Annotated in this window: 48 protein-coding genes, 4 pseudogenes and 1 riboswitch (2 of these 53 running past the window's edge); of the genes and pseudogenes, 13 read left to right on the top strand and 39 right to left on the bottom strand. The window is 60.7% G+C overall.

Features of this window, described 5'->3' with window-relative positions; genetic code table 11:
- From OMP40_RS20225 to OMP40_RS20175, 11 genes and pseudogenes are all read right to left on the bottom strand, one after another.
- Positions 1-274 (bottom strand): annotated as a pseudogene (locus OMP40_RS20225) (ABC transporter ATP-binding protein); it reaches 697 nt to the left of the window's first position.
- Positions 271-630, bottom strand: a complete 360-nt coding sequence (locus OMP40_RS20220) for an oligopeptide/dipeptide ABC transporter ATP-binding protein (protein ID WP_338131217.1) — start codon at positions 628-630, stop codon at positions 271-273. Before OMP40_RS20220 ends, OMP40_RS20225 begins: the two are co-directional and overlap by 4 nt.
- Before the next feature lie 30 nt (positions 631-660).
- Positions 661-1,256: pseudogene (locus tag OMP40_RS20215) on the bottom strand (ABC transporter ATP-binding protein); the annotation flags it as partial.
- A 65-nt stretch (positions 1,257-1,321) separates the two neighbouring features.
- Positions 1,322-2,407, bottom strand: coding sequence for a M24 family metallopeptidase (locus OMP40_RS20210; protein WP_277534053.1), 1,086 nt, complete (start codon positions 2,405-2,407; stop codon positions 1,322-1,324).
- Between the two features lie 64 nt (positions 2,408-2,471).
- Complete coding sequence (opp4C, locus tag OMP40_RS20205; RefSeq protein ID WP_277534051.1) at positions 2,472-3,392, bottom strand: oligopeptide ABC transporter permease; 921 nt, start codon at positions 3,390-3,392, stop codon at positions 2,472-2,474.
- 63 nt (positions 3,393-3,455) lie between these two features.
- Positions 3,456-4,421, bottom strand: coding sequence for an ABC transporter permease (locus tag OMP40_RS20200; protein WP_277534050.1), 966 nt, complete (start codon positions 4,419-4,421; stop codon positions 3,456-3,458).
- Between the two features lie 36 nt (positions 4,422-4,457).
- On the bottom strand, positions 4,458-5,630 hold the full coding sequence (locus OMP40_RS20195) for a M24 family metallopeptidase (RefSeq protein WP_277534049.1): 1,173 nt from the start codon (positions 5,628-5,630) through the stop codon (positions 4,458-4,460).
- 16 nt (positions 5,631-5,646) lie between these two features.
- On the bottom strand, positions 5,647-6,969 hold the full coding sequence (locus OMP40_RS20190) for a M20/M25/M40 family metallo-hydrolase (RefSeq protein WP_277534048.1): 1,323 nt from the start codon (positions 6,967-6,969) through the stop codon (positions 5,647-5,649).
- Entirely contained in the window at positions 6,963-8,150 is a 1,188-nt protein-coding gene (locus OMP40_RS20185) for a M24 family metallopeptidase (protein ID WP_277534047.1), read from the bottom strand. The genes OMP40_RS20190 and OMP40_RS20185 overlap by 7 nt, the downstream gene beginning before the upstream one ends.
- Complete coding sequence (locus OMP40_RS20180; protein ID WP_277534045.1) at positions 8,143-9,480, bottom strand: M20/M25/M40 family metallo-hydrolase; 1,338 nt, start codon at positions 9,478-9,480, stop codon at positions 8,143-8,145. Before OMP40_RS20180 ends, OMP40_RS20185 begins: the two co-directional genes overlap by 8 nt.
- 96 nt (positions 9,481-9,576) lie before the next feature.
- On the bottom strand, positions 9,577-11,286 hold the full coding sequence (locus OMP40_RS20175; RefSeq protein ID WP_277534043.1) for a peptide-binding protein: 1,710 nt from the start codon (positions 11,284-11,286) through the stop codon (positions 9,577-9,579).
- Positions 11,287-11,559: 273 nt separating this feature from the next.
- Between OMP40_RS20175 and OMP40_RS20170 the strand changes: the two genes are divergently transcribed.
- Complete coding sequence (locus OMP40_RS20170; RefSeq protein ID WP_277534041.1) at positions 11,560-12,216, top strand: Crp/Fnr family transcriptional regulator; 657 nt, start codon at positions 11,560-11,562, stop codon at positions 12,214-12,216.
- 1,656 nt (positions 12,217-13,872) lie between these two features.
- On the opposite strand, the gene OMP40_RS20165 is transcribed toward OMP40_RS20170, so the two are convergent.
- From OMP40_RS20165 to OMP40_RS20150, 4 genes are all read right to left on the bottom strand, one after another.
- A complete protein-coding gene (locus OMP40_RS20165) occupies positions 13,873-14,256 on the bottom strand; it encodes a RidA family protein (RefSeq protein WP_277534040.1) in 384 nt (127 codons plus the stop codon).
- Between the two features lie 18 nt (positions 14,257-14,274).
- Positions 14,275-14,937, bottom strand: coding sequence for a helix-turn-helix transcriptional regulator (locus OMP40_RS20160; RefSeq protein ID WP_277534037.1), 663 nt, complete (start codon positions 14,935-14,937; stop codon positions 14,275-14,277).
- Positions 14,938-15,012: 75 nt separating this feature from the next.
- Complete coding sequence (locus tag OMP40_RS20155) at positions 15,013-15,396, bottom strand: YybH family protein (RefSeq protein WP_277534035.1); 384 nt, start codon at positions 15,394-15,396, stop codon at positions 15,013-15,015.
- Positions 15,397-15,821: 425 nt separating this feature from the next.
- The gene (locus OMP40_RS20150; protein ID WP_277534033.1) at positions 15,822-17,441 is read right to left on the bottom strand and encodes a copper amine oxidase N-terminal domain-containing protein; all 1,620 of its coding nucleotides are present in this window, start codon (positions 17,439-17,441) and stop codon (positions 15,822-15,824) included.
- 180 nt (positions 17,442-17,621) lie between these two features.
- Between OMP40_RS20150 and OMP40_RS20145 the strand changes: the two genes are divergently transcribed.
- Genes OMP40_RS20145 through OMP40_RS20135 form a run of 3 tightly spaced genes read left to right on the top strand, consistent with a single transcriptional unit; the run spans position 17,622 to position 19,069 of the window.
- Positions 17,622-18,212 (top strand): RNA polymerase sigma factor, encoded by a 591-nt coding sequence (locus OMP40_RS20145; protein ID WP_277534032.1) that lies wholly within the window; start codon positions 17,622-17,624, stop codon positions 18,210-18,212.
- Positions 18,196-18,462: an anti-sigma factor family protein gene (locus OMP40_RS20140; protein ID WP_277534030.1), complete on the top strand. Its 267-nt coding sequence runs from the start codon at positions 18,196-18,198 to the stop codon at positions 18,460-18,462. The genes OMP40_RS20145 and OMP40_RS20140 overlap by 17 nt, the downstream gene beginning before the upstream one ends.
- Before the next feature lie 22 nt (positions 18,463-18,484).
- Positions 18,485-19,069, top strand: a complete 585-nt coding sequence (locus OMP40_RS20135) for an anti-sigma factor (RefSeq protein WP_277534028.1) — start codon at positions 18,485-18,487, stop codon at positions 19,067-19,069.
- Positions 19,070-19,355: 286 nt separating this feature from the next.
- On the opposite strand, the gene OMP40_RS20130 is transcribed toward OMP40_RS20135, so the two are convergent.
- Complete coding sequence (locus tag OMP40_RS20130) at positions 19,356-20,348, bottom strand: iron-hydroxamate ABC transporter substrate-binding protein (RefSeq protein ID WP_277534026.1); 993 nt, start codon at positions 20,346-20,348, stop codon at positions 19,356-19,358.
- A gap of 1,057 nt (positions 20,349-21,405) precedes the next feature.
- On the opposite strand from OMP40_RS20130, the gene OMP40_RS20125 reads away from it, so the two are divergent.
- The 3 genes from OMP40_RS20125 to OMP40_RS20115 are packed head-to-tail and all read left to right on the top strand — an operon-like array spanning position 21,406 to position 22,647.
- Complete coding sequence (locus tag OMP40_RS20125; protein WP_277532978.1) at positions 21,406-21,801, top strand: IS110 family transposase; 396 nt, start codon at positions 21,406-21,408, stop codon at positions 21,799-21,801.
- Complete coding sequence (locus tag OMP40_RS20120; RefSeq protein ID WP_277531187.1) at positions 21,794-22,360, top strand: transposase; 567 nt, start codon at positions 21,794-21,796, stop codon at positions 22,358-22,360. The genes OMP40_RS20125 and OMP40_RS20120 overlap by 8 nt, the downstream gene beginning before the upstream one ends.
- Positions 22,361-22,395: 35 nt before the next feature.
- Entirely contained in the window at positions 22,396-22,647 is a 252-nt protein-coding gene (locus OMP40_RS20115) for a hypothetical protein (protein WP_277528396.1), read from the top strand.
- 110 nt (positions 22,648-22,757) lie between these two features.
- Here the strand turns inward: OMP40_RS20115 and OMP40_RS20110 are convergent, their stop codons facing one another.
- The 11 genes from OMP40_RS20110 to OMP40_RS20060 form a co-directional block, all read right to left on the bottom strand.
- Entirely contained in the window at positions 22,758-23,561 is an 804-nt protein-coding gene (locus OMP40_RS20110; RefSeq protein WP_277534024.1) for a GNAT family N-acetyltransferase, read from the bottom strand.
- Between the two features lie 73 nt (positions 23,562-23,634).
- Positions 23,635-26,277 carry an S-layer homology domain-containing protein gene (locus tag OMP40_RS20105; RefSeq protein WP_420872023.1) on the bottom strand — a complete coding sequence of 881 codons (2,643 nt, stop codon included), beginning with the start codon at positions 26,275-26,277 and terminating at the stop codon, positions 23,635-23,637.
- Between the two features lie 213 nt (positions 26,278-26,490).
- On the bottom strand, positions 26,491-28,167 hold the full coding sequence (locus tag OMP40_RS20100) for an S-layer homology domain-containing protein (protein ID WP_277534022.1): 1,677 nt from the start codon (positions 28,165-28,167) through the stop codon (positions 26,491-26,493).
- Between the two features lie 38 nt (positions 28,168-28,205).
- Positions 28,206-28,496, bottom strand: coding sequence for a hypothetical protein (locus OMP40_RS20095; protein ID WP_277534021.1), 291 nt, complete (start codon positions 28,494-28,496; stop codon positions 28,206-28,208).
- Positions 28,497-28,527: 31 nt separating this feature from the next.
- Positions 28,528-28,932: a hypothetical protein gene (locus tag OMP40_RS20090; RefSeq protein WP_277534020.1), complete on the bottom strand. Its 405-nt coding sequence runs from the start codon at positions 28,930-28,932 to the stop codon at positions 28,528-28,530.
- 70 nt (positions 28,933-29,002) lie between these two features.
- Positions 29,003-30,343, bottom strand: a complete 1,341-nt coding sequence (locus OMP40_RS20085) for a hypothetical protein (protein ID WP_277534019.1) — start codon at positions 30,341-30,343, stop codon at positions 29,003-29,005.
- A gap of 182 nt (positions 30,344-30,525) precedes the next feature.
- Positions 30,526-31,668, bottom strand: a complete 1,143-nt coding sequence (locus OMP40_RS20080) for a response regulator (RefSeq protein ID WP_277534018.1) — start codon at positions 31,666-31,668, stop codon at positions 30,526-30,528.
- Entirely contained in the window at positions 31,665-32,030 is a 366-nt protein-coding gene (locus tag OMP40_RS20075; protein WP_277534017.1) for a sensor histidine kinase, read from the bottom strand. Before OMP40_RS20075 ends, OMP40_RS20080 begins: the two co-directional genes overlap by 4 nt.
- Positions 32,031-32,046: 16 nt before the next feature.
- The gene (locus OMP40_RS20070; protein ID WP_277534016.1) at positions 32,047-33,714 is read right to left on the bottom strand and encodes a histidine kinase N-terminal 7TM domain-containing protein; all 1,668 of its coding nucleotides are present in this window, start codon (positions 33,712-33,714) and stop codon (positions 32,047-32,049) included.
- Between the two features lie 97 nt (positions 33,715-33,811).
- Positions 33,812-34,261, bottom strand: coding sequence for an Rrf2 family transcriptional regulator (locus OMP40_RS20065; RefSeq protein WP_277534015.1), 450 nt, complete (start codon positions 34,259-34,261; stop codon positions 33,812-33,814).
- A 156-nt stretch (positions 34,262-34,417) separates the two neighbouring features.
- Complete coding sequence (locus tag OMP40_RS20060) at positions 34,418-35,446, bottom strand: SDR family oxidoreductase (protein WP_277534014.1); 1,029 nt, start codon at positions 35,444-35,446, stop codon at positions 34,418-34,420.
- Positions 35,447-35,698: 252 nt separating this feature from the next.
- Between OMP40_RS20060 and OMP40_RS20055 the strand changes: the two genes are divergently transcribed.
- Positions 35,699-36,163: a carboxymuconolactone decarboxylase family protein gene (locus tag OMP40_RS20055; protein WP_277534013.1), complete on the top strand. Its 465-nt coding sequence runs from the start codon at positions 35,699-35,701 to the stop codon at positions 36,161-36,163.
- Between the two features lie 222 nt (positions 36,164-36,385).
- Positions 36,386-37,282, top strand: a complete 897-nt coding sequence (locus tag OMP40_RS20050; protein WP_277534012.1) for a sigma-70 family RNA polymerase sigma factor — start codon at positions 36,386-36,388, stop codon at positions 37,280-37,282.
- Positions 37,283-37,335: 53 nt separating this feature from the next.
- Here OMP40_RS20050 and OMP40_RS20045 read toward each other — a convergent pair whose 3' ends face one another.
- The 7 genes and pseudogenes from OMP40_RS20045 to OMP40_RS20015 all read right to left on the bottom strand — a co-directional run bounded on the left by OMP40_RS20045 (position 37,336) and on the right by OMP40_RS20015 (position 47,576).
- Complete coding sequence (locus OMP40_RS20045; protein WP_277534011.1) at positions 37,336-39,192, bottom strand: cache domain-containing sensor histidine kinase; 1,857 nt, start codon at positions 39,190-39,192, stop codon at positions 37,336-37,338.
- Positions 39,185-40,873, bottom strand: coding sequence for a response regulator (locus OMP40_RS20040; RefSeq protein ID WP_277534010.1), 1,689 nt, complete (start codon positions 40,871-40,873; stop codon positions 39,185-39,187). The genes OMP40_RS20045 and OMP40_RS20040 overlap by 8 nt, the downstream gene beginning before the upstream one ends.
- 195 nt (positions 40,874-41,068) lie before the next feature.
- Positions 41,069-42,334 (bottom strand): FAD-dependent oxidoreductase, encoded by a 1,266-nt coding sequence (locus tag OMP40_RS20035; RefSeq protein WP_277534009.1) that lies wholly within the window; start codon positions 42,332-42,334, stop codon positions 41,069-41,071.
- A 63-nt stretch (positions 42,335-42,397) separates the two neighbouring features.
- Positions 42,398-43,975: an extracellular solute-binding protein gene (locus OMP40_RS20030; protein WP_277534007.1), complete on the bottom strand. Its 1,578-nt coding sequence runs from the start codon at positions 43,973-43,975 to the stop codon at positions 42,398-42,400.
- A 96-nt stretch (positions 43,976-44,071) separates the two neighbouring features.
- Positions 44,072-44,947: a carbohydrate ABC transporter permease gene (locus OMP40_RS20025; protein ID WP_277534005.1), complete on the bottom strand. Its 876-nt coding sequence runs from the start codon at positions 44,945-44,947 to the stop codon at positions 44,072-44,074.
- 13 nt (positions 44,948-44,960) lie between these two features.
- Positions 44,961-45,828 (bottom strand): annotated as a pseudogene (locus tag OMP40_RS20020) (ABC transporter permease).
- A 1,256-nt stretch (positions 45,829-47,084) separates the two neighbouring features.
- Positions 47,085-47,576: a pyridoxamine 5'-phosphate oxidase family protein gene (locus tag OMP40_RS20015; RefSeq protein ID WP_277534004.1), complete on the bottom strand. Its 492-nt coding sequence runs from the start codon at positions 47,574-47,576 to the stop codon at positions 47,085-47,087.
- A 199-nt stretch (positions 47,577-47,775) separates the two neighbouring features.
- Between OMP40_RS20015 and OMP40_RS20010 the strand changes: the two genes are divergently transcribed.
- Together OMP40_RS20010 and OMP40_RS20005 are read left to right on the top strand one after the other, a co-directional pair.
- A complete protein-coding gene (locus OMP40_RS20010; protein ID WP_277534003.1) occupies positions 47,776-48,240 on the top strand; it encodes an HPP family protein in 465 nt (154 codons plus the stop codon).
- Between the two features lie 76 nt (positions 48,241-48,316).
- Entirely contained in the window at positions 48,317-48,823 is a 507-nt protein-coding gene (locus OMP40_RS20005; protein WP_277534001.1) for a Crp/Fnr family transcriptional regulator, read from the top strand.
- Between the two features lie 18 nt (positions 48,824-48,841).
- Here OMP40_RS20005 and hmpA read toward each other — a convergent pair whose 3' ends face one another.
- The 3 genes and pseudogenes from hmpA to OMP40_RS19990 all read right to left on the bottom strand — a co-directional run bounded on the left by hmpA (position 48,842) and on the right by OMP40_RS19990 (position 52,388).
- Positions 48,842-50,089 (bottom strand): NO-inducible flavohemoprotein, encoded by a 1,248-nt coding sequence (hmpA, locus tag OMP40_RS20000; protein WP_277533998.1) that lies wholly within the window; start codon positions 50,087-50,089, stop codon positions 48,842-48,844.
- 451 nt (positions 50,090-50,540) lie between these two features.
- Positions 50,541-51,765 (bottom strand): annotated as a pseudogene (locus OMP40_RS19995) (multidrug efflux MFS transporter).
- 53 nt (positions 51,766-51,818) lie between these two features.
- Positions 51,819-52,388, bottom strand: a complete 570-nt coding sequence (locus OMP40_RS19990) for a cysteine hydrolase family protein (protein WP_277533997.1) — start codon at positions 52,386-52,388, stop codon at positions 51,819-51,821.
- A 107-nt stretch (positions 52,389-52,495) separates the two neighbouring features.
- Between OMP40_RS19990 and OMP40_RS19985 the strand changes: the two genes are divergently transcribed.
- Complete coding sequence (locus OMP40_RS19985; RefSeq protein ID WP_277533994.1) at positions 52,496-53,119, top strand: TetR/AcrR family transcriptional regulator; 624 nt, start codon at positions 52,496-52,498, stop codon at positions 53,117-53,119.
- A gap of 30 nt (positions 53,120-53,149) precedes the next feature.
- Here the strand turns inward: OMP40_RS19985 and OMP40_RS19980 are convergent, their stop codons facing one another.
- Complete coding sequence (locus OMP40_RS19980) at positions 53,150-55,423, bottom strand: putative bifunctional diguanylate cyclase/phosphodiesterase (RefSeq protein ID WP_277533993.1); 2,274 nt, start codon at positions 55,421-55,423, stop codon at positions 53,150-53,152.
- Positions 55,424-55,570: 147 nt separating this feature from the next.
- Positions 55,571-55,651, bottom strand: a riboswitch (cyclic di-GMP riboswitch).
- A 159-nt stretch (positions 55,652-55,810) separates the two neighbouring features.
- On the opposite strand from OMP40_RS19980, the gene OMP40_RS19975 reads away from it, so the two are divergent.
- Positions 55,811-56,512 carry a glycosyltransferase family 2 protein gene (locus tag OMP40_RS19975; RefSeq protein WP_277533991.1) on the top strand — a complete coding sequence of 234 codons (702 nt, stop codon included), beginning with the start codon at positions 55,811-55,813 and terminating at the stop codon, positions 56,510-56,512.
- A gap of 178 nt (positions 56,513-56,690) precedes the next feature.
- Here the strand turns inward: OMP40_RS19975 and OMP40_RS19970 are convergent, their stop codons facing one another.
- Positions 56,691-57,671, bottom strand: partial view of an efflux RND transporter permease subunit gene (locus tag OMP40_RS19970; RefSeq protein ID WP_277533989.1) — the end only. It continues 2,013 nt past the right edge of the window; 981 of the gene's 2,994 nt are visible here — the last part of the coding sequence; the start codon falls outside the window, past its right edge; its stop codon occupies positions 56,691-56,693.

Raw genomic sequence — 57,671 nt, 5'->3', positions numbered from 1 at the left:
CCCCCGCATATCCCCCCGCGCTCGCTCTCATAATATCCCGGCCCTCGAACAGCACCTGCCCCTCCGTCGGCTGGATCAGCCGCAGCAGCGCGCGGCCCGTCGTCGACTTTCCGCAGCCGGACTCGCCGACGATGCCGAGCGTCTCTCCCTTGGCGATGGCAAAGTCGAGACCGTCGACCGCCTTCACGTACTGGCGGTTGCGGCCGAGGAGACCGCCGTCCCCCGTCGGGAAGTGTACCTTCAGATTGCGGATCTCAAGCAGCGCTTCGCTCATTCGGCATCCTCCTCTAAGGCGTCGCTGTGCAAAAAGCACCGCACCTTGTGCTTGCCGGCCTCCGCCAGCGCCGGCTGAAGCCGCGCGCACCGGTCCATCGCGTGCTTGCAGCGCGGCGCGAAGCGGCAGCCGGTCGGCATGTCGTATACGTTGGGGACGAGCCCCTCGATCGTCTCGAGCACGTCGACCTCCTCGTGAATGTCCGGAATCGACGCGAGCAAGCCCTGGGTGTAGGGATGCATCGGATTCGCGAAGATGTCGGCGACCGCCCCGTGCTCGACGACCTTGCCCGCGTACATGACCATGACTTCGTCGGCCACCTCGGCCACGACCCCGAGGTCGTGCGTGATGAGCATGATCGCCGTGCCGAGGCGGTCCTTCAGCTCCTTCATGAGTTCAAGGATTTGGGCCTGGATCGTCACGTCGAGCGCGGTCGTCGGTTCGTCGGCGATGAGCAGCGCGGGGTTGCAGGCGAGCGCCATCGCGATCATGACCCGCTGGCGCATGCCGCCGCTCAATTGATGCGGATATTCATGCACTCTTTTTCCGGCAGCGGGATGCCGACCAGCCGCAGCATCTCGATGCTGCGCTTCGTCGCCTCCGCCGTCGTCATGCCCTGGTGAAGCTTCAGCACCTCGCCGATCTGGTTGCCGACGGTGAATACCGGATTGAGCGAGGTCATCGGCTCCTGGAAGATCATCGAGATCCGGTTGCCCCGGATGCCGCGCATTTCCTTTTCCGTCTTGTCGAGCAGGTTGTCCCCGCCGAATCTGATCTCGCCGGCCACGATGCGGCCGACCGGCTCGGCGACGAGCCGCATCACCGACAGCGACGTCACGCTCTTGCCGCAGCCGGACTCGCCGACGATGCCGAGCGTCTTGCCCTTGGCGAGGGAAAAATCGACGCCGTCCACCGACTTCGCCACGCCGTCTTCCGTGTAGAAATACGTTTTGAGTCCTTTGACCTCCAGCACCTGCTCCATGCTTGAACGCCTCCTCCCGTACTGCCTTCGTCCCGCTGTCCGCCGGCCTTTGCGCTTTCCTTGCCTCAGCGGCCCGCGCCTTCGTGTATTTGGAGCAACCTCGGACTGCGGGTCAGCACCTCGCAGCCGTCGTCCGTCACGCGGACGATGTCCTCGATCCGCACGCCGCCGACATCCGGCACGTACAGGCCCGGCTCCACGGTGAATACCATGCCCGGCTCGATGATCGCGTCCGCGCCCATCACGACGCGCGGCAGCTCGTGAATATGCAGCCCGACGCCGTGACCGAGCCCTCGCAGGCTGAAGGCCTCCATGCGGGCCTCGGCGAACACGTCGCGCGCGACCCGGTCGAGCGCGCCGCAGGTCATGCCCGGCCGCACCGCCGCGATCGCCGCCTCCAGCGCCCGCAGCACGAGATGGAAGATCGCGAGGATGTCCGGCTCCGGCACGCCGACCCACAGCGTGCGCGTGATGTCGGACCGATATCCCCCGCAGATCGCGCCGAAGTCCACGACGACCATCTCGCCGCCGCGGATCGGCTTGTCCGTCGCCGACCCGTGCGGCAGCGAGGCGCGCTTGCCCGAGGCCACGATCGTGCCGAACGCAGGGCCTTCGCTGCCTTCCTTGGCCATCAGGTATTCCAGCTCGATCTGGATCTCCCGCTCCGTCATGCCGGGCGCGAGCCGCGGAACAAGCTTCGCGATCGCCCGGTCGGCGATCTGCACGGCCCGCCGGATCAAGCCGATCTCCGCCTCGTCCTTGACCGCCCGGTGCGCCAGGCCGTAGTCCTCAAGCGGCACCCAAGCCGCCTCGGGCACGTCCCGTCGCAGGCGCGCGGCTTCGGCGTCGGACAGCTTGTTCGTCTCGTAGCCGATGCGGACGATGCCCATCGCCAGCAGCGTCTCGCGCAGCGTCGGCATCGCGTCCAGGCCGTGCGTGACGATCCGCCAGCCCGGCGCCTCCTGTTCGGCCTGCTCGGTATACCGCGGATCCGTGATCAGCACGGCATGGCGCGCGGTGAGGAGCAGATGCCCGTTGCTGCCCGCGAACCCGGAATAGTAGGCGCGATTTTCCGGAGAGGCGATATAGACGCCGTCCAGCTCCCGATCGGCAAGCAGCTCCCGAAGCCGGGCGATACGCTCCATTTTCATCGTTGCAATCTCCCTTTGCCCGGCTCGAAGCCGGGTGATCGCCGTCTTCGCGGCATATCCCGCGCTACCTGCGTCCCTTCAGCTTCGGATCGAGCGCATCCCGCAGACCGTCGCCGATAAAGTTGATGCTGAGCACCGTGAGCAAGATCGCCAGGCCGGGATACAGCCAGATCCAGTACTTGAAGCGCAGCACCATGATCGACATCGCTTCGTTCAGCATGTTGCCCCAGCTCGGCGTAGGCTGCTGCACTCCGACGCCGAGGAAGCTGAGCGCCGCCTCCGTCAGGATGGCGTCGGCCGTCATGAGCGTCGCCTGCACGAGGATCGGCGCCATGATGTTGGGCAGGATGTGCTGGACGATGATGCTGAAATCCTTCACGCCGAGCGCTTTGGACGCCTGCACGTATTCGAGCTCCCGCACCCGCAGAATCTCGCCGCGCACGAGGCGCGCCGTGCTCGTCCAGCTGACGAGGCCGATGATGATCATGACGTTAAAAAGATTCGGCTTCAGCATGGTCGATACCGTGATGATGAGGAACATGACGGGAAAACAGTACACGATGTCCACGATCCGCATGATGACGGAATCGATCCACTTGCCGTAGTAGCCGGCGATCGCGCCGAGCAGCACCCCGAGGAACGTCGAGATCGTCACGGACACGATGCCGACGCTGAGCGACACCCGGCCCGCGTACATCAGCCTCGCGAGCACGTCGCGGCCGAGGCTGTCGGTGCCGAGCGCGTATTCGCCCGACGGCTTGGCCATGATGTCCAGCCCGCCCGCCGCGTTCTTGATCGAGCTGAACGGACTATGCGGCGCCAGCCAGGGGGCCGCGATCGATACGACGACCAGCAGCGCCATGAAGCAAAGGCCGAACATCGCCAGCTTGTTCTTCTTGTATCTGCGCCACGCCTGGCGCCCCGCGCCCGCCTCGCGGCCGCGCTTTTTCGCCTGGGGCATTCCGCTTTCTTGCGCGAGCTCCATCCGTCTTCCTCCTTCCGCTGTGCGACAGACTTATGTGTTGCGTTCGTGCGTCGTCGGCACGGTCTACTTGGACAGCCGTATCTTCGGATCGACGACGGCATACAGGACGTCCGCCGTCAGGTTGCCGAGCAGCACGAGCATGGAGGTGAACAGATTCAGCCCCATGATGACCGGGTATTCGCGCGCGGTGATCGCCTGGATGCCCAGGCTGCCCATGCCGGGCCAGTTGAAGATCGTCTCGGTGATGTAGGCGCCGCCGAACAGCGTCGGGATCGAGATGCCGAACAGCGTGACGACCGGGATGATCGCATTGCGAAGGGCATGCTTGAACTTGACCTTGCGGTCGCTCAGCCCCTTGGCGCGCGCGGTGCGAATGTAGTCGTTGGTCAGCACCTCGATCATGCTCGAGCGGGTGAAGCGCATGATGACCGCGAGGTTGGGCAGCGCCAGCACGAGCGCGGGCAGCACCAGATGCTTGAGCTTGTCGACGAACGCGGCCCACGCGCCGCCCTCCAGGTTGATCGTGGCAAGCCCCGAGGTAGGGAACCAGTTCAACTTGACGGCGAACAAATAAATGAGCGCGACGCCGAAAAAGAAGGACGGCACCGATATGCCGATGAACGAAAACACGGTCAGGCCGTAATCCCGCTTCGTGTACTTGTTCGTCGCCGAGTAGACGCCGAGCGGCACCCCGACGACGAAGCTGAACAGAAACGCGGTGACGGTGAGCAGCAGCGTCGCCGGCAGCCGCTCGCCGATCATATGGGCGACCGACTGGCCGGTCTTGACCGTATAGCCGAGATTGCCCTGCACGATCTGGCCCAGCCAGCGGAAGTACTGGACGATCATCGGATCGTTCAGCCCCATCCGCTCCTGCGCGCGGGCGAGGTCGGCCGTCGAGATGCGCGGATCGATCATCGTCTGCATCGGATTGCCGGGGGCGAGCTGCATGATAAAAAACGTCAGCAGCGTAATCCCGACCATCAGCGGCAGCGAAGTCAGCAGGCGTTTGATGAGATAGTTTCGCATAGCCTTCCTCCCTTCTGTCGGGCCTGTCGCCCGCGGCTACGAGCGGATCAGCGCGAGGCGCTCCTGCCGGACGCTGAGGTATGCCGAGCCCGTTTCGGTGACCACAAGGTTTTCCTCCAGCAAAATGTAGGGCGGCTTGCCCGGAAGAATCGTCGGCTCCAGCGTAAAAATCATGCCCGGACGGACGGTGCCGTACGGCGCCTGTCCGTACCGCTCCCAGCGGGGGGCGAGCAGCGTGCCGCCGTCGTGCGTCTGGCGGCCGATCTGATGCCCGGTCGCATGCGAGATCTCCGGCATGCCCCGGTCCAGCAGCAGCCGCCTCGCCACGCCGTCCACCTCGTGCCCGATCGCGCCGGGCTTGAGCGCCGCCTGCGCCGCGCTGATCGCGTCGTACGCCGCCTGGAACGCGTACTTCGCATCGTCCGGCGCATCCGTCTCGTCGGGGCGGAGGAAGTAGACCGTGCGGGCGATGTCGGAGACGTAGCCTTCATAGTCGACGCTGTAATCGAAAATGACCAGATCGCCGTATGCGATGACCCGATCGGACGGCTGGCGATGCGAGATGTTCTCTTTGAGCACCATCGGCATCGACAGCTTCCGGTCGAGCCCGTTCACGACGCCGCGGGCCTGCATCTCGTCCAGGAACAGCGCCCCGGCTTCCTGCTCGGTCATGCCGGCCTTCAGGCGACCGAAGACGGCGTCGTAAATGTCCAGCGTGATGTCGATCGCCTTTTGCGTCCGCCGGATCTCTTCCGGCGTCTTGATGCTGCGCAGCTCCGTCAAAAAAGGCTCCGACGAGATAAACTCGCCCTCGAAGTGCTTCAGCGTCTCCATCAGCCAGCGATACCGTCCGAGCGTGAGGCCGTCGCACAGATGCTCGCCCGCGGAGTAATTCAGCGCGATGCGGCTCGGCGCGAGCCGCAGCACCGTCTCGCGCAGCGTATCGTCGAGGCCTTGCGCGTACTTGTACACCTCGTCGAACAGTCCGCTCTCCTCGATGTCCTGGGCGTCGATCGCGCTGCAGAGCGCATACCGTCTGCCGTCCGCCAGGATCAGGAAGGCGCCTGGACCTACGGTCCGCACGCCCGTCACGAGCGGCAGGCAAGGATCGCTTCCCTCGCTCGTCAGAATGAGCCACATGTCAATCTCCCGTTCGCGCAAGGCGCCGGAAGCCTGTTCCATTTTCTCCCGGTTCACCGAGTAATCCATTGATATCGCACCTCCGTTAATGAACGCACAGATCGATCAGCGACTTGGCGAGCACCTTCGCGCCGAAAAGATAGGAATCGCGGGAGATCCGTTCGTCGTGCTGGTGAACGCGCTCCAGCACCGCGGCGAAGTGGTCCTCCAGCAGCGTCGGCGAGAAGCCGTAGATGCCGTCCGTGTAAGGCCCCATGAACCGTCCGTCCGTCCGGCCGAGCGCGAGGAACGGCACAAGCTTCGCATCCAGCCCGTAAGCCCGGCAGTTGCGCTCGAACAAGTCCAGCAGCTCGCCGTCGATGCTGCTCTCGTAGCCCTCCTCGAATCCGACGATCTCCCATGCCGCGTCCGCGTCTCCCAGCAGCTGGATCATGAGCCGCTCGACCTCGCGGACCGTCGTGCCCGGCAGCAGCCGGAATTCGATCATCGCCTCCGCACGGCCGGGAATGACGTTGATCCGGTCGCCGACACGCACGTCGTTCACCATCAGCCCGTCGTACAGCATGTATTGCATCAGGTTGTTGTAGGTCGATTCGATGACCTGCTCGCTGTCCGGACTGAGACCCGTCTCCAAAATGAAGTTGCGCGACAGCGCCGTATATTTCTTGGGAAACGCGTAGTTCGCAAGCCTGCCTAGCGCCTCCGCCAGCCGGAACATCGCCTGTTCGTCGGGCGGGCAGGAGGCGTGGCCCGAGGGTCCTTCGGCCGTCAGCCGAACCGTGCACACGCCTTTCTCTCCCGCCGCGCACAGAATCAGGCTGCGACCGCTCAGCAGCAGGGGGAAACCGCCCCCCTCGCTGATCACATAGCCGTCGGACTGAAGCTCCGGATAGGCCTCGATCACTTGGGCCATGCCGAGCCGGCTGCCCGCTTCCTCGTCGGCCGTCGCGACCAGATAGACCGTGCGATCCAGCTGATCCTCGTGCGCCTTCAGCATGAGGAAGGCCGTCAGCTGCATCGCCGTCAGCTGCTTCGTGTCCAGCGCGCCGCGGCCGTAGATGACGCCGTCCGCTTCGATCGCCTCGAAGGGCGGATAGCTCCACTTCTCCGCGTCCGCGGGGACGACGTCGAGATGCGACAGCAGGATGAGCGGCGGCTTCGAGCCCTTGCCGAGCCTGGCGATCAGGTTGGCGCGTCCCGGCGCGGTCTCGAGCGTCTCGTTCGGGATGCCGAGGCGATCGAGCCGCTCCCGGATAAATTCGACGGCGTCCAGCTCGCGCCCCGGCGGATTGGACGTATCGATGCGAAGCAGCCCGGTGAACAGCGCCAGCGACTCGCGCTCCCACGCCGGCGTCCCGATCGCCTCGATCGACGCGACGGCTTGCGGAGATCCGCCGTCCCTCAGCATGGGATCGCGACCAGCGCAAGCTGACGCTTGCTAAGCAGCTCAGGCCCTTCTGGCGTGATCACGACGTTCTCCTCGACGAGCATGCAAGGCAGGCCGCCGTCCTGGATCACCGTCGGCTCGATCGCGTACACCTCACCGACCTGGACGATGCCGTCCGTATCCGCCTTGGCCGGCGGGCCGAGCCTGGTGCCGCCGTCATGGCACTGACGGCCGACCTGATGCCCGACCGAGTGCCGGATCGTCGGATAGCCGCCCGCTTCGATGGCGCGGCGTCCGGCCGCATCCACTTCGTGTCCGCGCTTGCCGGCGGCGATGCAGTCGATCGACGCCGTGATCGCGCCGATCGCCGTGTCGAACGCGTGCTGCACGTCCGCAGGCGCCCGCGTCTCTCCCGGACGCAGGAAGTACATCGTCCTGGCGATGTCGGAGCAGTAGTCCCTATACTTGACGCACATGTCCATGATGACGATGTCGCCGGGCACGATCGCCGTATCGCCGGGCTTGCGATGGGCGAGCCCCGCGCGCACGATGCACACGAGGGGCGGATCGAACGGATGCTCGTGGCCGTTGACGACGCCGCGCTTCTTCATGCCCGCGACGAACAGCTCGCCGAGCTCACGCTCGGTCATGCCGCAGCGCGCCTGCGCGGCCACTTCCTCGAAGATGTCCTGCGTGTACGCTATCGCCTGCCGGATGCGCGCGAGCTCCGCCGGCGTCTTGATGCTGCGAATCTCCTTGAGCATCGGCTCGCTGGACGTCTCGATGGCGGCGAGCCGCTCCGCGCCGATCGCCCGGGACAGAATCTCGTATTGGCCCACGGTCAATCCGTCGCACAGATGGTCGTGCAGCGAGTAGTTCAGCGCCAGACGGCGCGGAGCGATGCGCGCGATCAGCGCGGCCAGCGCCGCCTCGAAGTTGTGCCCGTACGGGATCACCTCGGCGAACAGACCGCTGTTGTCGAAGTTGCCCCGGTCGCTCTCGGACGCCAGGATCAGATGGCGGCCGTCCGGCATCAGGAAGACGGCGGCCTCGTGAATCGAGGTCGTGCCGATCAGCAGCGGCAGGGACGGATCGCTGGCCTCCCGGTTCAGGATCAGCCAGGCGTCGATGCCGCTCTTGCGCAGCAGCGCCGCCGCGGCGTCGAGCTTCTCGCAAGCGACGCGGTATTCTTCCTTAATCACGGTCATCCCCTCCAGTGCAGTATCGAAGTACGGCCTGATGCAGCGTCGCCGCCCCGAATGCTATCGAATCGCAGGCGATTCGTTCGTCGACGCCGTGCACCATCGTGACGGCCTGCTCGAAGGTCATATCCTCCGCGAGCACCGGCGAGAATCCGAATACCCTGCTGTCATATTCGCGCAGATAGCGTCCGTCGCTCGTCCCCGTCGCGATGAACGGGATCAGCGCCGCCCCGGGTACGCGGGACGCGATCGCTTCGGACATTTCTTGATACAGACGGCCTTCGGCGCCCGAGTCGTAGCCCTGCTGGCAAGCGATCAGTTCCCACTCGATCCCGAGCTCCGCGCACAGGGCGTCCAGCCTGGCCTCGACTTCCTGCCGCTTCACGCCCGGCAGCAGGCGGATATCCGCCATCGCTTCGTACTCGCCCGCGAGTTCCTTGCGGCTTCGGCCGCCGTGCCACATCGTAAGGGCGATCGTGCTCTCGGTCATCGCCTTGATCATGTTGCCGAACAGCGGGCTGACCTTCGTCTTCAGGTATTCGACTTGCTCGGACAGCGGGCGGTCGCCCTGCGGCGCGTCCTCGCTCGCCTTCATCAACTGAGCGATCAACCGCCTCGTCGTCTCCGGCACCGTTCCCGGCCACGCGCTGCCCGCGATGCGGCGCGCCAGCTCCGCGAAGCTGCGCAAGCCGGCATTGTCCGGGTAGAACGGATTGCGATTCGGCTTCCGCCGATAAATGAATTTGACCTGGCACAGCCCTTTTTGGCCGACCTCGCACAAATAAAACGTTTTTCCGTTGACGACGACGGGGAATCCGCCGCCCTCGCTCACGACATCCGCATCCCGGAACAGGCCGCCATGCGTCTGAAGGAGCGCCCTCAGCCCATGCGCGCTGCCGCTCTCCTCGTCCGCCGTCGCGACGAGGTAGACGTCCCTGCGCGGGACGACCTTGTCTCTGGCAAGGAGGAACAACGTCATCAGCTCCATCGCGGTCAGTTGCTTCGTGTCGATCGTGCCGCGCCCCCACAGGTAGCCGTCCTCGATGACGCCCTCGAACGGCGGATGCCGCCATTCCTCAGGACGCGCCCCTACGACGTCCAGATGGGAGAGCAGAATGAGCGGCGGCCCCGTCTCGCGGCCCGCCAGCTTCAGAATGACGTTGCCCCGTCCCGGCGCGGTCTCGACGATCTCGGCGGCAATGCCTTCGGCTTCGGCCAATCCGGCGATGTAACGCGCGGCGGCCAATTCGCCGCCGGGCGGGTTCGTGGTGTCGATACGAATGAGATTGCGGAGCAGCTCCGTCGCTTCTTGTCGGATTGAATCGGCCATGATCATCGCGTCGTGCTCCTTTTTTAAAAGAAAGGGATAAAGGGAAATATAGAAATCCCGGAGGATCCCTATATCTCCCAAGCGGCTATGCATCGGTTATTTGAGGCTCCAGTCCTTCGCATTGAAGCTGACGCCGCGGAAGTCCGGGTCGAAGCCTTCGATTTTCTTGTTCGAGGCGAATACGGACTTCTGGCCGTAGATCGGGATCCAAGGCACGTCGTCGGACAAGATCTTGGCGATCTCGTGGAACGTCGACGTGCGCTCGTCCTGGTTCGTCTGCGTGAGCTCCTGGTCGAACAGGCCGTCGATCTTCGGGTTGCTGTAGCTGACGAAGTTGTAGCCGTTCGGCGGCATGAACTTGGAGTCGAAGTACGAGCGGTACTCGTCCGGATCGGCCTCGACGCCGAAGCCGAGAATGTACGCGTCGTAGTCGTCGGCCTTCACCGCTCTTTGCTTGCCGTCGCTGCCGGTCGGGAGCAGCTTCGTGACCAGCGTGGAGAAGTCCAGCGATACGATCTCGACGCCGACGCCGATCTCGCCCCATTGCTGCTTCAGCAGCACGCCCGTCTTTTCGCGTTCGGTCTTGCCCGTCGGCACGCTCAGCGAGAACTTCAGCTCTTTGCCGTCCTTCTCGTAGATGCCTTTGCCGTTCAGCTTGAACCCGGCTTCCTCAAGCAGCTGCTTGGCCTTGGCCTTGTCGTACGGATACTTGGTGACGTCCGGGTTGTGCGACCAGTGGGCGTTCGGGAAAAGGTCGTCGCTCACTTCGCCGTATTCGCCGATGATGCTCGATACGATCAGATTTTTGTCCGTGCCGTACGATAGCGCCTGGCGAACCTTCAGGTCCTTGAAGAACGGGTTCAGCAGGTTGAAGCCGACATAGTACACGGACAGATCGTTCGCGGCCTTCACGTCCGCGAAGTCGAGCGTCTCGATCGACGGCACTTGGTCGCCCGCGACCGGCACGATGTCGACCTCCTGGTTCATGAACGCCGCCAGCATCGTGTTGGCGTCGCCGAACCGCGTGATGACCTTGTCCAGCTTCGGCGCGCCGCCGAAGTAGTCCGGGTTCGCGGCGACTTCGATGTATTGGCCGGTCTCCCATTTGACGAACTTGAAGGGGCCGGTGCCGACCGGATTGCGGTTGAAGGCGTTCTTGGCCCAGTCGGACGGCGATACGTCCTTCAACAGATGCTCCGGCAGGATGCCGATGAACAGGCTCGCGATGAAAGAGGCGTTCGGGGTGGCGAGCGTGAAGGAGATGGTGTTGTCGTCGACGACCTTGATGCCGGAGACGCTGTCCGCCTTGCCGTCGTGGAAGTCGGCTGCGCCGACGACGGGCTGCACGCGGCTGTAGGCGCCGCCGTCGTATCTCGGATCGGCCATGGAAGTGAACGTGAACGCTACGTCCTTGGCGGTGAACGGCTGTCCGTCGTGCCACTTTACGCCTTCGTTCAGGTGGAACGTATACGTGAGGCCGTCCTCGGAGATGTCCCAGCTTTTCGCCAAGCCGCCTGTCATCTTCAGCTCCGCGTCCGGCTTGACGAGCGGATCGAAGATCATGTGCGTGACGTTGGTGTCGGTCGTCGTGGCGTAGATCAGCGGATTCAGGTTGCCCGGTTCGGACGCCTGCGCGACCGTGACCGTGCCGCCCGACCTCGCAGGCGCGGAAGCCGATGCCGATGCAGAAGACCCGGCGGATGCCGAAGGCGAAGCGGAGCCCTTCGAATCGTTCGAGCTGCAGCCCGCCAGCACCAGGCTAAGGCCGATGATGGAAGTTAGCAGTGCCGTCATTCCCTTTTTCATGCGTGAGCCCACCCCGTCTGTGTTAGTTTTTATCACATCGAATTGTGCGATAATTAATTATCATTCTAGTCAGCCCGTCCGATAATTGTTGTAGCGCACGCTACATATCAGGCAATTGGAAGCGATTTTAATTTTGTCAAACCGATTATTGTGAAGTTATAATAAAAACAAACGCAAGGCGCACCGAAAGGCCGTTTGTTCTCCACAGCCTCGTCGAAACGCACATCACGGCACAATACCTAACATGGAATCGCGAAGGGAGGGCGACATTCGGTGTCGAAGACGCATTACATTCAGAACGATCTGTGGAAGGATCACTTCGCCGATTGCCCTGCCGTCACCATGAACAAGAACAGTCTGATCGCGGAGGAGGGCACCTCCATCAATCAGATTTACTATATCGAGTCGGGACGGGTGAAGTTCTCGATCACGACGCCGGACGGCAACGAGAAGATCATGTATATCGTGAACAAGGGAGAATTGATCGGCGATCTGTGGTCGGCCTCCAGCCGCCCCTATTTCATGACCGCGACGACGCTGACCAAGTGTACCTTTCGGACGATGGAGCCAAAAGCCTTCATGGGCGTGCTGTTCAGCAGCCGGGAGCTGGCGGAGAGCTGGATGGGCAATCTGTCCGAGGTGATGGAGTTTCTCGTCGACCACGTGACGGAGCTCGTCTTTCTGGACAAGGAGCAGATTATTGTCAAATATATTTACAGGCTCAGCTTCAACTACGGGGTGGAGACGCCGAAGGGGATCAAGATTAACACGAAGGTAACCCACCAGCTTTTCGCCGATCTGATGGGGTGCTCGCGGATCACGGTATCGAAAATTATGAGCCATCTCATCAAAAGGAACATAATCGCGCGGGAGGACGGCTACATCTACATTACCGACATGGACGAGCTGAAGCGGCTGCTGGATCTGTAGCGGAGAGCCGCATGCGAACAAATGCGCTCGGGACGGGCATCGCTGCTTCACGGTAGTTCCATGTAGGAACAAATCCGCTGCTCCGGGCGTCGCTGCTTCACGGTAGTCCCATGTAGGAACAAATGCGCTCGATCCGGGCGTCTCTGCGTCTCAGTAGTCCCATGTAGGAACAAACGCGCTCGATCCAAGCATCGCTGCTTCTCGGTAGTCCCATGTAGGAACAAATCCGCTCGGGCCAAGCGTCGATGCGTCTCGGTCGTCCCATGTAGGAACAAATCCGCTCGGGCCAAGCGTCGCTGCTTCTCGGTAGTCCCATGTAGGAACAATTCACCTCGCTCCGGGCATCGCTGCTTTTCGGTCGTCCCATGTAGGAACAAATCCCCTCGCTCCGGGCGTCGCTGCGTCTCGGTAGTCCCATGTAATGAACAAATGGTTCCTTTCCACAAATCGCCGTCGGCCGGGATCGAATGTAAGAAAAACCGCCGGCGGCCTTTGTTTGCGCAATGGCGCGCAGCGGACGGACTCAGGAGCCCTTATATTTTTTCCGATCGCGCTTTTCAGCCCGCTCGCGGACCCAGGAGCCCCTATTGCGGGATTAGAGACTATTTTAGTCTTGATCTGGGTGAATAACGGCTCTCCAGTCCGTAATGATCACAATTGCACCGTTTTTTACGAAATAGCGTCATCTGAGTCCAGTATCTTCGCTCGACTTGCCTTCGGTTACTCCCGCAGTTTTCATTTGCATCTCACGCTAACCTTTCCGCTTAACGTCATCGTAAGGTTAGCAAGTGAAGCCAGCGAGGTGATTGGACGCCGCCGCTCCTGTTCGCAATATGCATGCGCAAGGGATAACCTATGATGCCTGCAAAGGATGGGCAGGCATTTCCGCCTCGGCTCTTCCAATCGGCTGGAAAGCCTGCGTTATCCAGCTTTCCCCTTTCTCCCCTCGCGCGACGATGCGAGAGAGGGGCGTAAGGTGCTGTGCAGCGTTACCTGTCGGGACTGTGACGTATTTCGGGCCGAAGAGGCGCTGTACAGCGTTACCTGTCGGGACTATGGCGTATTTCGGGCGAAGAGGCGCTGTACAGCGTTACTTGTCGGGGATGTGACGTATTCCGGGCCGAAGAGGCACTGTGCAGCGTTACTTGTCGGGGATGTCACGTATTCCGGGCCGAAGAGGCACTGTGCAGCGTTACTTGTCGGGGATGTGACGTATTCCGGGCCGAAGAGGCGCTGTGCAGCATTACCTGCCGATGTTATACGTTCTATTATGTTAAGAAAGGGTTAAGTCTGAGCTTCACCCCGAAAGTTATACATTCTGATGTAGAATAGAGAACTGAAATTTCATCGGAAGGCGCAAGCCCTCCTTTTACTGTTCCGGCGCTGCACTTCCAAGGGCTTCGCGCATCCCTTGACCTTTTCAGGTTCTTTTTGACGATGCGGCAGGATTCACTTCATGTTACGGCCTGTCGAGTTGCCCGTCAGCTACGAGGCGATTTGGCTCTTACCTCGACCGGACTTCCACCGGCTAGTTGTGCCCAGCTTGGCTAGGCGCGCATAAAAAAGCCGCGCGAGCTGCGCGGCTTGCTTGTTCTCGGTTATAACGGGACGATGCGCAAAGCTGTCCGGGCTAAAAAGCGGCCGGGCTAACGACGTTCAGCCCCGGTGCGCGACGCAGTCGATTTCGACGAGCGCGTTTTTGGGCAGCTTGCCGACCTGGACCGTCGCGCGGGCAGGCAGGACGCCGCCGTCGAAGTAGCTCGCATAGATCTCGTTCACCTTCGCGAAGTCGTCCATGCTGTCCAGGAAGATCGTCGTCTTCACGATATCGCCGAGCGCGAGGCCCGCTTCTTCGACGACCGCCTTCAGGTTTTGCAGCACCCGATGGGTCTGGGCTTCGATGCCGCCCTCGACGATGGCGCCGGTGTCGGGATCGAGCGGGATCTGTCCGGACGCGAACAGGAAACCTCCGGCGAGTACGGCTTGCGAATAAGGCCCAATCGCGGCTGGCGCTTGGGCAGTAGATATGGCTTGGTTCATGCGATAGTTCCCTCCCGGTTAAGTTAACTCCTTCAAATACCTGTAAATCGTCTGCTCCGACGCCTCCAGGCTGCGCGCCACCTCGGTGACCGCGCCCTTCAGCAGGAAGATGCCCTTGCCGCTCAGCTCGCCCACGATCCGCTTCTTCTCCTCGGCATGCATGCGGACCGGCGGAACGCCGTGGCGCTCGATCGCGCCGGCGATCGATCTGCGCAGCAGCTCCTCCATCGAAGGGGCGAAGTCCTCCTGCGGCGATGCGGGGGCGCTGTCGGACGTTGGCGCGGTATCTCCTCCGGTCAGGAGCAGATCGTCGATCGCCGCTCGGGCCTGCTGCAGCGCGGTCACGTCGACGTTGACGCAGAGCATGCCGATAACGTTGCGCTCCTCGTCCCGGATGAAGAAGGTGGAGGAACGCAGCAGCATCTTTTTGTCCGGCACCTGACCCGCGTAGTTGGCAATGAAGTCCTGCCCCTCGTAGGTCTTGTCGTGCAAGATCTTCAGCGCGAAGTCGGTGATGGAGCCGCCGACTTCCCGTCCGGTGATATGATTGTTGCTGATCGCGACGATCGAGCTCTCCAGGCGGCGCAGATCGTGGAGGATCACCTCGCAACCCCGTCCGTACACCTGCGCGATGAACGCGGTCATCGGCTTGTACGAATCCAGTATCTCGTCGGGCGTCACAGGGGCGACACCTCCTCTCCCCTCCATCCTATATGGCCGGCGTCGGCAATGCAACCGGATGTTGCGGGCAGCGGGTCAATCCGCGACGGCCCACTCCAGACCGTGCGGATTGTCGATGGCGAGCAGCCATCTGCCGTCCGCCTGACGGCGCACGACGTCGGAGGAGCGGCCTTCGACGACGACTTCATCCGTCCCCGGCTTCTTCATGTGCCACTTCGAGATGACGAGCGCGATCTCGCCGTATTCCAGCACCTTTTTCGGCACGAGCTTGAAGTCCAGTCCCATCGACAGCATGTTGCCGAGCCCTTCGCGCACCGCGGCGAGACCCTGAACGACCTTCCCCGGCTCGGCGACGAACACGGCATCGTCCTCGTAAAGCGACAGCAGCTCCTCCAGATTCCCGGTCGGAAATACCGAGGCGATCCCTTCCAATACCTCAAGCGGCGAACGTGCGATCATGATTGTACCTCCAATATGGTTGATTGATAAAATATTATCATTATAATAATTTATTATCAATGTGGAATACGGACGTATACAAACGGAACTAGCGCATGAGGACGGACCGAGGAGCCCTTATTCTTGTTCAAATCGCGATTTGCGGCCTTTTTGCGGACCCGGCGGCCGTTATTGCAAGATTGCCGGCCCTTATTTGCCTTGATCCGGTTAATAAAGTCGCTCCAGTCCGAAACGATCGCCATTGGCCGGTTTTTAAGAAAATAACGTCGTCTGTGTCCGGTAACTTCAATCTAGCCATCGCCCGCCGTTCTTAGTTGCGCCAGTTCGATAACCTTCCGTCTACCGTCGCCCCTGGGTAGCGGAGTAGGATAAGCCTGTACATTGCAAAAAAATAGCAGGGGATCGCTCCCCTGCTTGGGTCATACTCAGTGATGCATGTCCGCCATATCCGTCGATGCCATCGTCTCCATGGCCTTCGTCAGCATGATCGACCAGTCCTTGGCGTTCCAGGCGACATCCCAGCCGAACAGCTCGGCGATGAAACGAACCGGCACTTGCACGCGGTCGTCCTTCATCATGACCGGATACCCGATCTCCATGCGGCTGCCGTTCATCTCCATGAATTTTTTGCCGACCCAGAACTGCGCTTTGGCGTCGCCCGCGTCGATCCATACGGATTGCGCCGCGCGATCCCAGGTTACCTTGGCGCCGATGCCCTCGGCGAGATAACGCAGCGGGATATAGGCGGTCCCGTTTTCCATGTACGGCTTCGTGTTCATCGTCGTGGATTTGCCGTCGATGATCAATTGATTGGAGCCGACCTTGAACCAAACCTTCATGACCGTCGGCGCGGTTGCCGCCGTGTGGAACTTCTCCGGGAATTGAGCCGCGATGCCTGCGGCCAGAACCGCGCCCGTCGGGAACATATGGGCGTACGCCGTGCGGGCGTCGGCATAAACGGCCGCATAATCTTTGGCCACGTAGGCTTCGAACGCGTTGAGCAGATGATCGATATGCATCTTCAGTCCGTCGGCGATCGCCTGCCGGCTGAAGTTCGCGGGATTGGCATCCGCGAAGAACTTGGCTTGCGCCATCCGGTATTCCTCCAGCTCGGCGACCGCCTTCTTCTTCGCGGCTTCATCCTTCGCGCCAGTTGCCTTCACATAATCCACGAAGTAGCCGATATGCGAGGACCAGACTTTCTTGAAAGCTTCGCCAGCGTCCGCGCCGTATACGGAAGCGACGGCGGCGGACAGCTCGTCGGTATTGCGGTTCAGCGATGCGGCGGCCGCCGCGAAGTCAGGCGCGCCGTCGATGCCCTTCTGCATGGCGAAGATCGCCAGGAGGGCATGCTCGCCCAGCTTCTGCTCCAGCGCCGAACGCAGGTCGGACGCCGGATTGGAGGCGACGGCATCCGCGAACTTCGCCGGGAACTGGGCGGCGATCCCCCCCGCCAGCGCGTCGCCGGTCATGTACATATGCGCATATGCGGTCTTGGCGTCGTCATACGCGGCCGCGTAGTTTTTGCCCACGTAGTCGTTGAACGCCGCGAGCAAATGGTCGATGTGCATCTTCAGACCGTCCGCGATCGCCTTCTCTTCGAAGTACTTCGGATTGGCGTCCGCGAAAAACTTGGCTTGCGCCATCCGATACGATTCCAGGTCGGCGACGGCTTTGGCGCGTGCCGCTTCATCCTTGGCCGCCGTCGCTTTGACATAGTCGACGAAGTAGCCGATGTGCGAGGACCAGACCTTCTTGAACGCTGCGCCGGCGTCGTCGCCGTATACGGATGCGACCGCGGCGGACAGATCGTCCGTATTCTGATTCAATGCGCCTGCGGCCTGCGCAAAGTCGGGCGCGCCGTCGTACCCTTTCTGCATCGCGACGATGGCAAGAAGCGCGTGTTCGCCGAGCAGTTGGCCTAGCGCCGAGCGCAAGTCGGGCGTCGGCCCCTTCGTACTGACCGTATGCGCGCTCGCGAACGCGGGCACCAGCAGCAATAGCGATAAAAGCAAACCTGTGATTTTGACGCGCAGTCCGTGCATGAGGAACACTCCTTTTTCAGTGGGGTATCCGTCCTGTCATCAGGACGGTTCTGCCAGGTGTAACGGAGTCCGTTTGATTTTGGATCACCTTCCGGGCGAATTTTTTTAAAAAAAGTGATCCGCTGTAATTTCAATTACGAACCTTTATAATGAATGGGAGTTCAGGAAAGGAGCTCCTCGATGAACGAGATCGCGTCAGATTCAGAAGTGATGCGGCGCATCGCCGAACGGGACGCCACGGCGCTCGAAGCGCTCTACGACCGGTACGAGAAGGCGGTCTACGCCTTCGCCTACCGGTTCGCCCAAGACGCGATGCTGGCCGAAGAGATCGTACAGGAATTATTCATGCGCATATGGAATCAACCCGAGCGCTACGACGCTTCGCTGGGCAAGCTGACGACCTGGATCTTCGCTGTGACCCGCCATATCGCGATCGATCAGCTGCGCAAGCGGCAGAACCGCACGACCGGCCAGACGGCCGACGCCGAGCGGTTCGCGCGGATGCCAGATACGGCAGGCGGTCCCGAGGAACAATACGATGCGAAGTGGACGGGCGAGCAATTAAAGGAAGCTTTGTCGGCATTGAATCCGGACCAGCAGCAGGTGCTGGACCTTATTTATTATCAAGGCTATACGCAGCATGAGGTATCCGAGCGTCAGGGCATCCCGCTGGGGACGGTCAAGAGCCGCGTGCGGCTGGCGATGAAGCAGCTCAAGGATCGGCTCGGAGATCTGGAAAGGAGGCGTACCCCCTATGACACAACCTCATGACGAGACATGCGACTTGCTGGAGCTGTACATGCTGGGCGGTCTCACCGAAGAGGAAGCGCAGCGCTTCGAAGCGCATCTGTCTTCGTGCGTGTCCTGCGGAGCGCAGCGCCAGGCGCTGGCGGACATCGTCGGCCTGCTGCCGGAGACGGCGGATCCGCAGCCCGTGCCGGAAGGGATGAAGAAAAGAATTTTGGCGAACGTGCTCGCAGGCGCCGTTCCGGCTGAGCCTGCGGCAAAGGCGGGGGGATGAAGCAACTGCCGAGCCCGAAGGCGTGGCGGAGCCGGACGTTCGCCAACAGGAATCCAAGCCTCCGCTGCAGCCTTCATCGAAGCCCGCGGCGCCGGCATCGGGCGTACCGATCCCGCAGACGACAAGACGCACGCCGGCCTACATGAAGCTTGTCACGGCCGGACTCGCCGCTGCGCTGATTGCGCTGGCGCTGTACGCCGCCCAACTGCGGGGACAGGTCGGCGACCTGCGGGGCGAGCTCGCGGAGGCCGGAAGCGCGCCGGTTCAAGAGTTGAAGGTGAACCAGGCCGTCAAGCTTAATCCGGCGGCGGCGGATATCGTCGCCACGGGGCTCGCCACCATCGTCATCGATAAAAACGGCACTCACCTGCTCGTGCAGGCGGAGCAACTGCCGAAGCTGCAGGGCAACGAGGCTTACCAAGTCTGGCTCATCAAAGGCCAGGAGAAGTTCAGCGCCGGCACCTTCCTATCCGATCAGGGAACCGGCGCCATCTACTACACGCTGAAAAACGGCGGCTACGATACGGTCGCGATCACGCTCGAGCCGGATGCGTTCGGCGACCAGCCGCGCGGGAAGATCGTGCTGGCGGCCTCGCTCGACGCTTGAGCCGACCGACCGACAGCCCGCTCAACATCAATAAATAGCACCGGACGAAGCGCAAACGGGATGAAGCAGCATGGTTATCTGCCTCATCCCGTTTGCGTTTTCGTTATCAGTCGGCTCCGTTCGGAAGGTCCGGAGCAAAGAAGCGCTGCACAGCGCCACTTCGCCGCGATTCGGGCTTAGCCTGCACCTTGGCGCCTATCGCCGCTCTATGCGCACGGGTGCCGACCGTTTCGGATAAAAAAAAGGAGACGCTCGCGCGTCCCCCCGTTCGCAGGTGCATACGCGGTTAAGCCTTGCCCAGCATGCCCGCTTTGAAAATGTTCAGCAAATATTCGAGCGTCGTCGGATCGCTGTAGCTGGAAGCCTCGGTATCGATCTCGATGACATGGCCCGCCTTGACGGCCGGCATGTTCTTCCAGGTGTCCGTGTTCAGGGCGGCGTTGTCGCCGGCCGCGCTTCTGCTGAGGATGATATAATCGCCGGCATACTCCGGCAGCACTTCGGTCGACAGCGTGTAGTACCCCGGGCCGAGCGCGTCCTTCTTGACCTTCTCCGGCATGCCGAGGCCCATCGCCTGGTACACGATCTCCGTTCCGCGCGCCCAGTTGTTGCCGAAAACGTAGAACTGCTTGTCGTACAGCTCGAACACCGTCACGGTGACGTCCGCGCCGGCCTGCGCCTTGATCTCGGCGCCGATATCGGCCGCACGCTTGGAGAAGTCGTCCGCCCAGGCCTGCGCCTCCTGCTCCTTGTTCAGAAGCTTGCCGATCTCGATCTGCTGCTTCAGGTAGTCGAGCTTGCCCCACGTATAGACGACGGTCGGCGCGATCTCCTTGAGCTTGTCGATGTTTTTCTCGGTGCTGCCGACGATGATGAGATCGGGATTCAGTTCGATGATCTTCTCCAGATCTTCGGCGGAGACGACTTCGATGCCCTTGACCTTGTCCTTGAAAAGCGGGTTGCCCGCCGTCCATTGGTCGACGCCGACGAGCGTGCCGCCCAGCGAGAGAACGTTGGGCGCGCTGTTCAGCGCGATGATGCGCTTGGGCGCGGCGGGAACCTCGACCGGTCCGTTCTCGGATTCGTAAGCGATCGTGCCGGAGGCTTCCGCGCTTGCGGAGGCGTCGGCCGACGGCGCTGCCGGCGCGCTCGCCGAAGGCGAAGCCGATGCGCCGGCGCTTTGAGAAGCGCCTGCGTTATTGTTGTTCGCGTTGTTGCCGCAAGCGCTCACGACCAATGCAAGCAGCAAAAACAGCGGGGCCCACATTTTTCTTTTCATGACGAGCATGACACTCCCTTTTCTCTACTTTTCGATAATGATTATCAGTATCACTCGTTTAAATATAAAGATGCCTAACGGCAATGTCAATATAGGAAAAGGTTATTTAATAGACGCAAAAGCTTCGCGTCTCAAAATCGTCATACGCTTACACGTCGGCCAGCGCGCGCCGTTCGACCGGCCGGAATCCGGCCTTCGGTTGCACGCTGCGGGAAGCGCGGTTCTCGGGCTTCACGATGGCAGCCACCCTTTATCTTCGGTCGGCCGACACGCATAATGCGAATATCGCAAGGATCGCCTTAGCGGCACAACCGCTTTCGCGATCGTTTATGGAGACGACGTACGCCGCCTCGCGATCCGCCGGATCAGATAATCGTTCGGGAATACGCTACGCCAGCCGGTCGGCCGTTTATCCGTTTTGTGCGCGTTAGTGGCATTTGGTGCCGCTAACGGCACAGGGAGCGGTGTGGTGGGGGAGCGTTAGCGTTAGCGTCGTTTGGTGCCGCCAATGGCCCAGGGAGCGGGTGGTGGGTGCGCGTTAGCGGCATGTCGTGCCGCTAACGGCCCGGGGGCGGTGTGGTGGGTGCGCGTTAGCGGCATTTGGTGCCGCTAACGGCTCATGGAGCGGATTGGGGGTGCGCGTTAGCGGCATTTGGTGCCGCTAACGGCAGGGAGACCCATTGGCTGGACACCGGCCGACAGCTGGCGCCCGCTCAAATGGCCAAGCTGATGGTCCGCTTGATGAATTACGGCCCGCTCGTATCGATCGGGATCCGGAAGAAACCGGGACGGGCGGATCGATCATTCACAAAACATTCATGATCCTGCCGGGTCACAGGCTATGATGAATATCTCATCGTAGCCTTTTTTTAGTGATTTCTAAGATACTGAAGTTGACCAGGTCAAGTTCGTGGTTTTTTGCGGTGGATCTTACCCCGAACACAAAACTGAATGGACAACCTTCGAAGCACAGGCTATTGGACTGCGAGTCCGGATAAAAAATTTTCACGTTTCAGGTTGTCTTCCTGGTTTTCATGATGGAAAGGAGCGCATGGGTATGCTTGAAGCCATTCTAGAGCGTTGTGCTGGACTGGACGTGCACCAGGAATCCGTCGTCGCTTGTGTGCTGTCCGGTCCGCTTGACCAAAAGCCCAAGTGCGAAATTCGCACGTTTGGCACGATGACCGACGAACTGCTGGCCCTTGGCGAGTGGCTGTCGGAACAAGGTTGTAGTCAGGTCGCCATGGAAAGTACCGGCGTGTACTGGAAGCCCGTTTGGAACGTGCTGGAATCCTTCGATTTCGATCTGCTGCTTGCCAATGCACATCATATCAAGAATCTACCCGGCCGTAAGACCGACATCAAGGATGCTGAATGGATTGCCAAGCTGCTTCGCTGCGGTTTGATCGAGAACAGCTTCGTCCCCCCCGGTCGATATTCGCGAATTGCGTGATCTGACACGATACCGCAAGAAGTTGGTCCAGGAAGCGACAGCGGAGAAAAACCGCATTCACAAGCTGCTGCAGGATGCCAATGTGAAGCTGACCTCGCACATGTCCGACATCTTCGGCGTTTCCGGCCGCCTGTTGCTCCAGAAGATTGTGGATCACGAGGTCATCACGATGGATTTTCTGGAGACGCACATGAAGGGTGCGCTAAGGCATAAATCTCCCAAGCTGCTTCAATCGCTTAACAGCCGCCTTCGCGCTCACCATCGCAGCATGATCCGTATGTCCTGGGAGCATTTGCAATACATCGAGTCCTCCATCGCTCAGATGGAAACGCATATTCGCAACTACACCAAAGACAAAGAGGAGAGCTTCAACCTGCTGCTGACCGTACCGGGAATCAACGAAAACGCGGCGGCCGTGATCTTGGCCGAAATCGGAACGGACATGAGTCAATTCAAAAGCGACCACAGTCTGGCAGCTTGGGCAGGTATGAGCCCGGGCAATCACGAGAGTGCGGGTAAAAAAAACGGCAGCGGGCAAGGTCCGGAAACAGTCAACTAAAAGCGATCCTTTGCGAATGTGCTTGGGCGGCCTCGATGACACGAAATACAAGGCTTTCTGCCCGTTATTGGTCGTGGGTAAAACGACTGGGCAAGAAGAAAGCGTTGGTTGCGCTGGGCCATACTTTGCTTCGAATCGTCTATCACCTCCTGCTTCATCGCCGTCCGTATCAGGAGTTGGGACCCGATTACCTGGATCGGCATCGCGCTGAACGTCAGCTTCGCAAGCAGTCTCAAATGATTAAACAGCTTGAAGAAAGCGGCTTTTCCGTCACCAAATTGGCTTAATGAATACTGACTCTACAACCCCCTAAGAACTTCCAAATCGGCAGTTCTATTTTTGCATGCGCGTCGAAGGCAGTACGTGCATGGCGATATTCATAAAAAAAAAAGAACGATCAAAGACGTTTGACCGTTCTCCAAAGCACTTCTTTTTGAACACCAGGGCAGGAAACATGCCGGGCTAGAAAGCGGACCATATCCGCGTTGCGCGCCTCGACGAACAAGAGCCATTCGGAGAATGCCGGATCCCGGATCAAGCGCCGGCCCGCCTCGGCCGCCAACGCGATGCCGCGCCCCATGCGCTGATGCCGGGGATGCACGAACATCGTTTTGAACAGCATCGTTCGGGCGTCGAACGGCTCGAGGATCGTCCATCCGACGACCGCTCCGCTATAGCGCAGAACCAAACTGCGCTCCTTGTCGATCAGGTCTTCGTCCGCAAACGGCGTATAGTCCGGCGTATACCAGTTGCCCTCTCCTTGCCGCAATTCGTCGCGCTCCTTCGCCGTCAGCGTCGTAAAGGAGGCGGCCGCAAACACGTCCGGCAGCCGTATTCGATGGACCCACGGCATCTCCGGATGAAGTCCCGTCAAGCCGCCCCAAATATGAATGCCGGGTCGCGGTTCATCGAATCCGCATGCCTGTAAGAAGGCGGTCTCTGCCGTGGCCGCGTCGATACCGCCAAGATGCTCGGCTCCGATCGTCCGTGTCCCCGTCCGCTTCAGCGCCGTCTCCATCTCGCCGAAAAGCGCGCGTCCCACGCCCTGGCGGCGCTCCCGCTCCGCTACGGTCAGCGCAAGCAGGCTGGCCGTACCGCCCCCCTCCCGGCGATCGGCGATCGCCAGTCCGACGGGCTCGCTTCCTCGAAAGGCGCCCAGCACCAAAAACGACGACGGCAGCCGCTGCAACGATTGCCGCAATTCGAGCGGCGCCAAATAGGCAAAAACACCGCGCAGCGCGCCCCGTATCTCCGCGACTTTCAAGCAATCCATCTCAGTATTCAGATACGGCGACCGTTGAGTCGACGAGGAGGTCATTCCCTGCATAATCTGTAAACCCACTGCCCGTGATGCGGAATTTGCTCGAAGACCCCAGAATATGTGTCGCTTTGCCTTTGTCGGTTAGCGTAACGATAATGCGATTGTCGACAAAATCATAAACAAAATCGTCCGATTCCAGCGGCACATAATCACTGCCAGTGCCGTCTTGCGAAAACGTCACGTAGCATGAGTACAAACTTGCCGACAACGCCTCGCTCGACGTCAGCGTGAACTGACCGTTGCCGTATTCGCTGCCCAGCAAGGTTGGCGTCGTCTCGTCCATAATGATCGGCATCGTCACGCGGCTGACCTCCCTGCCGTCTTCCTTGACAGTAAACACCAAGGCCGCTTCCGTGCTCTCCGTGGCGTCGTCAATCGGATGGACGGTAATGCCGTTAGTCGCTTCAGAGAGCACAACGTATTCGGACGTGGATTCAACGGTAACGGTACCTACGACGTTGCCTTCGTCCTCTACCACGTTAAACACGTTAAACGCCGGATTGTCGCTGTCATATTCAATCGTTTCGTTCTGAATGCCGCGTTTAATTTGCAAATAATTTTTAATGTTGCGCTTGTTGTACTGTTCATAGCTCTCGGCAGACAGTACCGTATCGCCCGCCGTACCGGTTTTGCCGCTGTTGAGGTAGAAAGGGCGCTCAAGCAGCGAGGCCTTCAGCGAATGCGAGACCGCTTCCCGGAACGTCGCGAGCGCTTCCTGCAAGGCCGCCTCCGCGCTGTCGACCTCCGCCTGCGTGGCTCCGGAATTGGCCTTCGCCTCTTCCGCAGCTTCAATCGCTTCGTTCAGCGCGTCGATCGCGCTCTGCGGGTATTCGCCTTCCAAGGTGCCGACCACTGCCGTATCGGCAAGATCCGAAGCGGCTGCGATCGCTGCATTCAACTGCGCGAGATCGATATGGACGACCGCATCCTTAAACGTATCGATTGCCTCTCGCAACGTGAAGGCTGCGCCGTCGATCACCGTCTGCGTTGCTCTTTTATCGGCCTTGACAGCTTCGGCAGCCTCAATTGCCTCTTTCAGCGCGTCGATCGCGCCCCGAGGATACTGACCCTCCGCTCCGCCTGCCACCGCCGTATCGGCATAGCCCGATGCGTCGGCGATCGCATCGTCGAGCAGCGTAGTACCGACATGTACGACAGCATTTTTAAATACATTGATAGCCGTGCGCAATGTCGCCGCCGCGCTATCAATCGCCACCTGCGTTGCCCCGGTGTCGGCCTTTACTGCACTGGCAGCTTCAATCGTTGCTTTCAACGCGTCAATCGCGCCCTGCGGATACTGGCCCTCCGCTGCGCCTGCGACCGCCGCATCGGCAATGCCCGAAGCGTCGGCGATCGCTGCATCGAGCGCGCTCTTGTCCGCAACCGTGGGCGGATTGTACGATACGGGTGCCGATGGCTTCGTTACCGGCGCGCCGCTTGCCGATACGATACTGCCGATCTGCGCCTGAACCTGGCTCAGATTCGTGACGATGTCCGCCAGCGCGATACCGTCCGGCAAGACCAGCCGGTCGATCCGCACGTCGCTGCCGATGGTCAGTTTAGCTTTTGGATCGGTAATCTGTATCTCGCGATAGGAGCCTTTGCCGGAAAGCGTCACCGCCTGCCCGGTCAGCTCCAAGCGATCGACGCTCGCGTCGACGGATACGCTGGAAGCCTGATTTTGAAGGGTAAGATGTTTAATCGTTCCTCCGCTAATCGCTACATGATCGCCCGATACCTTCAGCGTACCTCCGGCGGGCATCCCTGTTGTATCCAGCTTTACCGGAGTCTCCTTCGTGCCTGCGGAAACGATCTCCAGCTCTTTCAGCTCGTTCACGTTCCGAACGGCGGATTTGAATTTAAGCACCGCGCCCAAGAGCGCCTCTTTGTTGCCGCCTTCAAGCAGAAGCCGTTTCAACGCGTCCGACACGAGCAAAGGCGTCCCGCCTACCGTGATCACGTCGCCATCGACCTTCGTTATGGTCGCTGTCTGCTCCTTTTCAGCGAAAATATCTACCAGGAACTGCGCGATATCCGCCCTCGCTACCGTCTGCTGCGGTTGGAAGCCATCGTCTTCCGGGGTCATCAAACCTAGCCGGAGCGCGGCTTGCACGGATGCTGCCGCCCAACCGCTTGCTCCCGAGGCGAGCGCAGGGTCCGTCTCCAGCCCGCCGGTCGTGTTCAGGCCGTTGACTGCGCGCACAAATACGGATGCCAGCTCCTGACGGGTAACCTTGCGGTTCGGATCGAAGCCGGTATCCGTTCCGTTCATCAATCCAGCCTTGCGAACCGCATCGATATAACCGGCGCTCCAGCTGTCCGATGCAACATCCTTAAAGCTTGATCCGGCATTCGTATCGATCGGAAGATGCAGCGCTTTAGCCAACAGCACGGCCAATTGCGTTCGCGTGAGCGACTCTTCCGGTTTGAACGCTCCGTTCGGATAACCGCTGATCAGCCCAAGCGAGACCGCTTGGCGGATAGCCGCCTGCCGGTCGGCCGAGACCGAATCGATATCTTTTAACGAAGCTTGCGCTACGGACACCGGAGGAGCTGCGAGCACGTTCCTCGCTCCGAATGCAGATGTGGCGATCATGCTTGCCAATAATACTGCTTTCCAATTCGTCGCCAATGTGATCCCATCCCTCTTGATGAATTATCTTAACGCTGCGATTGCGATTTCGATCCGAAGCGCCGCCTCCGTAACCTCGACACCTTCGCCGATTCGATGAGCGCCACGCCTCCTTATACAAGCGGAAGAACCGTCAGGCGTATTCCCGACGGCCTTCCGTTTTCGTATGCGGCGCGATCAGTCGATCAAATCCGCGTACTGCATAAACCGCTTCAGCATGACGGCCGCTTGCGCGCGGCTCGCGTTCGCCGCCGGCACGAACGTGTCGTTCGTCATGCCGGTGATGATGCCGGCATCCACGGCTTGCGCTACCGAGGCGCGGGCCCAGCCGCCGATCGCGGACTTGTCCTTGAAGCCGTTCAACGAGGCTTCCGAAGACGCCGTCGACGTGGAGCCTTGCGCGTATGCGACGGCTCTCGCGATCATCACCGCCATCTGCTCACGGGTGATCGTAGCGCCCGGCTTGAAGCTGCCGTCTTCGAAGCCTTCGATCAGCTTCGCCTTTACGGCGGCGCCGGTCGCGCCGGCATACCATGCGCCGGAAGCGACATCCTTGAAGCCTGCTGCGCCATCCGCGTCGGGCGCGAGGCCCAGCGCGCGGACAAGCAGCGCAGCGAACTCGGCGCGCGTGATGCTGCTGTTCGGCGCAAACTTCGCGTCGGACACGCCGTTCACGACGAGCTTGGAGGCAAGCAGCTCGACGTCAGCTTTGGCCCAAGGCGCGGTCAGATCCGCAAACGCCTTATTGGCCGTCAGCACCGTATAGACGCTGTTGCCGTTGCGCTTGAACGAGATTTTAAAAGTTCCGTCCGACTGCTTCGTGAACTGCGCAGGCACGAAGGTCAGCGCGCCCGTCTGCGGATCGTACAGCGCGACGGTCGAATGCGAAGCGTCAATCGTGCCGGAAGCGACGACCGTACGCGATACATAGGTCGATCCGAATTCATTCAGCTCGGAAGTCTTGCCGCCGCCGGAAGCGACGATCGAAAATTCGATCGCGCCGCCTTGCTGCGAAGCGCCGATACTTGCCGCACTTGCTTTAATCTTGGCGTTAATGTCTTCTGCGGACGGGACGATATTGACTTGAAGGCTGATGCTTCCCGGCTCAGCGCCGAGACTCGCCGCGATCGCGTCGAAGTTCAGCACGCCGAGCGGCAGCGAATACTCTCCTTCGCCGGTCTGAAGCGATACGATCGCGCCCAACGAGGCGGCGTCCTTCAAAACGGAGAACGGCAGGTTAAACTGCACGGCATCGCCCTGCTTGCCCTCGTAGGCAATGTATACGACAGGCGCCGCGCCCTTGTTGTCCTGCTGCGCAGCCTTCTTCAGCGCGTCGGCGAGCGATGCGCCGTCTTGCGTGATGACGGTCGTCGAGCGGCCGTTGACGTCTACCGTTGAGGTCGTATTCTTGCCAGTATCGACCACGACCGGTTCAGCGCCGCCTACCGGCGTGATGACCTTGCCCGGCGTAGGAGAAGGCGTTGGCGTCGACACCGATCCGCTCGGAGGCGGCGTTACCGTTTTTGCCGTCACTTTAAAGGTCTTGCTGGCGACCTCGCTGCCCTGCCCGGCAACGACCGTATACGTACCTCCCGGTTCGCCGGACCCGATCGTAAACGGCGCCGCGTATTGACCTGCGGTCACGGGCACGATATTGAAGTACACGATGCTGCTGTCAGGACGCAGCACCTTGACGATGACTTCATCCAGCGTGGCGGTGCCATTTATTTCGACTTGATCGCCCGCCGTGACATCCTTCACGTCCTGCAACGAGACGACCGAGCTCTCGGCATAAGCCGCCGCAGCCGGCACGAAGGCCATGCACAGCGTCAAAATCATGAATATACGAAGCATGCGCGATTTCACTGCTTGTTTCCCCGCTCCCTTATCGATCATGGATTGTAATTATTTTGCGGCATGATCATCGCTTCGTCGATCTCCGCCTGCGTCTTCACTGTGCCGAGGTTCAGCCCCATATATCCGGTATCGCTGTCAAAGCTGCTGACGACAAACGCTTTGACGGTGTAATTCGTGCTGTCCTTGTCGCCAATGTTGAATTTTGCGGTATAGGTCCCCGTCCCGATCGCCAGCTCCGCGGTAGCGATGCTGACCGGCGTCGTGCCGTCGAACAATTCGAATACGACAGCTTGCGAACCGACATTCGCGTTCGAACTGTTCATCATGGCCAGACTGTTATTGTTGTACGATTGGTTATTATAAATAAAGACTTTTGCCGTAATGCCGCCGGATTTCGTTACGGTAGGGGATGTCATATAAAAAACATCCGAGGTCAGAATGGCTTTGCTCCACATATAAGTGAAGCGATAGCCCTCCGCTTGAATTCCCACTTGATAGTTGCGGCCTTTTGCGAAGACACCCTTTTTTAATCTTCACTTTACCGGATTCGATCTTGTACTCGGAGGCGGACAGCACACGACTGGAACCTGCATAATCGTCCCAGATGATAACAGAACCTGCATGAGCAAGCCATGCTGCATTGCCCGAGAAGTTCAACTCACTGTCCGAGTTGCTGAAGAGATAGCCGCTGAGCACCGATTCTTCGGTGCCGACTAGCATCTCGCTCTCCTCATTGACCGCGATCCGGTGCTCGTCCGACAATGCACCGGCCTTGATCTTGACGCGGACGGTCCCTGTAGAGATCGGATCTTGAAGCAGAATATCGACCCGTCTATCGTTTAAAAAAAACCTTGTCTCCGGCGGACAGCGGCATGAAGTTAACGCCGTTATCACGTGAGATCAAAATCTCATTCTTAAGATGAGAGCCGTCTTGATCGATAGTCGCATCGACAAGATTACCAGGCTCAAATCCGTAATAATAATTGTAGAAACCAATTGTCAAATATTTGCCGCCTAGTTGGAAGGAACCCCAGGTGGCGACAAAAGGGTTAGATAGATTCGGCACATAAATGTTTTCTGTGTAAAATGTCTCTTCGTTGCGATTTCCGTGAAGATCCTGGACAGGCGTCAGGTTGACTTGGAAGTTGTGATAATGGCTGTCCAGAATCGAGGTTACGTGAATCTTAATCTCGGAGCCTTGAACGGTCACTGTCGCGTCTTCCGGAAGTGGTCTGGTGTAGTTTCCTTGGTTCCAATCATAGAGCTTGATATTCTGTTTGAACGTCGCCAGATCAGCATCCGAGATCGTGACATCTTCGTTGAATTGGAGCGTGAGGCTCAGCAGCTCGTCCGAAAAGTAGTAATTTAACACTTCGGGGCCGTCCGTGTCTGTAGAACCGCCTTGAAGATAAGGCGTGATGAAGGAATCTTCTGCGTTCAAATAATTGCCCTCGGCACTCTTCAATGCTCCGCCGTAAATACGCACCTGATAATTGGCTCCGCTCAGCGGCTTATCCAAGGTTATGGTGAGCGAATCATCGATCACCGTTACACTGTCGTTTTCGCCCAAATCAAAATACTTGTCAGGATCCCCAATCAGAGAAATGCGCGATTTCAGCGCTTCCTTGTCCTCTTCAGTAGCCAGCGCCTGCAAATTCCGGTCGAACGTAACTGTAATGACCTTATAATCGTCGCTGACCGCGGCGCCTTCGATAACTGGCGGGCTTACGGAGAGATTTAATTCTTCCGTCAAGACGTTGCCATTCGTATCTTGTAGCAAGCCTGCGGCGAGCTTGACGCGCGTCTTCGGTCCGGTAACGATCTGCAGGCCGTTATCGTATCCGATCGTCAAGAAGTCGCTTTCTCCCCAATAGAGGTGCGCTAGTCCGTTCACCAGCGGCGAGAAGTGCTCGCCATCCTGCGCGATCTGAATCTGGCTTAGCCGGTAAGCCTCGACCGCGGCTTCATCGTCTTCGTCTATGGTTTCGGGCAGTGCTGGTACTGCTTCAATATTTTCGTTGAAATGCAAGGTAACGTAGCCGGAGCCGCTCTCGGCGCCGACAAATACCGGCGGCGTCATATCCGGGTTCGGTTCCGCACTCGCTGCAGGCGCGTACGAAAACGCGGCGAAGATTAACGTCGCCAGCATCAGAAAGACTGAAACTTTTTTCATTCTTCTTTGGTCACTCCTATGTGTTTTATTAATTCCTTTGGCCTATCCGCAAGTATAAATGACGCCAATGACGGCAAAATGACAAACTTCGACGAAAATCCATTGCTTCCGCCGCATGCGAAAAAAGACTCATCCCGAGCGGGAACGAGTCTTCCGGTCAGCTTCCTCTATCGATCTATCTCTTACTCGACGGCTTCCAGCTGCGTCAGCAGCTGCCCGTACAGCTGGTTCACCTCGATCGACGGCCGGACGCCCAGTTCTTCCTGGAGCACGCCCGAATATTTCGTGAACAGCCTGACCAGGGCTTCGCGATTGTGCTGCGCAGCCAGCGCCTTCATGTAGAGCTTGACCGTATCCTCGTCGAGCTCGTTATGCGCCGAGAGCTTCGAGAGCAGACGGATCGCGGCTTGCGTATCCCCGCGGTCCAGCAGTGTCTGGCTGAGCCGCAGGACGAAAGACGCGTACATTTGGGAGACTCGCTCGACCTCGCTCCACGCCCAGGGATAAGAGAGATCCCCGAACAGCTGGCCGACATAGGCCCGTTCCAGGTCAATCGCGCGTTCCAGGTTGGCCCCGTCGATGACAGCCATCTCGCGGCAGCCCTCTTCGAAACGGTGGATATCGACCTCCGCCAAGGCGAGATTCAGCGCATAGTGATTGGCGTCCGAGTGCAGGCTTCCCTTCATGCCGATCGCCTCGAGCAGCTTGCGAAGCTGATAGGCCGTCGTGTTCAGATAGATCTCCGCGTTCTTGCGGGGCATGCCGCCGAAGATGTCCTCGATGAGCCGCGCCCTGGAGACGAGGCTTCCGCGCTGCAGGACCAGATAGGCGCATAGCTCCGCGCTTTTGCTGGATTTCCACTTGACCAGCTCGCCCTGCGCGCCGCGGATCTCCATCCGCCCGAGGCCATTCACCCGCACTTGCGGCACGGGAGCTGTCGGGCGAACCGGCCCTCCTCTATGTTCGCTCGCTTCTGCCATCGCCCGTCGGACGGTATGCTGGAGCCTCTCCTGAACGACGGGCTTCACCATGAAGTCGTAAGCATAGACGTCGAACGCGGACAGCGCGAACTCGGTATGCGAGGTCACGAAGACGAGCTTCACGTCCCTGCCGCTTGCCCGAAGGCGTTGCGCGAAGTCCATGCCGCTCTCCTTGGGCATGTTGATGTCGATAAAGATCAGGTCGACCGCGGCGTCCCTCAAAAAAGCCTCGGCCGATGCGGTATTCCCGAAGCTGCCGACGACTTCGACGCCTTCGATTTTGGCCAGCATGCGCTTCATGATCAGATGCATCGCCTTTTCGTCGTCCACGATCAATACTTTCATCCGCTCACCCGCTCCGCCATCGGATCGCCGCCACGCGCGGCATTGCCCTCCGCAGCCGGTACGGTGAAGTAAAAGGTGCTGCCAAGCTCCGGCGTGCTGTCGAACCAGAACTCGCCTCCGTTCAGCCGCACGAACTCCTTGCAGAGCGCGAGTCCCAGTCCGACGCCTCGCTCGCCCGCCGTTCCTTCCGTAGAGACGGCGTGCGCCTCCCGCAGCAGCGTATAGAGCCTTTCTTCGGGAATGCCCATGCCCGAATCGCTGACGCTGACGGTGAACATCCCGCCCGACCGCGAAGCCCGCACCACGATGTCGCTGCCGAGCTCGGTGAACTTGACCGCGTTGGACAGCAGGTTTCGCAGCACGAGATCGAGCATCTCCTTATCCGCGAATACGATCGCGGCCGGATCGATGTCGGATGTAATCCGAATGCCCTTGCCGTCGCTGCGGCCTTGCAGAAGCCGGACATTCCGCTGCACGGAATGGGAGAGGCTCTGCGCGATCGGCGCGAACACCATGCCTCCCCGTTGGCTGCGAAACCATTCGAGCAAGCTCTCGACCAGCGCGAAGGTGCTGTGCACCTGCCGGCTCATCTCCTGCACGATCTCCTCGTGATCCTCCCCCGCAAACCGACGCCTCCTCCTCCAGGAGCTCGGTCAGATTGAGAAGCACCGCCATCGGATCCCGAATATCGTGCGCCACCACGTTGAACATCTGATCCTTGAAGGCGTTCAGCTCGCGCAGCTGCCTGGCGTTCTCGATCAACTGCTCCTCCGAGCGTACCGCGTCCGTCACGTCGCGCAGCAGCAGCATCTTGCCCGCTGGCCTGGATCGAAAATCGGCGATGAACGACACCTGCAGGCTGTAATAACGGCCCGCCGCTTCGTCCCTCAGCAGCTCATTGTCCTCGGTGCCCGGCATTCGGTCGATTCGTCTGAGAAGCTCGGGATTGGAGGCAAAAGCGACCGATGCCGGCTGGCCGATGCCTTTTTTGCGGCTCAAGCCTTGAATCGTGCGGCCCGCCGCTTGATTGAAGCCGGTAATGTTGTGTTCCAGATCCAGCAGCACGACGGCGTCCTGCATGGACTCGAATACCTTCTGCAGCGCCATCGGCGCGAGCCGCAGCAAGTTGAACTGATAGATGCCGAACAGGAAAAAGATGTTCGAGAGGAAGAAGCCGAAGGGAGATATATCGAAAGGCGTGGGCAACGCTTCGCTGAGATAGACGAGCGTGGAGCTGTAGGGCGCAAGCGATCCGATCAGCATGAGAACGACATGCTTTTTCATGGCAGGGGCGGACTTGAAATACATGCGAAAGAGCAGAACGACCCCGACGAGGATCAGCGCGTAAGCGTACACCACGTGAACGTAGTACAACGGCCCTCTGACGATCCGCGCCAGCGGGAAGCCCTCGGAGTAATCGAGCGTGAGGCTTCTGTAAAAGAGATGATGCCACTCGTTCGTATTGTGGGCGATAAACGTCATGACGGGTATGACCATCGCGGCGACAACGGACCATTTGCGTATGTAAGCCTGCCGCCCCGTATACTGGAGTACCATGATGAACCAAAATACGGTGCCGAACGGGATGCCGATGTATTCGATGCGCAGCCAGAAGCGGATGGTGTCGAGCGACGTGCTGACAAGCTCCGATGCGTAGCCGAACGTATAAAACGCCGTGCTCAAAATGCACAAGCCGTAGCTGAGCGCGATGGGCAGTTCCCTTCTTTTCCAGCACAGGTAGACGACGACTGCGGAGCCGCCGGTAGACGCGATTAGCAAGGCCGACAAGTATAAATTGAAGTTCATAAAGAGGGAGGCTCCTCGCGCAGCTGACAGGCTGAATATACGTTCGGGATGCGCGGTTCGCCGTCGGCAGAGGTTGGCCGCAGAATCCGCTTTTCCAGTATACACCCCTTCGATGACGGACAAATGACAAATTTCGACGTAGCTGTCTCCCTTCGCATTGACGAGGAGCCGGTCCCGTCCTTTGCGGTAAGCGCCGGTGCGCTTGATGACTCCGATATTCTTATTCGTTGCCTGCTCCATAAATAAGGGCTTCTTTCGAACGGATGTCGCTTATGCGCGGAAATGAGCAAAGGTACGTTGTAACCGAAATGGGTACATCCCAATCAAAGAAAAGCGATTAGCCGTTCCCGGCACGCTTTCCTTCGATCTCCCGAGCAAGCACGTCGACGAGCTCGCGCATCGTCACGGCCGCCAGCACGCCTTCCATCGCCGCTTGCGCCTTGACCATCATCAAGCGCAGCACCTGCTCGATATTGGCGCCTACCGGACAAGCCGGATTCGGCTGCTCGTGCATATGGAACAGCCGGCCTTCCTCCACGACGTCAACCGCGCGATAAACGTCCAGCAGGGTGATCTCGTCCAGCTCGCGCGCCAGCGTGGCGCCGCCGCTCCCCGCCTTGACGTTCGCGAGTCCCGCCTTCTTCAGATGGCCGAGCACCCGGCGGATGACGACCGGATTCGTCCCGACGCTGCCGGCCAGCCACTCGGACGTATGGTGATCCTGCGGCCGAATCGCGAGCAGGGACAGAATGTGTACGCCGATGGAAAATCTGCTGCTGATTTGCATAAGCAACACCCTTTCGTTGTAACTATTATAGTTACGTCTTACTTAAAATGTCAACATCTGCGACCGCGCGCCGGATAAGCGTTTCTTTCCGGAATTGCCTCGAAAAAGGGAAGCCGCGCCCTCGCTGCAGCTTCCCTCTAATGGTATGCTTGGACGCTAGTCGGCAAGCGATCGTCTGACAGCCGAGGCCGCTTCGTCGAGCGCCGCGATCACGCTGTCGCACCATGCGTCGAATTCGGGATCCTCCCGCTGCAGCTCGGGATGCGCCAGAATGTGCGCGACGGTCCGCTTGATCCCCTGATCAAAGCGGATGTCGGCCGTGAAGCCGGGGACCAGACGCTTGAGTTTGGCGTTGTCGAAGACGACGGAGTTCGCCTTGTCTCCGATTAACCCGCCCGTAAAATCCTCCCGGCTGCACGCCGCCAGAAATTCGGAAGGCGCATGAACCGCGCTCAGCGGTACGTCGAGCGCGTCTGCAATCGCCGTATAGATCTGGTTCCAGGTCAACGACTCGTCCGACGTGATCTGCACCGATTCGCCGATCGCATGCAAGTTGCCCATGAGTCCGATGAACCCTTTGGCAAAGTCCTCGTTGTGCGTCATCGTCCACAGCGAAGTGCCATCCCCGTGAATAAGGACAGGCTTGCCCTCGAGCATTCTTTTGGCTACCTGCCAAGAGCCCTTGCTCCCGTGTACGCCAAGCGGTATCGAACGCTCGTCGTACGTATGGCTCGGCCGAACGATCGTGATCGGGAAGCGCTGCTCGCGGTACTGCTTCATCAGGTACTCCTCGCAAGCGATCTTGTTCCTCGAATATTCCCAATACGGATTGGCGAGCGGCGTACTCTCCGTGACCCGGTAGTCGGACAGCGGCTTCTGGTAGGCGGATGCGGAGCTGATGAAAATGAACTGCTTGGTTTTCCCAGCGAAAAGTCGGTAATCCCGCTCCAGCTGGGCAGGCACGAAGGCGATAAAATCCGCCACCACGTCGAACGACATGTCCCGGATCAAATCCGCCACGCAGGACTCGTCGTTGATGTCGGCCTCCAGCGTCTTGACGCTCGATGGCAGCCCTTCGTTGCGCGTGCCCCGGTTCAGCACATACAGCTCGCAGCCTTGCGCCGCCAGCTGTCTCGTGATCGCGGCGCTGATCGTACCCGTGCCGCCGATAAATAACGCTTTCATTTAAAAACACCTCCGCGAAATTTGGGTGGCATGCGGCAACATCCGACTCTACCTATATTCGCCGCCGGCGGGACCGGTCCTGTCTCGGAACGGATAAGTTCCTGAATACGTCCTTTCGTTTCACGCTGCCGTGCTTGGGGAACCATTGGAGTGGGATCGGAAAATCGCATGCAGCCGTCCTGTCACAAATCCGTCCGCCTCATTGTCATAGATAACAGGAACGACAAATACGAGCTAAACGGAGGAATCGACATGCAATTGCGAATGAACTATAGGACGGCGAACCAGGCCGCTTTCCAGACGCTGCTGAAGCTGGAGGACTCGGTCAAAAAGCTGGGCCTTGAGCCCGCGCTCTACGAGCTGATCAAGATTCGCGCGTCGCAGATCAACGGTTGCGCCTTCTGCGTCGACATGCATACGGCCGACCTGCGCAAAATGGGCGAGTCCGAACGGCGGATCAACCTGATCCCCGTTTGGCGCGAAGCCCCGCAGTTCACCGAAAAGGAGCGGGCCGCGCTCGCCCTGACGGAAGCGCTCGTGCGCATCGCCGACGCAGGCGTGCCGCAACATATCTACGAGGAAGCTCGCCGTTACTTCAACGAGGGCGAGTACATCGCGATCGTCATGGCGGTCAACGCCATCGGCAGTTGGAACCGCGTCGCGATCTCGACGGGCATGTTCCCCGGCTGCTTCGACAAGCAGGCGACGCAGGCATGAAGACGCCGGTTTGCCGTCGTTAAGCGGTATGCGGGCTCAGGGCTCAGTTTGCGTTACGGTTTCCGCTATATGGGATAAAGGCGTTCATTCGATGACGCTGCCGGTTCGCGTACGACGCGTAGGAACATTCATGAAGCAAAGCCACCCGGCCGGGTGGCTTTGTTGGCTTGGCAAGAAGAAGTCGGATAAAATAATGGCAACCCAGAAACGGAGGCGGACTCCTTGAACAACGGCGAAGCGCCCCAAGACGTCGAACGGCTTTACCGCGAATACAAGCCCCTGCTGACTTCGATCGCCTACCGGATGCTCGGCTCGATGAGCGAGGCGGAGGATGCGGTGCAGGACGTGTTCGTCTCCGTCAACAAGATGGAGGGCGGCGGGGCGATCGAGCACCCGAAGGCGTATCTCGTCAAGATGACGACGAACCGCGCGCTCAATATGATGAAGGCCGCGCCCCGCCGCCGGGAAAGCTACCCGGGGCAGTGGCTTCCCGAGCCGATCACCGAGCCGGACGACAAGGAGCAGCCGCTGGAACGCATGCTGTTGCAGGAGCGGCTCGGCTACGCGATGCTCGTGCTGCTGCAGACATGCACGCCGCCCGAGCGGGCCGTGTTCGTGCTGCGCGAATCGTTCGGTTACGACTACGCCGAGATCGCGTCGATGCTCAACAAGAGCGAAGCCGCCTGCCGCAAGCTCTTCAGCCGAGCATCGGCCAAGCTCGGTCACCTGGCGGCGGAGCGGGAGACGTCCGCGGAACCCGCGATGGATCGCTTCGTCCGCTCGTTCGAAGAGGCGCTCGCCTCCGGACGCCCGGATTCGTTCATCCACCTGCTTGCCGAGGATGCGGTGCTGCTGAGCGACGGGGGCGGCGTCGCGCGCGCGGCGATCAACCCGATCGAAGGCCCGGCTCGCATCGCCGCCTTCTTCAAGGGCATCGCCGGCAAGGGCTCGCTCGACGGCAAATGGCGGCGCGTGCGCATCAGCGGGCAGCCCGGCCTCCTGCTGGAGCGGGACCGCCTGACGCCGGTCGCCTATGCGTTCGAACCTGACGGCCATGGCGGGATTCGCGCCATCTACATGGTGTCCAATCCGGAGAAGCTGACGCGCCTCGCGTACTAAGGCGTCGGCCGTTGTTCGCCGGAAACGGCGGAGTCCCCCTGTCTATGTGACGACTACGCTCCTCCGCCGCCGTCCTCCGCTCTCAGCCGGACCGTGACCGTCGTGCCCACTCCCGGCGCGGATACGATCGTGAGCCCGTACCCGTCTCCCGCGTACAGCCGGATGCGCTCGTTGACGTTGTACAAGCCGTACGAGCTGCCGGTTCCGTCCGGCTTCGCGTCCGTCGGCGCCTCGGCGAGGAGCCGGCGCGCCTGGGCCTCGTCCATGCCGATGCCGTCGTCGGATACGGCGAAGACGAGATCCCCGTCCTCCGCGCGGGCGGAGATGACGATCGTGCCGCGCTTGCCCTTGGTCTTGCGGATGCCGTGCAGCAGCGCGTTCTCGACGATCGGCTGGAGGATCAGCTTCGGCATCCGGCAGGCGTCAAGGCCCGGCTCGACGTCCAGCCGGAAGCCGAACGTGTCGGGGAAGCGGCTCTGCTGAATTTCCAGATATACCTCTGCCAGACGCAGCTCGTCCCTCGCGCCGACGATGCTCTGCCCCTTGTTCAGGCTAAGGCGGAAATACTTCGCCAGGCTGTCGATCATCTGGCTGATATCCGTTGCGCCTCGGCCGATCGCGATCCAGTTGATCGTGTCGAGCGTGTTGTAGAGGAAGTGCGGGTTGATCTGCGCCTGCAGCGCAGTCAATTGGGCCTCCCGCTCGTGGAGCTGCGCCTTGTACTTCTCCTCCACGAGCGTGCGGACGCGCAGAACGAGATGATCCACGCTGCGTTCCAGCACGAGGAAGTCGCTGGTCAACGCCGGCAGATCGCTTAGACCGTCCGTGCCTTCGCGGCGGATCGTCGTGATGACCTTTTTCATCCGCCGGTTCATGCCCCGCACGATAAAAGCGAGCAGCACGAACGGCAGAAAGAGGAACAGCGCCGTATACTCGAGCAGCGAGGTCAGCCCCGACGCTTGCGTGAGCTTGGCCGCGCGGCGGGACAGCTGGGACGCGGTCCCCTGGGCCACGAGCTTCCAGCCGGTCGGCTCGAGCGTCGTGTACAGCACCTCGCCGTCTTCCGCTCCGAGGACGACCGAGCGGCTGCCCTCCGGCCCGCTGCCCAGCACCTCCTGCACCTGCGGCGGCACCTGCGTGCCGACGAGCGACGCATCCGGATGATAAACGATCGTGCCCGCCGCGTCCGCAAGATAAATTTGCGTGCCGGGCGCGAATTGAAGCCCCGACAGAATATCCGTCACGAGCTTTTCCTTGACGTCGATCATCTCCACGCCGGACACCTGATCGTACCGGTCGGGATCGCGGAGCATGCGCGCGGCGGAGATGACCCGTACCCGGCCGTCCTGCAGGTAGGTTTCCTCGTAGTCCCCGATCCAGACCACGCCCCCGTTGCCTGCGATGATATCCGCGTACCACGGCTTATCCTTGATGCTCTCGAGGGAAAAGAAATTGATTTTTTCGTCGGCATAAATCTTGGACTTGTTCACGAACAGACGAATGCGAAACACGTCCGGGTTGGACTGCACGGACTCGACCAGAAACCGCAAATCCTTCACGACTTCGAGCTGGACCCCGATCGATTGGTCGTCCGCGCCGACGGACAGGTACTTGTGCAGGTTGCTGTTCATGAACGCCGCGTCGCTGATGTCCTCGATGTGCGCGAGCCGGTAGGACAGATTGCTGCCCGCCTGCTTCAGCGCCTGCTGCATCGTGCGCAACACTTCGTTCTTGAGAATGGACGCCGACCGCTCGTAATAGCCGTACAAAATGATGCCGGCCGGCAAGACGATGAGCGCGAGATAGACGAGCAGCCATTCCTTGGGGATGGCGATGCGGCGCAGGAACCGGACGAGGCCGCCGGACACCGCTCCCGACAGCCGCGCGAGCCAGCGCAGCGGCTTACGCATGTCCGTCCCGGAACGCGCTCGGCGTGAGACCCGTTTCCTTTTTGAACAGCTTGGTGAAGTAGCTCGGGTCGGTGAATCCGATCGCGTGGCAGATGTCGTACAGCTTGTACTGCGGATCGCGCAGCATCGCCTTCGCCCGCTCGATCCGAACCTGCGTAAGATACTCGCCGATCGTCCCGCCGGTCTCCTGCTTGAAAAGGAGGCTGACGTAAGTCGGGGTCAAGTAGACCTCCTTGCCGATCTCGGCCACGGTCAAGCCGCCTTCCGCATACCGCCGCCCGATAATGTCCCGTACCCGCTCCACCAGATTGGCCGTCTTGCCGGAGCGCTTGTCGCGAATGCGTTCGTATGCCGCCGCCACATAAGATTCGACGAGCCCGCGCATGCCGCTCAGCGTCTCCTGGGCGAGCAGCGACTCGAGCAGCTCCGCCTCCTCCCGCTCGAACGCCGACTGCGCGTTCAGCTCGAGCATCAGCTGGCCGACCGCCAGGACGATCTGCAAGCAGACGTTGCGGCCGTAACGCAGCCCGTCCCTGCGGCCGCGGTTCAGATCCGCGAACAGCCGGTCCAGCACTTCCCGCAGCGTATCCGGATTGGCTGCCTTCAAGGCGGAGACCAGCGCTTCCCGGTCGTCGCGGCCATAGCCGCCGGGACTGTCCGCGTCCTCTTCGGCGCCGTCCAGGCTGTCCATCGTGATGATCTGGTTTTTGCCCAAATACCACTTGTGTTCGGCCGCCTCGCGCGCCTGCCTGTAGCTGGACGCGACACCGCCGAGGCTGCCGGCCTGCTCTCCGATGCCGATCGTCACGCTCAGCTTGAGCCAGCGCTCGAGATTGTCCCGGATGTCGCCGGCGAGCTTGAGCAGCGACTCCGCCGCGTCCGGCCCGTCCGGCCCATCCGCGCCGCCTGCCCCCTCCGCACCGTTCGCCCCGTTCGCACCGTTCGCCCCGTTCGCCCCGTCCGCCCGCAGGATGCCGACGAACGCCCCGACGCCGTGCTCGAACATATAGCCGCCCAGGCTCCGGTCGATCAGCTCCTGGCAGATGTTGAGCACCGAATACCATAGCAGCTGGCGGTCCAGCTCCGACCGGCTGCCCGTCACCTCCGCCAGGTCGTCGACCGACAGGGCGATGACCCAATACGGCGCCTCCTCGGGCAGGTCCAGCCCAAGGAAAGCCGCCCGCTCGCGCAAGTCCGTCCGCGGCGCGCCTCCGACGAGCGACAGCAGGAACTTCTCGCGCAGCAGGGGCATGCTCTCCTGAAGCTTGCGGAGCCGCTCCTCGTTCGCCTGACGCTCCCGGCCCCGCGCGTCCAGCTCGGCGACGACGCGCCGGACGACCTCTCCGAGCTCGTGCAGGTTGACCGGCTTGAAAATGTAATCGACCGCGCTCACCTTCAGCGCGGACTTCAGGTACTCGGCGTCGTCGTGCCCGCTGACGAAGATGATCTTGACCTCGGGGAAGCGCGCGGAGATGTGCTGCGACAGGGAGATGCCGTCCAGGTTCGGCATGCGGACGTCCGTCAGCACCAGGTCGGGCGGCTCGCGCTCGATGAGCTCCAGCGCCACGTCGCCGTCGTCCGCCTCGCCCGCGACTTCGATGCCGCGGGAAGCCCAGTCGAAATAACCGCGCAAGCCCGCGCGCACCGTCGGTTCGTCGTCTACGATCAGCAATTTGTACATGCCGCCATCCCCTTCCGCCACTATGCCTCAATGCGCCCGCGAACTCCACGGTCCCGAGTTGCTCGGTTCTTCCTGCTATCTCCGCTCATCCGAGCCGCGGCTGCCCCAAGTTAGCCGTTCTTCCTGCTAACTCCGCTCATCCGAACATCCGCAGCCCGCCTTCCAAGCACCGCGCTTCCTGCGCTCGCGGCTACCTCACACCGCCGACGCCCCTTGCCGGTACAGCCGCACGCCCTGGCGCTCCAGCTCGGCGTGCAGCTCCGCCATCGGCGCGTCCTTGAGCGGCGTGCCCGCTGGCGTCAGCGCGACGGCGGCGCCGGCCGCCTGGCCGAGCGCGTAGCACGTCGCCTGCACGCGCATCGACGACATCGCGACATGCGTCGCGGAGATCGCGCGGCCCGCCACGAGCACATTGTCGAGCCCCGCCGGCACCATGCACCGGTACGGGATGTCGTAGCCGTCGACCTTGCGTTCGTCCGTCGTCTTCTGCGCGTCGGGGCTGTGGATGTCGATCTCGTAGTTCGTCTGCGCGACGACGTCGGGGAAGCGCGCTCCGCCCACGACATCCGCCTCGGTCAGCGTGTACAACCCCTCGATCTGGTTCGTCTCCCGCACGCCCGTCTGCGGGGCGATGTGGGAGATGGCGTACGTCTCGAATCCGGTGCGCTGCAAGTAATTCGCGATCGAGAACACCTGCCGCAGCGCCTCGGTCTCCGCATGATTGACATCCTCTATTTTAGCGCCGTTGCCCTTGACGCGCGACATGTTGACGAGCAGCGAGCCGTCGCCGTTCCGCTCCCAGTACAGCCGGCGTCCCTGCGGCAGGTCGGATACTTCGTTGTATTCGTAGCACCCTTCGGGCAAAATCTGCCGCACCGGCTTGCCGGTATCCTGCATCGTGAACATGAGCGTCATCGGCTGCGTCAGACCGTCCGCCTCCCGTCCCGCATGGTACGGCACCCCCGCGTCGATCGCGACCCGCGCGTCTCCCGTGCAGTCGATGAAGCAGCCGGCCTCGAACGCCCGCAGTCCCTCGCGCGTCGAGACGATCGCCGCCTTCATTCGCCGGCCCTCCACCACCGAGCCGACGAATTCGCAGTGGAAGAAAACGTCGACGTTCTCCTTTTTCATCTTCTCGTTCAAGTACTGCCGCAGCAGAAACGGCGAATATTGCGGCGCGATGGACTCGTCGTGATCCGGCGGCAAATACTCGGCCAGCATGTCGGCGATGATCTCGCGGTAGATGCCGGTTACGTTGCCGACGGGCATAAAGACGCTCACGTTGGCCAGCGTGCCCATGCCGCCGAGCTGGGCGGACTTCTCGAGCAGCGCGACCTTCTTGCCCCCGCGCGCCGCCGCGATCGCCGCCGCCGTGCCGGCGGGGCCGCCTCCGATGACGACGACGTCCGCCTCCAGATAAGTCTTGACCTCTCGCGTAAAAGCGTATCCTGTCGTACTCATATCCGGTTATCCTCCCATGCAAGAGGCGGCAGGCCCGCTTCGAGCCGACCGCCGCCTATGCTTTTATTTGTTGCCCGTTGCGTACCAATCATTGACTTCCTTGACGCTCGCTTCGCCGCCGGCCGCCTTATACTTCGCCTGGAACGCCTCGAGTCCGTCGATCGACTCGGCGCCCGCGATCAGCTTGACGGTGTAGTCGCCGGCCATCGTCTCGAGCTGCTGGTTGTTCTTCGCGTAGTTCGGCATGAACGGCGCGAGTCCCAGCATATTGGTGATTTTCACGTCGTCCGGCTGCTTGTTGTTCAGGAAGTCGAACGCTTCGAACATGATCGGGCTCTTGCGCACGCGCGCCTGCCAGTACTGCGGATACTTCGCTTCGTCCGTGCCCGCCATGTAGTTGTTGGCGAGGTTGCGCTCGTCGGTGAAAATCGGCAGGATCGGCTCGTACGCGCCGTCCACGACCTTGTAGTGCGTACCCTCCACGCCGATCGCCATCTCCTTGAACGTCTCCGGCTCGAGGCTCGCGTCGATCCACTTGATGGCGTCCTCCGGATGCTTGGAGGCTTTCGGAACATAGGTCAGCCGGTCGAAGCCGGCGTTGGCGCTGAAGCCCGCTTCGCCGCCCGGACCCTTCAGGGCGCCGATGTAAGCGAACTTCGCGTTCGGATCGGCCTTGGCCAGCGCGTCCGACAACCCCGGAATGTCCGCCCAGTGGACGACGATGGCGCCCGCTTTGCCGCTCGAGAACTTCTCCTTGGCCGTCGCGTCCTTGTTGACGACGAACTGCTTATCCAGCAGCCCGCCCTTGTAGAGCTCGCTCATAAAGGCAACGTAGTCCTTGAATGCCGGATCGAGCAATCGCGGCGTGAGCTGTCCGTCCACGTCGTTCCAGGCGTTCGGCATCCCGAACGCGCCGACGAGATTGTCCATCATCGGCATGTCGCCCTTCCCCGTCAGCGAGACGTCCTGGTCTCCGTGACCGCCCGGATCCTTGTCCTTGAACGCCTGCAGCACCGCCTTGAACTCGTCCGTCGTCGTCGGCATCTGCATGCCGACTTTGTCCAGCCAGTCCGTACGGATCAGGATGCTGGTGCCGATCTTGTACGTGACCGAGGTTGGAATCGCATACAACTTGCCGTTTACCTTAAGCGCGTCGATCGATTGCTGGGAGATGGACGCCTTGATATTGGGGCCGTACTGGTCGATGAGCGGCGTCAGGTCCACGAGCGCGCCCTGCTGCGCATAGTCCGAATAGAGCGCCATGTCGCTGTAGGAAGTGACGATGTCGTAGGCTTCGCCGGAAGCCATGAGCAGGTTGAGCTTTTCGGCCCATTTGTCCTGCGGGAGCATGTCGTACTGGACCTTGTAGCCGGTCTTCTCTTCGAGCAGCTTGGCGACGGGATAGGTGTTGTAGTCCTTATCCTGCCAGACGTCGAGACGCTTGAGCGCCGGCTTGTCGCCGCCCGCGGCTGCCGAAGCCGGCGCGGAGCTTGACGCGGAGCCCGAGGCCGATGCGTCCGCGGAAGCGGAAGAAGCGTTATTGCCGTTATTGCCGTTGTTGCCGGAGCCGCAAGCCGCGAGCGACGAGGCCAGCAGCGCGGACATCGCCGTAAGCGTGAGCCATTTGGTGCCTTTTCTCATGGTATGACCCTCCTGTACTGGTATGAACAATATATCATTAATCTCCCGGGCGTCCCCGGGCGAGTTAATGTCCAGGTTGCGTTAGTCCAGTCGGCGTCAGCCCTTGACCGAGCCGATCAGGACGCCTTTGATGAAGTACTTCTGCAAAAACGGATAGACCAGCAAAATCGGGATGGTGGACGCGATGACCGTCGCCGAGCGGATCGCCTCGGGCTGCACGTTCATCAGATCGTCGGCGCTCTGGTTCAGAATCGAGGACGTGTCGGCGTTCATGACGATATCCTGCAGGTAGAGCTGAAGCGGCTTCAGCGAAGTGCTGTTGATATACAGCATCGGGTTAAAGTAGTCGTTCCAGAACGAGACGGCGTAAAAAAGTCCGATCGTCGCGAGCACCGGCCCGCTGAGCGGCAAGATGATGCGGAAGAGGATCGTGAAGTTGCTCGCGCCTTCCAGTCTGGCCGACTCTTCGAGACTGGCGGGCAATCCTTCGAAGTAGCTTTTGATGACGAGCATGTTGAACACGCTGACGAGCGCGGGCAGCACGAGCGAGCCCAGATGGTCGATCAGATGAAGCTCGCGGATGAGCAAATAGTTCGGGATGATGCCGCCATTGAACATCATGGTGAAAATGAACAGTACGATGATGATGCCCATCCCCGGCAGCTCCCGCTTCGACAGCGGGTAAGCCGTCAGCGCCGTGACGAGCAGCGATAGCAGGGTGCCGACGACGGTGACCAGCGCGGAGATGCCGAGCGAATGCAGGAACTGGCCGTTCGTGACGACGAACTTCATCGTATCGAGCTGGAAGCCGACCGGGAAAATGCCGACCTTGCCCGCCGTGATCGCCCATTCCTCGCTGATCGCCTTGGACAGCACGTTGGCGAACGGCAGCAGCGTCGCCAGCCCCATCGCGATCAGGATCGTATAGATCGTCGTGTCGAGCGCGTAATCGCCGAATTTTCGTTGTCGCATGGATGCCCCTCCTTTACCAGATGCTTCGTTGCAGGAACTTGCGGCTCAGCATGTTGCCGATGACGATCAGAAGGAAGCCGACCGCGGAGTTGAAAAGGCCGACCGCCGTGCTGAAGCTGTAATCCTGCTGGCCGAGACCCATGCGGTACACGAAGGTGCCGATGACGTCGCCCGTCTGGTAGACGAGCGGATTGTACATGGTGAGAATCTGCTCCGTGCCCGCTTCGAGCAGGCTGCCGATCCGCAGGATGAACATGAGCACGATCGTGGGCAGCATGCCGGGCAGCGAGATCGAGATCATCTGGCGGATGCGTCCCGCGCCGTCGATAGCCGCCGCCTCGTACTGCTCCTGGTCGATGCTCGCGATCGCGGCGATGAAGACGATGGCGTTCCAGCCGATCTCCTTCCACCCCGCCGTGAAGACGACGATGCTGCGGAAGAACGCGTTGTCGGTAAAAAAAGGAGATCGGCTCGCCGCCCAGCGCGCGGATGATCTCGTTGACGAGGCCGCCTGACGGCGAGAGGATGTTGATGAACAATCCCGAGATGATGACCCAGGACAAAAAGTGCGGCAGGTAGATGATCGTCTGGATCGTGCGCTTGAAAAACATGCGGCGAACCTCGTTCAGGAACAGCGCGAGCACGATCGGGATCGGGAACAGGATGACGATCTTGTACAGGCTGATCAGCAGCGTATTCCACAGCACCTGGAGGAACTCGTCCGAATGCACCAGCTTCTCGAACTGCGCCGTCCCCACCCATTCGCTGCCCCGGATGCCGCTGAAGATGTTGAAGTCCTGGAACGCGATCAGAATGCCGTACATCGGCGTGTATTTGAATAGCAGCAGGAAGACCAGGCCGGGCACGAGGAGCAAATACATGTCCAGATTGCCGCGGATCAGCTTCCATTTGCGCCCCTTATGGGCAGCGGGCGCGGCCAGCGGCGGTCTTGCGGCCAGGGAGGCTTCGGTTTTGCTCATGCGCGTCACCTTCTTTTCTGTGTCGTGCCTCTAATTATAGAGAGGCGGCCCGGCGGGCTGTAGAAGGCAATGCTTCGATTTCTGGTACATTTGTATAGAAGTTTGGGGGCGAGCGCTATCGGTCGCGCACAACCGCCCACCTGCCCGGAGATAAGCGCTTTTGGGCACTATCCGTCGCGCACAACCGCCCACCTGCCCGGAGATAAGCGCTTTTGGACACTATCCATCCCGCACAGCCGCCCACCTGCCCGGAGATAAGCGCTTTTGGGCACTATCGGCCGCGCACAACCGCCCACCTGCACGGAGATAAGCGCTTTTGGGCACTATCGGCCGCGCACAGCCGCCCACCTGCCCGGAGATAAGCGCTTTTGGGCACTATCGGCCGCGCACAACCGTCCACCTGCCCGGAGATAAGCGCTTTTGGGCACTATCGGCCGCGCACAGCCACCTACCTGCCCGGAGATAAGCGCTTTTGGGCACTATCGGTCGCGCACAACCGCCTCCCCGCCCGGAGATAAGCGCTTTTGGACACTATCGGCCGCGCACAGCCACTTACCTGCCCGGAGATAAGCGCTTTTGGACACTATCGGCCGCGCACAGCCACCCACCTGCCCGGAGATAAGCGCTTTTGGGCACTATCGGCCGCGCACAACCACTCACCTGCCCGGAGATAAGCGCTTTTGGGCACTATCGGCCGCGCACAACCGCTCACTTGCCCGGAGATAAGCGCTTTTGGACACTATCGGCCGCGCACAACCGCCCACCTTCCCGGAGATAAGCGCTTTTGGACACTATCGGCCGCGCACAACCGCCTACCTGCCCGGAGATAAGCGCTTTTGGGCACTATCGGCCGCGCACAACACAAAAAAGGATGAGACAGCGAGCGCGCTGCTTCATCCTTTTTGGGCCATGCTCATTTGTGCTTCCCTATGAAAGCATTGGACCGTCACACCTACCTTACAGGCCGAATGTGCTGTCAATCGAAAGCACTCGCGCCCGCCCTTCGTCTCAATGCCCGATGTGCTTTCGAATGAAAGCACTCAAGCACCCTTCGCGCCTTCGGATCGTACAAGTGCTTTCACTCGAAAGCACTTGTACGATCCGAATCCCTCTGCCAGCGGGGCGCAGGGCTCATGCGAGGCCTCTCACCGTCCCGATCAGTGCAAATCCACCGTCTGGTTCAGGTCCGAGTCCGGTTTGTCGCGACCGGTCAGCCGCTGGAACAGATGCGCGACCATCTTGATCTTGCTGCCCGTGTCCCAATACTCGGCCGTTTCCGCACGGACCTTGATCAGCACCAGATTCGGATCGTCGTAAGTCGTGTCCAGCAGCTTTTCGTACGCGACGTTCCAGAACTCGCGAATCTTGGCCGGATCGCTCACGAGCTCGGCCTCCCCGCGCACCGACACGTACGATTTGCCGACGTAGGCGACGTTCACGCGCGGGTCCTCGAGCAGTTCCTCGTATTTGTCCGTGTCCTTCGATGTCAGAAACCACAGGTCCCCGTCGAATTCGACCTCCTGCGTCTTCAGCGGGCGCGATACCAGACCTTCGGGCGTCACCGTCGTGAGCATGGCGGTATCGATTCCGTTGATCAGGTCCCGCACCTTATCGATCGCTTCCTGGCTGGCCGTATGCATATTTGGCATGTCCTCACCTCATCGTTAAGATTAAGCCTTTCGGCGCTCTCCCTATTCTTTAAACCGAATCGACGTCCCTTCAACCAAACGACGCTGCCGTTCCGATCCGAACATTGACGCGCGGAAAGGATGAGGCGTAAAATAATGTCGGCATGTCCGCCGGGAATTGATCCGATATGCAAGCCGAACAGGAAGAGGTTGAACCGTTTTGAATTTCAAGGCCGTCGCTATCTGCTTATATATCGTAGGCATCTATTGGATTTCCTCGCGTTTGCCCGCGATGCACGCTTTATTTTTTCCGACGCTCGGCGCTTTTAGCCTTCTTTTTATCGCGCACCCTTTTTCTCCGGGCAAACTGGGCAAGGTCGCCTTCGGGGCGGTCGTCTCCGTTCTGATCGGCACCGCTTTATCCTCCTTGTATCCGGGCGCGGTCTCCTTGTTGATCGACATGCTCGTCGTCATCTACCTGATCAACCGGTTTAAATGGAATGCGCCGCCGATCCTGGCCGTGTCGCTCATTCCGTTTTTCGTGCATGCGTCCTTCATTTGGGTCATTCCCGCATCCGTCTGCGTCTCCCTGATCGGGCTGCTGCTCACGCTCTGGATCGCTCACCACGTCGAGCGCATCATCCCCGTTCAGTCCCGGCGCGCGAACCAGGCGGAGTCCGGCTAAAGACCAAAAAAAGCGAATGGACCCCGACCGCGGCGCATTCGCTTTTTTTTATATCCCCCAAGCGGAGGCGATCGATATGATCCTGCACAAAGGCGAGACGCTGTTCCGGCAAGGCGAATCGGGACCCCTGTACCATCTGAAAAGCGGTCTGCTCAAGATCGTTCGCCTTCATCCGGACGGCTCGCAGTACCTGGTCAACATCATCGTGCCGGGCGAGACGATTCCCCATCACTCGCTCATCAGTCCGAAGCCGTACTTCGGCACGGCCGTCGCGCTCTCCACCAGCGAGATCGACTTGCTGCCCGCCGCGAATTGGTATGAGGAGCTGGCGCAGGACCCCGCGCGCTATCGGAACGTGGCGCTGCTCCTGCAGGGCAGGCTGAGCCTGCTGCAGCAGCGGTTCGATCAATTGACGGAGACGTCTCCCGCCGAAAAGCTGAGCAAGCTCGCAGCCTGGTTCGAGACGTATATCGGGCCGGCCCCGCTCACCGACGTGCTGACGCAGGAGGAGATCGGGCAATTCGTCGGGCTGCGCCGGGAGACGGTCAACCGGCTGCTGCGCAAGCGTCAGCCGCCGACCTGATGCCGCCCCAAGACAGGCTCAAGCGCGAATGCTCTCCGTTGTCTCCGCCTCCCGCAGGCTGCCGGACGGGCCGAAAAACTCGAATCGAATTCGCTCCTCCGCGATCCCCCACGACCGCAGCGCGGCGTACACCGTCTTCATGAACGGGGTCGGCCCGCAGAAGTAGAAGCTGGCATCCGTCGTCGGAACAACCTGCTTAAGCCAGGACAGATCCACGTAGCCTTCCTTGTGAAAAGCACCCGTCTCCCGGTCCGACGCCGACGGACGGCTGTAGCACCAGTGCGTCGACACGCGCGGGCTGCCCGCCGCGACTTGCTCCGCTTCCTGCCGCAGCGCATGGGCGTCCCCGCGCCGGGCGGCGTGTATAAACGCGATCTCGCGATCGGGCTGCGCCTCCGCCGCAGCCTTCAGCATGCTGACCATGGGCGTCAGCCCCACGCCGCCGCTGATGAGCGCGAGCGGCCGCTTATCCGCCAGGTCGAGGACGAATTCGCCCGCCGGCGCCGACAGATGCAGCACGTCCCCTTCCTCAACCTGCGCGTGCAGGTACGACGACACGATGCCCGCCGGTTTGCCGGGAAGCGCGTCCTCCCGTTTCACCGAGATCCGGTAATACGGCCTGCCCGGCGCATCCGACAGGCTGTACTGGCGGATATGCGTATTCGCCTCGCCCGGAATGTCCAGCCGCACGCTGATGTACTGTCCCGGCTCGAAGGCCGCGACCGCCCCGCCGTCCGCCGGCACCAGGTAGAACGACGTGACGACATCGCTCTCCGCCGTCTTGCGCGCGACGCGGAACGCCCTGAAGCCCGCCCAGCCGCCGTCCTGCTTTTCCGCCTGCGCGTACATGCCTTCCTCGACCTGGATAAAGACGTTCGCGATGATGCCGTACGCTTCCGCCCAAGCCTGCAAAATATCGTCCGTCGCCGCGTCGCCGAGCACGTCCTTGATCGCGCCCAGCAGATACTTGCCGACGATCGGATACTGATCGGCCGTCACGCCGAGGCTGCGGTGCTTGTGCGCGATCTGCTTCACGACCGGCAGGATCGATTCCAGCTTGTCGATATGCAGCGCCGCGGCGTAGACGACGTTGGCGAGCGCCGTCTGCTGCCTGCCCTGGCTCTGGTTCGCATGGTTGAACAGGTTGAGCAGCTCCGGATGAGCGGCGAACATCGTCTGGTAGAAGCGCTTCGTGATCGACGTGCCGTGCCGCTCGAGCACGGGCACCGTGGATTTGATGATTTCGATCGTGCGGGAACTGAGCATAGCGGTTTTCCTCGCTTTCATGGACTTGGGATGAGCCAAGTATATAAAAGCGCGGAGTCGCGCCAGTGTGATCTCGATCACACCAAATCGCAAGGATGTGTGAAGATGCTTGCTCCTTTACGCCTGTACGACCGCGCCCGAGATCGTCCGGTGAAGCCCGAGACGCCGCAGGCCGTCCAGATAATCCTGCCGCCAGTCGCTTGCGGTCAGGCGCGGCAGATGCGCCGGCGGCACGTAGGCTGACGGCGTCCAAAGAGGGGCGATCCCACCTCTGCGCGGATAATGATGCGCCGTATCCTTATTCCGTCGTTGTCGCATGGTTTTGTTGAAATAAAGATGTGCGACATACTTATTTCGGCTCTATCGCACTTTTCGTGCAAAGTAACGATGTTCGACATTCTTATTCAGGCGTAAAACCGTCCTTAAAGCGCAATAGCGATATCCCGCATCCTTAGTTCGCCGCAACGCCCTCCGCATCGACTTGCTGCGCCGCTAGCTTCCGATACACCTTCGCGTACACCCAAGCGGCGTTGATCAGCAGCAGCGCGCCTGTCAAGCCAAACACGTACCGAAGGCCGAACCATGCCGCGACCTGGCCGCCAAGCACGGAGCCGGCGAACACGCCCAGGTAGCCCGCGGACATGGAAAATCCGAACACCCTGCCCGTGATCTGCTGCGGCGTGATCTTTTTCAGCAGAATATTGACCGATGGCGTGAGTCCGGCGGACGTAAGCCCCAGCAGAAAGCGCAGGACCATGAGCTGCCACGGGGCGGTCACGAACGCTTGGGGGATGAACAGCAGTCCCGCGACGGCGATCGAGACGAGCATGACTTTGTGGGCGCCGATCCGGTCGGACAGCTTGCCGAGCCGCGGGGCGGCGAAGATGTTGGCGAGGCCCGACGCCGAGAACGTAATGCCGGCGATCAACGCAACATGGCCTGCGCCGCCGGATAGATGCGTGATATAGACGGTGAGAATCGGCTCCACCGAGTACAAGGCGACCGTGAGCACGAAAAACGTCGCGAACAGGATTAGCGTGAGGCCCTTGTCCGGCACGGAATCCCACACCTCCCGAAACCCTCGCACCTGCAACTTGTCCTCGCGGACGAACGACTCCCGTACGAATAGCGCGGTCGCGACGAAAGCGACGAACAGCAGCGCGCCCGTAAAGAAGAACACGTCGCGCATCCCGAGGTTCTCGCCGATGAAGCCGCCGACCGTCGGACCGAGCAGCGATCCGGCGATGCTCGCCGTAGAGAGGGTAGCGAGCGCGTAGCCCGCATGCGCCTTGTCCGTCTGCGTCGCGATCATGGTCGTGCAGGCCGTCCCGTAGCCCGTGATGACGCCTTGCAGCAGCCGGAGCCCGATCAACATGTACACGTTATGCGCGAAGCCCATGCACCCGATGACGATCGCCATGCCGAGGCTTGCGCGCAGCAGCATCGGCTTGCGGCCGAATCGGTCGGCCGCGTGCCCCCCAGATCGGCGAGAAGATCGCCGACACGATAAACGTAATGCCGAACGCGAGACCGGACAGCTGAGAGACGTAAGCTTTATTTTCGATGCCCAGATGATTGATGAAAAGCGGCAGCACCGGTGCCAGCTGGCTCATGCCGATGCCCGTGACGAACATCCCGAACCAGCATACGATCAGGTTTCTTTTCCATATCGGCATAGCCGACAAGCCTTCTTTCCGCCGCGAAACCGAATGCAGGATTCCGCGTTTCGTTAAAACAGCCGGTTCGCCCATTCTTCCGCGGTCAGCACGTCCGCCTGGCGCGGGAAAACTTTCTCGGCGAGCACGCGATGAACCTCGGGATCGGCGTCGATACAGGCGTCCGACAGCACCGTCAGCGTAAAATCGCGGTCCGCCGCTTCCCGCAGCGTCGACAGCACGACGCCGCTCGTGGAGACGCCGCAGAGGACGAGCGAATCGATCCCGCGCGCGCGAAGCAGGACGTCGAGCCCGCTGCCCGCGAACGCGCTGACGCGGACCTTGGTGACGACCGGCTCGCCCGGTTCGGGCCGCACCTCGTCGAGAATTTGCGTGCCCGCGTCCGCGACCGTCGCGCCGCCGTATTGGGCCAGACCCGCGAACATCTTATTGCCAGCGTGGACCTCGGGGTACCCCTCGCGGAAGGCGAGCCGGACATAAATAACCTGAACGCCGTGCTCGCGCGCCGCGCGAACGGCCGTCTGAAATGGCCGCCACCGCGCCTCGTCCATCGCGTATCTCGCGACGATCGACTGCTGCATATCCATCACGAGCAGCGCCGTTTTGCCGATTTGTCGATCCATGTTGAATCCTCCTCATCACCATGATAATATTAACCGGAGACCTCTCCACTTGATATTAAGCGGAGACCTCTCCGATGTCAAGAAGCATTCAATGGAGGTTGCGGAGAATGGATGAGAGACAAGAAGCCGGCGCTCGCCCGGAACGGCGCGATGCCGCGGAGAACCGTCAGCGCATACTGGATGCGGCGCTCCGGCTGTTCGACCGGCACGGCGCAGGCCAGGTCAGCATGAATCAGATCGCGACCGAAGCCCAGATCGGCCCGGGGACGCTGTATCGCCGGTACCGCAACAAAAGCGAGCTGTGCCTCGACCTGATGAAGGACAACATCGTGCTGTTGTTCGACGATATCGAAGCCTATCTCGAGACGCATCGCGACGACTCGCCGAGTCTGCGTCTTCGTGGGATCGTGAGCTTGTTCGTCGGTTTCCGCGAGAAAAAGAACCGGCTGCTGGCGGGCGTAGAGGAATCCCCTCCCGCTGCCCGCGCCCGGCCCAAAGCGCTAAGTCCGCTCTACGGGCAGCTGCACGAGATTCTCGTCGCGCAGTTCGAGAAGATGCCCGGAAGCGGCCAGGACATGGCCGTCGCGCAGGCGAGCGCCGTATTCAAGGCGGACATGCTGCTCGTCGCGCTCAGCAGCGAATCCTACGCCGCGCAGCGGGACGTTCGCGGACTGTCGCCGGAAGAGATCGTCGAACAGCTCGGCCTGACCTTTTACCCCGAGCGGAATTGACGGCTGCGTCAGCGAAACGCTCCTTCAGCCTTAATTCGCGATGTCCGGGCACGTATTCGATCCGGTTCCCGCCGCCCTCGCGGCCGACAGCATCTCCTCGAACGCTTCCGGGCTCACCGGCCTGGAATAGAGATACCCCTGACCGACCGGACAGCCGTGCGCGACGAGCACCTGCCGTTGGTGCTCCGACTCGATCCCTTCCGCGACGACGCCCAGGTTGAGACTCAGCCCCAGATCGATGATCGTCTTGAGCATCGACAGCTGAACCCGGTCGTCGATATCGTCGATGAAAGACTTGTCGATCTTGATCGTATCGATCGGCAGCTTGGGAATGATGAACAGCGACGAATAGCCCGTGCCGAAGTCGTCGATCGAGACGCCGATGCCCATCTTTCTGAGCGCGTGCAGCACGTCGGTGCTCTCCTTCACGTTTTGCATGATGCTTTCCGTGATCTCAAGCTCCAGGTACGCGGCGGACAAGCCCGTCCGCTGCAGCACGCTGCGTACCGACATCAGGAATTCGCGATGCTGAAACTGGCGCACCGATACGTTGACCGAGATGCACAACGGCGGGTAGCCTTTATCCTGCCATGCCTTGTTCTGCTCGCAGGCGCGTTCGAGCACCCAGTTCCCGATCGCGACGATCTGGCCCGTCTCTTCGGCGACGGGAATGAACTCCGCGGGGGAAACAATGCCGAGCTCAGGATGCTCCCAGCGAAGCAGCGCCTCCATGCCGATGATCCGCTCCGTGCGCAGCTCGACCTTCGGCTGGTAGCTGAGCTTGAATTGGCTGCGTTCGATCGCCCGCCTGAGCTCGTGTTCCAGCTTCATTTTGCGGGCCAGAATCGCGTGCAGCTCCGTATTATAGAACCGGAAGCTGTTTTTGCCGTTTTCCTTCGCCAGGTACATCGCGGCATCCGCGTATTTTAACAGGTCGTTGCTCGTGCAGCCGTTATCCGGATAGATGCTGATGCCGATGCTAGGCGTCGCGATGATCTCGATCTCCTCGAAGCGGAACGGCTCGCGAAACTGCTCCAAAATCCGCTCGGCCGCTGCCGCGCACCAGGAATTCTCGGCATCCGTCAAGATGACGACGAATTCGTCGCCGCCCAGCCTGTAGAGCGGCACCCGGACACAGCCGACGGAGCGCCTGAGCCGTTCTGCCGTCTGAACCAGAATCCGGTCCCCGGCATGATGCCCGAGCGTATCGTTGATCACCTTGAAGCGGTCGAGGTCGATCAGCAGCAAGCCTGCGCGCACGCCGGTCCTGCCGATCATGCGTTCCAGATCCTCCAGGAAGCCGATTCGGTTCTTCAGGCCCGTGAGCGGGTCGTGGTAAGCCAGATAACGGTACTCGCCCATCAGCTTGTTCAGGACGCGCATCATACGGAGCTGGCGCCCCGCGATCAACAGAAACAGCAGCAGCAAGCCCAGGCTGAGCGCGTTAAAATCCCAGCGGCTGCCGAATACGAAAAAAATGACGAGTACGGCGATGCTGGCATACGGGAAGACGGACTCCTTGATCTGCCCGCCGGACTCGCTTTCCTTTAAAGGATCGGTCACCTTCTCTCCCGCCGCATAACGGCCGCCCAGTCCGATCAACAGCAAGGCAAGCACCCATAACACGTCCACGAACTCGCCAGAGCTCTGCGCCTGGCGCTCGGAGAGGTAGGCGAAGCCGAGATCGCTCGCGACCTGGCACAGCATGCCCCAGACGACGTACAGCATCGAGGCGCTCAGCGCGCCCTGCTGCAGCAAGGTATAGTACAGAATAAGCGTAATCAGGAAGATGCTCAGCGACGCCAGGGGGTAAGCGACGGAGAGCAGCGTGACGAATGGCGATTCGTCGGGGATGGAGACGATCGGATTGATCACGAAGTGAATGCTGACGCTGGCGGCCGTGACCGTAAAGACGACGATGTTGAACAGATAGCCGGACCCCGTCGAACGACCTTGGACATACCTGTATTTGCCGAACAGGGCGACGAGAAAAAAACAGTAGGCGATCAGCCAGAAAACGTAGGAGAACGCGGAATATTCCGTGGCGGACGAAGCAAGCTGCGTGTAGAGCAGTTGAAAATTAGCTAGCACATTGAGGATCAGGCCCGTGCCGATCATCAGCCAAAATCTGCGGCGCTTGCCGTTCAGCCTAATACCTGTCCGCAATGTCCAAAAAGCGCCGACGGCGCCTGCCAAAATCTGAAGCACGTTCGAGCCCAAGACGCGCATCCATTCATTTTCCCAGAAGATCAGATACCAGCATCCGATGGTCGCGGCGAATCCGGATAGCAGCAGCAGCGGCAAACGTCGAGCACGTAACATAGTAATCCCTCACGATGACTAATATTGGGCAGCGATGCAATCGAGGAAATACGTCTATGAAAACGGTTGGAAAAAAGAGAAAACAAAAAGCTATTTCCCATGGAAATAACCTTGTATGCGGCACTGTTCCCTGGCAACCCGGCGACCGTAGTTTCCCTTAGGCCCGTAGCTTTGCGTCCTCGCCTTTCGGCGAGTTTGCCTTTCTCACAACGTATTCAACTGGATATATACTATCATTTTCCGAGTTAAATACATAGAACTTTTTTCCTATAAAAGAAAAGATTCCGCTATCATTCGCGATAGGCGGGTGGCGATACGCAGAAGCGGATTCGTCACATATGATGAAAGACGAACGGAGGGGAATCAGCCTTGAGCAAACCAGGCGTATCCATCGTGGCTTGCACGAACCGTCCCGAATTTTTTGCCAACGTGCTCGGCAACTACGCGCGCCAACGCTATCCGCGCAAACAATTGATCGTCATCGTCAACAAAGACGGCGTCGATCTAAAGGCGCTGCGCCGACAGGCGGCCCGCTGCCCTGACGTCGCCGTCTACCGCGTACCGGAGCGGATCTCGCTCGGCCAATGTCTTAACTGCGGCATCTCCCGCGCCAGGTACCCGCTCATCGCCAAGTTCGATCACGACGACTATTACTCGCCGTATTATCTGCGCGAGCAGGTTCGGGCGCTCCTGCGGACCGGCAGTTCCGTCGTCGGCAAGCATGCCTGCCTCGTATATCTGGCCGCGAGCCGCCGGTTGATCGTTCGTTCGCCGGGCGAGCGGCACCGCTTCATGAACTTCGTGCAGGGAGGCACGATCCTGTTCCGCCGAAAAGTGCTGAAGGACGCCCGGTTCGCCGACATCTCCCTGGGCGAGGACGTGCGGTTCCTGCGAAGCTGCGCCAGAAAAGGACATCGGGTGTACGCGACCTCGCCCTACAACTACGTCTACGTGCGCCGCAAAGACAAGCGCACGCATACGTGGAAGGTGAACGACCGCTATTACTTGAAGGACAGCCGGCCCGTCGCGGTCACGGACCGGTATCGTACGTACGCGATCCGGGAAGTTTGAGCGTCGCGAAAAAGAAAAACGACCGCTCCGCAAAGGAGGGTCGTTCAAGACAGCGTCGAATCGAACTGCGGGGCGTCCTTCTCCATGCCTCCGCCAGAGCCGGCCGGAAGGCGGCGCCGAGAGCCGGCGAATTTCCACGCAGGCATGCGAGCGGGACATCGCCCGTCCGCAGGATCGATCAGGCAGCCGGCTCCGCCGGCTCGGCACTTAGCGACAAGCGCTCGCGGCGAGCGCGTTTGAAGTAGAGCAGCTCGTACATGACCGGCACGACGACAAGCGTTAGCAGCGTCGAGCTGGCGAGGCCGCCGATGACGACGACGGCGAGGCCGCTCGAGATGATGCTGCCGCCGCCCATGCCGATCGCGAGCGGGATCAGGGCGCAGATCGTCGCGATCGCGGTCATCAGGATCGGACGGAGGCGCGTGCCGCCGGCTTCGATCAGCGCGGCGCGGATCGTCAGGCCGCGCTCGATCTGCTGATGGACGCGTTCGAGCAGCACGATCGCGTTGGTGACGACGATGCCGATCAGCATCAGGAAGCCGATCATGCTCGATACCGACATCGGCTCGCCGCCGATCAGCGTGCCGACGAGGCCGCCGATGAGCGCGAACGGCAGAGAGAACAGTACGGCCAGCGGCGCGCGGCCTTCGCGGAACGCGATGACCATGACGATGTACACCATGCCGACCGCGACCAGCATCGCCATCATCATATCGCTCATCATCTGCTGAATGTCGGCGTTGCTGCCGCCGAATTCATATTCTACGCCGGCGGGAAGCTTCAGGTCCTTCAGCGCGCGCTCGATCTCCGAATTGACCTTGCCTGCGTTCTTGTCCGCGATCTTGCCGGAGACGGTCGCGAACTCCGCGCCGTTCTTGTACAGCAGCGTGCTCGGCAGCTGCACTTCCTTCACGTCCGCGATGTCCCTGACGCGGATCGCGGCGCCGTCCGGGGACAGCAGCTTGAGGCCGGCGATGTCGTCCCGCGAAGCGATCGATATCCCGCCGAGCGTCACGTGCAGGTCGCTCGCGCCCGAGCCGTCGCCGATCTGGCCGGCGCTCGTCTCCGACAGGAACGGACGCAGCTGCATCGACGCTTGCGCGGCGGACAGGCCGTACTTCTGCGCGTCGGCCTGGCGCACTTCGATCGCGATGCCTTT

Origin of the sequence: Cohnella rhizosphaerae (assembly GCF_029525575.1) — a bacterium.
GTDB classification, from domain to species: Bacteria; Bacillota; Bacilli; order Paenibacillales; family Paenibacillaceae; genus Cohnella; species Cohnella rhizosphaerae.
Note: the sequence above shows the minus strand (reverse complement) of the source record. Positions and strands in the feature narration are given on the sequence as shown.

Coding starts and splice junctions, on each gene's coding strand:
- OMP40_RS20220 (WP_338131217.1), bottom strand. CDS start 630: ATGCTCATCACGCACGACCTCGGGGTCGTGGCCGAGGTGGCCGACGAA.
- OMP40_RS20130 (WP_277534026.1), bottom strand. CDS start 20,348: ATGAAAAGAAAAATGTGGGCCCCGCTGTTTTTGCTGCTTGCATTGGTC.
- OMP40_RS20030 (WP_277534007.1), bottom strand. CDS start 43,975: ATGAGAAAAGGCACCAAATGGCTCACGCTTACGGCGATGTCCGCGCTG.
- OMP40_RS20175 (WP_277534043.1), bottom strand. CDS start 11,286: ATGAAAAAGGGAATGACGGCACTGCTAACTTCCATCATCGGCCTTAGC.
- opp4C (WP_277534051.1), bottom strand. CDS start 3,392: ATGGAGCTCGCGCAAGAAAGCGGAATGCCCCAGGCGAAAAAGCGCGGC.
- OMP40_RS20180 (WP_277534045.1), bottom strand. CDS start 9,480: ATGGCCGATTCAATCCGACAAGAAGCGACGGAGCTGCTCCGCAATCTC.
- OMP40_RS20195 (WP_277534049.1), bottom strand. CDS start 5,630: ATGGATTACTCGGTGAACCGGGAGAAAATGGAACAGGCTTCCGGCGCC.
- OMP40_RS19985 (WP_277533994.1), top strand. CDS start 52,496: ATGGATGAGAGACAAGAAGCCGGCGCTCGCCCGGAACGGCGCGATGCC.
- OMP40_RS20155 (WP_277534035.1), bottom strand. CDS start 15,396: ATGATCGCACGTTCGCCGCTTGAGGTATTGGAAGGGATCGCCTCGGTA.
- OMP40_RS20190 (WP_277534048.1), bottom strand. CDS start 6,969: ATGCTGAGGGACGGCGGATCTCCGCAAGCCGTCGCGTCGATCGAGGCG.
- OMP40_RS20145 (WP_277534032.1), top strand. CDS start 17,622: ATGAACGAGATCGCGTCAGATTCAGAAGTGATGCGGCGCATCGCCGAA.
- OMP40_RS20210 (WP_277534053.1), bottom strand. CDS start 2,407: ATGAAAATGGAGCGTATCGCCCGGCTTCGGGAGCTGCTTGCCGATCGG.
- OMP40_RS20100 (WP_277534022.1), bottom strand. CDS start 28,167: ATGCTTCGTATATTCATGATTTTGACGCTGTGCATGGCCTTCGTGCCG.
- OMP40_RS20015 (WP_277534004.1), bottom strand. CDS start 47,576: ATGCCAAATATGCATACGGCCAGCCAGGAAGCGATCGATAAGGTGCGG.
- OMP40_RS20025 (WP_277534005.1), bottom strand. CDS start 44,947: ATGCGACAACGAAAATTCGGCGATTACGCGCTCGACACGACGATCTAT.
- OMP40_RS20095 (WP_277534021.1), bottom strand. CDS start 28,496: ATGATGAACAGTTCGAACGCGAATGTCGGTTCGCAAGCTGTCGTATTC.
- OMP40_RS20200 (WP_277534050.1), bottom strand. CDS start 4,421: ATGCGAAACTATCTCATCAAACGCCTGCTGACTTCGCTGCCGCTGATG.
- OMP40_RS20070 (WP_277534016.1), bottom strand. CDS start 33,714: ATGGAGCAGGCAACGAATAAGAATATCGGAGTCATCAAGCGCACCGGC.
- OMP40_RS20035 (WP_277534009.1), bottom strand. CDS start 42,334: ATGAGTACGACAGGATACGCTTTTACGCGAGAGGTCAAGACTTATCTG.
- OMP40_RS20085 (WP_277534019.1), bottom strand. CDS start 30,343: ATGAAAAAAGTTTCAGTCTTTCTGATGCTGGCGACGTTAATCTTCGCC.
- hmpA (WP_277533998.1), bottom strand. CDS start 50,089: ATGCTCAGTTCCCGCACGATCGAAATCATCAAATCCACGGTGCCCGTG.
- OMP40_RS20005 (WP_277534001.1), top strand. CDS start 48,317: ATGATCCTGCACAAAGGCGAGACGCTGTTCCGGCAAGGCGAATCGGGA.
- OMP40_RS20065 (WP_277534015.1), bottom strand. CDS start 34,261: ATGCAAATCAGCAGCAGATTTTCCATCGGCGTACACATTCTGTCCCTG.
- OMP40_RS20150 (WP_277534033.1), bottom strand. CDS start 17,441: ATGCACGGACTGCGCGTCAAAATCACAGGTTTGCTTTTATCGCTATTG.
- OMP40_RS20055 (WP_277534013.1), top strand. CDS start 35,699: ATGCAATTGCGAATGAACTATAGGACGGCGAACCAGGCCGCTTTCCAG.
- OMP40_RS19990 (WP_277533997.1), bottom strand. CDS start 52,388: ATGGATCGACAAATCGGCAAAACGGCGCTGCTCGTGATGGATATGCAG.
- OMP40_RS20060 (WP_277534014.1), bottom strand. CDS start 35,446: ATGAAAGCGTTATTTATCGGCGGCACGGGTACGATCAGCGCCGCGATC.
- OMP40_RS20040 (WP_277534010.1), bottom strand. CDS start 40,873: ATGTACAAATTGCTGATCGTAGACGACGAACCGACGGTGCGCGCGGGC.
- OMP40_RS20080 (WP_277534018.1), bottom strand. CDS start 31,668: ATGAAAGTATTGATCGTGGACGACGAAAAGGCGATGCATCTGATCATG.
- OMP40_RS20105 (WP_420872023.1), bottom strand. CDS start 26,277: ATGATCGCCACATCTGCATTCGGAGCGAGGAACGTGCTCGCAGCTCCT.
- OMP40_RS20045 (WP_277534011.1), bottom strand. CDS start 39,192: ATGCGTAAGCCGCTGCGCTGGCTCGCGCGGCTGTCGGGAGCGGTGTCC.
- OMP40_RS20140 (WP_277534030.1), top strand. CDS start 18,196: ATGACACAACCTCATGACGAGACATGCGACTTGCTGGAGCTGTACATG.
- OMP40_RS20165 (WP_277534040.1), bottom strand. CDS start 14,256: ATGAACCAAGCCATATCTACTGCCCAAGCGCCAGCCGCGATTGGGCCT.
- OMP40_RS20125 (WP_277532978.1), top strand. CDS start 21,406: ATGCTTGAAGCCATTCTAGAGCGTTGTGCTGGACTGGACGTGCACCAG.
- OMP40_RS20115 (WP_277528396.1), top strand. CDS start 22,396: ATGACACGAAATACAAGGCTTTCTGCCCGTTATTGGTCGTGGGTAAAA.